Annotated in this window: 47 protein-coding genes, 2 tRNA genes and 3 rRNA genes (1 of these 52 only partly in view); 28 read left to right on the top strand and 24 right to left on the bottom strand. The window is 62.4% G+C overall.

The window, feature by feature from the left end; translation table 11 throughout:
* Positions 1 to 128: 128 nt before the first annotated feature.
* The 7 genes from ettA to L0U82_RS16205 form a co-directional block, all read right to left on the bottom strand.
* Positions 129 to 1,793 carry an energy-dependent translational throttle protein EttA gene (ettA, locus tag L0U82_RS16235; protein WP_233832274.1) on the bottom strand — a complete coding sequence of 555 codons (1,665 nt, stop codon included), beginning with the start codon at positions 1,791 to 1,793 and terminating at the stop codon, positions 129 to 131.
* Positions 1,794 to 2,010: 217 nt separating this feature from the next.
* Positions 2,011 to 2,310, bottom strand: coding sequence for a DUF3761 domain-containing protein (locus tag L0U82_RS16230; protein WP_233832273.1), 300 nt, complete (start codon positions 2,308 to 2,310; stop codon positions 2,011 to 2,013).
* An 81-nt stretch (positions 2,311 to 2,391) separates the two neighbouring features.
* Positions 2,392 to 3,480, bottom strand: coding sequence for a sn-glycerol-3-phosphate import ATP-binding protein UgpC (locus L0U82_RS16225; RefSeq protein ID WP_233832271.1), 1,089 nt, complete (start codon positions 3,478 to 3,480; stop codon positions 2,392 to 2,394).
* Positions 3,481 to 3,512: 32 nt separating this feature from the next.
* Entirely contained in the window at positions 3,513 to 4,358 is an 846-nt protein-coding gene (gene ugpE, locus L0U82_RS16220) for a sn-glycerol-3-phosphate ABC transporter permease UgpE (protein ID WP_233832269.1), read from the bottom strand.
* Positions 4,355 to 5,239, bottom strand: coding sequence for a sn-glycerol-3-phosphate ABC transporter permease UgpA (gene ugpA / locus L0U82_RS16215; RefSeq protein WP_233832266.1), 885 nt, complete (start codon positions 5,237 to 5,239; stop codon positions 4,355 to 4,357). The genes ugpE and ugpA overlap by 4 nt, the downstream gene beginning before the upstream one ends.
* 110 nt (positions 5,240 to 5,349) lie before the next feature.
* Positions 5,350 to 6,675 carry a sn-glycerol-3-phosphate ABC transporter substrate-binding protein UgpB gene (gene ugpB, locus L0U82_RS16210; RefSeq protein WP_233832265.1) on the bottom strand — a complete coding sequence of 442 codons (1,326 nt, stop codon included), beginning with the start codon at positions 6,673 to 6,675 and terminating at the stop codon, positions 5,350 to 5,352.
* Positions 6,676 to 6,861: 186 nt separating this feature from the next.
* Positions 6,862 to 7,767: a LysR substrate-binding domain-containing protein gene (locus tag L0U82_RS16205; protein ID WP_233832263.1), complete on the bottom strand. Its 906-nt coding sequence runs from the start codon at positions 7,765 to 7,767 to the stop codon at positions 6,862 to 6,864.
* Between the two features lie 35 nt (positions 7,768 to 7,802).
* Between L0U82_RS16205 and L0U82_RS16200 the strand changes: the two genes are divergently transcribed.
* From L0U82_RS16200 to L0U82_RS16190, 3 genes are all read left to right on the top strand, one after another.
* Positions 7,803 to 8,621 (top strand): aspartate/glutamate racemase family protein, encoded by an 819-nt coding sequence (locus L0U82_RS16200; RefSeq protein ID WP_233832262.1) that lies wholly within the window; start codon positions 7,803 to 7,805, stop codon positions 8,619 to 8,621.
* 25 nt (positions 8,622 to 8,646) lie between these two features.
* Positions 8,647 to 9,945: an MFS transporter gene (locus tag L0U82_RS16195; RefSeq protein ID WP_233832261.1), complete on the top strand. Its 1,299-nt coding sequence runs from the start codon at positions 8,647 to 8,649 to the stop codon at positions 9,943 to 9,945.
* Between the two features lie 70 nt (positions 9,946 to 10,015).
* Positions 10,016 to 11,500 (top strand): M81 family metallopeptidase, encoded by a 1,485-nt coding sequence (locus tag L0U82_RS16190; RefSeq protein ID WP_233832259.1) that lies wholly within the window; start codon positions 10,016 to 10,018, stop codon positions 11,498 to 11,500.
* A gap of 178 nt (positions 11,501 to 11,678) precedes the next feature.
* Here the strand turns inward: L0U82_RS16190 and ychF are convergent, their stop codons facing one another.
* Positions 11,679 to 12,773 (bottom strand): redox-regulated ATPase YchF, encoded by a 1,095-nt coding sequence (gene ychF / locus L0U82_RS16185; RefSeq protein ID WP_233832258.1) that lies wholly within the window; start codon positions 12,771 to 12,773, stop codon positions 11,679 to 11,681.
* Positions 12,774 to 13,050: 277 nt separating this feature from the next.
* Here ychF and L0U82_RS16180 point away from each other — a divergent pair, with 277 nt between their 5' ends.
* The 5 genes from L0U82_RS16180 to L0U82_RS16160 all read left to right on the top strand — a co-directional run bounded on the left by L0U82_RS16180 (position 13,051) and on the right by L0U82_RS16160 (position 18,476).
* Positions 13,051 to 13,419: a hypothetical protein gene (locus L0U82_RS16180; protein WP_233832257.1), complete on the top strand. Its 369-nt coding sequence runs from the start codon at positions 13,051 to 13,053 to the stop codon at positions 13,417 to 13,419.
* A gap of 255 nt (positions 13,420 to 13,674) precedes the next feature.
* Positions 13,675 to 14,847 carry a UbiH/UbiF family hydroxylase gene (locus tag L0U82_RS16175; protein WP_233832255.1) on the top strand — a complete coding sequence of 391 codons (1,173 nt, stop codon included), beginning with the start codon at positions 13,675 to 13,677 and terminating at the stop codon, positions 14,845 to 14,847.
* A gap of 174 nt (positions 14,848 to 15,021) precedes the next feature.
* Positions 15,022 to 15,747, top strand: a complete 726-nt coding sequence (locus tag L0U82_RS16170) for a DsbC family protein (RefSeq protein ID WP_233832254.1) — start codon at positions 15,022 to 15,024, stop codon at positions 15,745 to 15,747.
* Positions 15,748 to 15,885: 138 nt separating this feature from the next.
* Positions 15,886 to 17,676, top strand: coding sequence for a M61 family metallopeptidase (locus tag L0U82_RS16165; protein ID WP_233832252.1), 1,791 nt, complete (start codon positions 15,886 to 15,888; stop codon positions 17,674 to 17,676).
* Positions 17,677 to 17,879: 203 nt separating this feature from the next.
* Positions 17,880 to 18,476 carry an FMN-dependent NADH-azoreductase gene (locus L0U82_RS16160; protein WP_233832251.1) on the top strand — a complete coding sequence of 199 codons (597 nt, stop codon included), beginning with the start codon at positions 17,880 to 17,882 and terminating at the stop codon, positions 18,474 to 18,476.
* A 185-nt stretch (positions 18,477 to 18,661) separates the two neighbouring features.
* Here L0U82_RS16160 and L0U82_RS16155 read toward each other — a convergent pair whose 3' ends face one another.
* From L0U82_RS16155 to rpe, 8 genes are all read right to left on the bottom strand, one after another.
* Positions 18,662 to 19,519 carry a uracil-DNA glycosylase gene (locus L0U82_RS16155; protein ID WP_233832250.1) on the bottom strand — a complete coding sequence of 286 codons (858 nt, stop codon included), beginning with the start codon at positions 19,517 to 19,519 and terminating at the stop codon, positions 18,662 to 18,664.
* 253 nt (positions 19,520 to 19,772) lie between these two features.
* On the bottom strand, positions 19,773 to 20,405 hold the full coding sequence (locus L0U82_RS16150; RefSeq protein WP_233832249.1) for a CYTH domain-containing protein: 633 nt from the start codon (positions 20,403 to 20,405) through the stop codon (positions 19,773 to 19,775).
* A gap of 39 nt (positions 20,406 to 20,444) precedes the next feature.
* A complete protein-coding gene (gene trpC, locus L0U82_RS16145; RefSeq protein ID WP_233832247.1) occupies positions 20,445 to 21,230 on the bottom strand; it encodes an indole-3-glycerol phosphate synthase TrpC in 786 nt (261 codons plus the stop codon).
* 18 nt (positions 21,231 to 21,248) lie between these two features.
* Positions 21,249 to 22,280, bottom strand: a complete 1,032-nt coding sequence (gene trpD, locus L0U82_RS16140; protein WP_233832246.1) for an anthranilate phosphoribosyltransferase — start codon at positions 22,278 to 22,280, stop codon at positions 21,249 to 21,251.
* Between the two features lie 17 nt (positions 22,281 to 22,297).
* Entirely contained in the window at positions 22,298 to 22,888 is a 591-nt protein-coding gene (locus tag L0U82_RS16135) for an aminodeoxychorismate/anthranilate synthase component II (protein ID WP_233832244.1), read from the bottom strand.
* 13 nt (positions 22,889 to 22,901) lie between these two features.
* Complete coding sequence (gene trpE, locus L0U82_RS16130; RefSeq protein WP_233832243.1) at positions 22,902 to 24,395, bottom strand: anthranilate synthase component I; 1,494 nt, start codon at positions 24,393 to 24,395, stop codon at positions 22,902 to 22,904.
* Positions 24,396 to 24,771: 376 nt separating this feature from the next.
* Positions 24,772 to 25,494 carry a phosphoglycolate phosphatase gene (locus tag L0U82_RS16125; RefSeq protein ID WP_233832241.1) on the bottom strand — a complete coding sequence of 241 codons (723 nt, stop codon included), beginning with the start codon at positions 25,492 to 25,494 and terminating at the stop codon, positions 24,772 to 24,774.
* A gap of 7 nt (positions 25,495 to 25,501) precedes the next feature.
* Entirely contained in the window at positions 25,502 to 26,185 is a 684-nt protein-coding gene (rpe, locus tag L0U82_RS16120) for a ribulose-phosphate 3-epimerase (protein WP_233832240.1), read from the bottom strand.
* A gap of 413 nt (positions 26,186 to 26,598) precedes the next feature.
* Between rpe and apaG the strand changes: the two genes are divergently transcribed.
* Entirely contained in the window at positions 26,599 to 26,973 is a 375-nt protein-coding gene (gene apaG / locus L0U82_RS16115) for a Co2+/Mg2+ efflux protein ApaG (RefSeq protein ID WP_167045820.1), read from the top strand.
* 58 nt (positions 26,974 to 27,031) lie between these two features.
* Here the strand turns inward: apaG and L0U82_RS16110 are convergent, their stop codons facing one another.
* Complete coding sequence (locus L0U82_RS16110; RefSeq protein WP_233833364.1) at positions 27,032 to 27,205, bottom strand: hypothetical protein; 174 nt, start codon at positions 27,203 to 27,205, stop codon at positions 27,032 to 27,034.
* 16 nt (positions 27,206 to 27,221) lie between these two features.
* Between L0U82_RS16110 and mltA the strand changes: the two genes are divergently transcribed.
* Both mltA and L0U82_RS16100 read left to right on the top strand, forming a co-directional pair.
* Entirely contained in the window at positions 27,222 to 28,340 is a 1,119-nt protein-coding gene (mltA, locus tag L0U82_RS16105) for a murein transglycosylase A (protein ID WP_233832238.1), read from the top strand.
* Between the two features lie 28 nt (positions 28,341 to 28,368).
* A complete protein-coding gene (locus L0U82_RS16100) occupies positions 28,369 to 28,560 on the top strand; it encodes a hypothetical protein (protein ID WP_233832237.1) in 192 nt (63 codons plus the stop codon).
* A 55-nt stretch (positions 28,561 to 28,615) separates the two neighbouring features.
* On the opposite strand, the gene paaK is transcribed toward L0U82_RS16100, so the two are convergent.
* From paaK to paaN, 5 genes are all read right to left on the bottom strand, one after another.
* Positions 28,616 to 29,920 (bottom strand): phenylacetate--CoA ligase PaaK, encoded by a 1,305-nt coding sequence (gene paaK / locus L0U82_RS16095; protein WP_233832236.1) that lies wholly within the window; start codon positions 29,918 to 29,920, stop codon positions 28,616 to 28,618.
* A 119-nt stretch (positions 29,921 to 30,039) separates the two neighbouring features.
* Complete coding sequence (gene paaI, locus L0U82_RS16090) at positions 30,040 to 30,501, bottom strand: hydroxyphenylacetyl-CoA thioesterase PaaI (RefSeq protein WP_233832234.1); 462 nt, start codon at positions 30,499 to 30,501, stop codon at positions 30,040 to 30,042.
* A gap of 1 nt (position 30,502) precedes the next feature.
* Entirely contained in the window at positions 30,503 to 31,294 is a 792-nt protein-coding gene (gene paaG / locus L0U82_RS16085; RefSeq protein ID WP_233832233.1) for a 2-(1,2-epoxy-1,2-dihydrophenyl)acetyl-CoA isomerase PaaG, read from the bottom strand.
* A gap of 59 nt (positions 31,295 to 31,353) precedes the next feature.
* Positions 31,354 to 32,556, bottom strand: a complete 1,203-nt coding sequence (gene pcaF / locus L0U82_RS16080) for a 3-oxoadipyl-CoA thiolase (protein WP_233832232.1) — start codon at positions 32,554 to 32,556, stop codon at positions 31,354 to 31,356.
* A 144-nt stretch (positions 32,557 to 32,700) separates the two neighbouring features.
* Complete coding sequence (gene paaN / locus L0U82_RS16075; protein ID WP_233832231.1) at positions 32,701 to 34,401, bottom strand: phenylacetic acid degradation protein PaaN; 1,701 nt, start codon at positions 34,399 to 34,401, stop codon at positions 32,701 to 32,703.
* A gap of 134 nt (positions 34,402 to 34,535) precedes the next feature.
* On the opposite strand from paaN, the gene L0U82_RS16070 reads away from it, so the two are divergent.
* The 6 genes from L0U82_RS16070 to rrf all read left to right on the top strand — a co-directional run bounded on the left by L0U82_RS16070 (position 34,536) and on the right by rrf (position 41,123).
* Entirely contained in the window at positions 34,536 to 35,312 is a 777-nt protein-coding gene (locus tag L0U82_RS16070) for an enoyl-CoA hydratase (RefSeq protein WP_233832229.1), read from the top strand.
* 458 nt (positions 35,313 to 35,770) lie between these two features.
* Positions 35,771 to 37,301, top strand: a 16S ribosomal RNA gene (locus L0U82_RS16065).
* A gap of 75 nt (positions 37,302 to 37,376) precedes the next feature.
* Positions 37,377 to 37,453, top strand: a tRNA-Ile gene (locus L0U82_RS16060).
* 71 nt (positions 37,454 to 37,524) lie between these two features.
* A tRNA-Ala gene (locus tag L0U82_RS16055) sits at positions 37,525 to 37,600 on the top strand.
* Between the two features lie 295 nt (positions 37,601 to 37,895).
* Positions 37,896 to 40,775, top strand: a 23S ribosomal RNA gene (locus L0U82_RS16050).
* 234 nt (positions 40,776 to 41,009) lie between these two features.
* Positions 41,010 to 41,123, top strand: a 5S ribosomal RNA gene (gene rrf / locus L0U82_RS16045).
* Together the 16S, 23S and 5S rRNA genes with 2 tRNA genes alongside form the textbook arrangement of a ribosomal RNA operon.
* A 304-nt stretch (positions 41,124 to 41,427) precedes the next feature.
* On the opposite strand, the gene L0U82_RS16040 is transcribed toward rrf, so the two are convergent.
* The gene (locus L0U82_RS16040) at positions 41,428 to 42,630 is read right to left on the bottom strand and encodes a M20 aminoacylase family protein (protein WP_233832228.1); all 1,203 of its coding nucleotides are present in this window, start codon (positions 42,628 to 42,630) and stop codon (positions 41,428 to 41,430) included.
* Between the two features lie 186 nt (positions 42,631 to 42,816).
* Between L0U82_RS16040 and L0U82_RS16035 the strand changes: the two genes are divergently transcribed.
* Together L0U82_RS16035 and L0U82_RS16030 are read left to right on the top strand one after the other, a co-directional pair.
* Positions 42,817 to 44,913, top strand: a complete 2,097-nt coding sequence (locus tag L0U82_RS16035; RefSeq protein ID WP_233832227.1) for a molybdopterin-containing oxidoreductase family protein — start codon at positions 42,817 to 42,819, stop codon at positions 44,911 to 44,913.
* Between the two features lie 128 nt (positions 44,914 to 45,041).
* The gene (locus L0U82_RS16030) at positions 45,042 to 46,715 is read left to right on the top strand and encodes a long-chain fatty acid--CoA ligase (protein WP_233832225.1); all 1,674 of its coding nucleotides are present in this window, start codon (positions 45,042 to 45,044) and stop codon (positions 46,713 to 46,715) included.
* Between the two features lie 295 nt (positions 46,716 to 47,010).
* Here L0U82_RS16030 and L0U82_RS16025 read toward each other — a convergent pair whose 3' ends face one another.
* Positions 47,011 to 48,180 carry a porin gene (locus L0U82_RS16025; protein WP_233832224.1) on the bottom strand — a complete coding sequence of 390 codons (1,170 nt, stop codon included), beginning with the start codon at positions 48,178 to 48,180 and terminating at the stop codon, positions 47,011 to 47,013.
* Between the two features lie 312 nt (positions 48,181 to 48,492).
* Here L0U82_RS16025 and coq7 point away from each other — a divergent pair, with 312 nt between their 5' ends.
* The 9 genes from coq7 to murD form a co-directional block, all read left to right on the top strand.
* Entirely contained in the window at positions 48,493 to 49,131 is a 639-nt protein-coding gene (gene coq7, locus L0U82_RS16020; RefSeq protein ID WP_233832223.1) for a 2-polyprenyl-3-methyl-6-methoxy-1,4-benzoquinone monooxygenase, read from the top strand.
* Positions 49,132 to 49,599: 468 nt separating this feature from the next.
* A complete protein-coding gene (gene mraZ, locus L0U82_RS16015; protein ID WP_233832222.1) occupies positions 49,600 to 50,028 on the top strand; it encodes a division/cell wall cluster transcriptional repressor MraZ in 429 nt (142 codons plus the stop codon).
* A gap of 15 nt (positions 50,029 to 50,043) precedes the next feature.
* Positions 50,044 to 50,997 carry a 16S rRNA (cytosine(1402)-N(4))-methyltransferase RsmH gene (gene rsmH / locus L0U82_RS16010; protein ID WP_233832220.1) on the top strand — a complete coding sequence of 318 codons (954 nt, stop codon included), beginning with the start codon at positions 50,044 to 50,046 and terminating at the stop codon, positions 50,995 to 50,997.
* Entirely contained in the window at positions 50,994 to 51,344 is a 351-nt protein-coding gene (gene ftsL, locus L0U82_RS16005; protein ID WP_233832218.1) for a cell division protein FtsL, read from the top strand. Before rsmH ends, ftsL begins: the two co-directional genes overlap by 4 nt.
* Complete coding sequence (locus L0U82_RS16000; RefSeq protein WP_233832217.1) at positions 51,341 to 53,209, top strand: peptidoglycan D,D-transpeptidase FtsI family protein; 1,869 nt, start codon at positions 51,341 to 51,343, stop codon at positions 53,207 to 53,209. The genes ftsL and L0U82_RS16000 overlap by 4 nt, the downstream gene beginning before the upstream one ends.
* On the top strand, positions 53,206 to 54,765 hold the full coding sequence (locus tag L0U82_RS15995; RefSeq protein WP_233832215.1) for a UDP-N-acetylmuramoyl-L-alanyl-D-glutamate--2,6-diaminopimelate ligase: 1,560 nt from the start codon (positions 53,206 to 53,208) through the stop codon (positions 54,763 to 54,765). Before L0U82_RS16000 ends, L0U82_RS15995 begins: the two co-directional genes overlap by 4 nt.
* Positions 54,762 to 56,174 carry a UDP-N-acetylmuramoyl-tripeptide--D-alanyl-D-alanine ligase gene (locus L0U82_RS15990; RefSeq protein WP_233832213.1) on the top strand — a complete coding sequence of 471 codons (1,413 nt, stop codon included), beginning with the start codon at positions 54,762 to 54,764 and terminating at the stop codon, positions 56,172 to 56,174. Before L0U82_RS15995 ends, L0U82_RS15990 begins: the two co-directional genes overlap by 4 nt.
* A gap of 17 nt (positions 56,175 to 56,191) precedes the next feature.
* Positions 56,192 to 57,361 carry a phospho-N-acetylmuramoyl-pentapeptide-transferase gene (gene mraY / locus L0U82_RS15985; RefSeq protein WP_233832212.1) on the top strand — a complete coding sequence of 390 codons (1,170 nt, stop codon included), beginning with the start codon at positions 56,192 to 56,194 and terminating at the stop codon, positions 57,359 to 57,361.
* Between the two features lie 26 nt (positions 57,362 to 57,387).
* Positions 57,388 to 57,472 carry the beginning of a UDP-N-acetylmuramoyl-L-alanine--D-glutamate ligase gene (murD, locus tag L0U82_RS15980; protein WP_233832211.1) on the top strand. The gene runs 1,427 nt beyond the window's last position, so the window shows 85 of its 1,512 coding nt (coding positions 1–85); the start codon lies at positions 57,388 to 57,390; its stop codon lies off the right edge, out of view.

Here is a 57,472-nt window from a genome sequence, read left to right as displayed (position 1 = left end):
TGACGGCCGGCTTTGCGCCGGCATGCCGCGTGATCGCGGTCGTCACGCGGCACGCGAGCAATGCGCGTGCCGCGCCGTGCCGCCTATCCGCTGCCCCGCAACGCAAAGTGCGGAACAGCGCGCGACGTTTAACGCGAGATCGGCTTGTAACGCAGACGCTTCGGCCGCGCACCTTCTTCGCCGAGACGCGCGCGCTTGTCGGCTTCGTACTCCTGGTAGTTGCCGTCGAAGAACGTGACTTGCGAATCGCCTTCGAACGCGAGGATGTGCGTTGCGATGCGGTCGAGGAACCAGCGATCGTGCGAGATCACCAGCACCGAGCCGGCGAATTCGAGCAACGCGTCTTCGAGCGCGCGCAGCGTTTCGACGTCGAGGTCGTTCGACGGTTCGTCGAGCAGCAGCACGTTGCCGCCGGCGATCAGCGTCTTCGCCAGATGCAGACGGCCGCGCTCACCACCGGACAGATTGCCGACGATCTTCTGCTGGTCGCCGCCCTTGAAGTTGAAGCGGCCGATATACGCACGCGACGGCGTTTCATACTTACCGACCGTCAGCACATCCGCGCCCCCCGAGATCTCTTCGAACACGGTCTTTGAGCCTTCCAGCGCTTCACGGCTTTGATCGACGTAAGCGAGCTTGACCGTCGGGCCTTGCACGATCTCGCCCGAATCCGGCTGTTCGCGGCCGGTCAGCATTCGGAACAGTGTCGACTTGCCGGCTCCGTTCGGACCGATGATGCCGACGATCGCGCCGGCCGGAATCTTGAAGCTGACGTTATCGAGCAGTAGACGGTCGCCGTACGACTTGCTGACGTTCTTGAACTCGATCACTTCATTGCCGAGACGATCGCCGACCGGAATGAAGATTTCCTGCGTTTCGTTGCGCTTCTGGTAGTCCTGGCTGTTCAGTTCCTCGAAGCGGGCGATACGCGCCTTCGACTTCGCCTGACGGCCCTTCGGGTTCTGGCGCACCCACTCCAGTTCCTTCTTGATCGCTTTCTGGCGCGCCGATTCCGATGCTTCTTCCTGCTTCAGGCGCTCTTCCTTCTGATCGAGCCAGCTGCTGTAGTTGCCCTTCCACGGAATGCCGTGGCCGCGGTCGAGTTCGAGAATCCATTCGGCCGCGTTATCGAGGAAGTAGCGATCGTGCGTGACCGCGACCACGGTGCCCGGGAAGCGCGTCAGGAACTGCTCGAGCCATTCGACCGATTCCGCGTCGAGGTGGTTGGTCGGCTCGTCGAGCAGCAGCATGTCGGGCTTTTGCAGCAGCAGCTTGCACAGCGCGACGCGGCGCTTTTCGCCGCCCGACAGATGCTCGATTTTGGCGTCCCACGCCGGCAGACGCAGCGCGTCGGCGGCGATGTCGATCTGCTGCTCGGCGCTGCCGTCCGAGGTCGCGAGGATCGCTTCGTACTTCGCCTGCTCGGCGGCGAGCGCGTCGAAGTCGGCATCCGGTTCCGCGTAGGCCGCGTAGATTTCGTCGAGCTTCTTCTGCGCGTTGAAGACGTCGCCGAGGCCTTCTTCGACGGCTTCACGCACGGTCTTTTGCGGATCGAGCTGCGGTTCCTGCGGCAGATAGCCGATGTTCAGGTTCGGCATCGGCGTGGCTTCGCCTTCGATCTCGGTATCGACGCCGGCCATGATGCGGATCAGCGTCGACTTGCCCGAGCCGTTCAGGCCGAGCAGGCCGATCTTCGCGCCGGGGAAGAACGACAGCGAGATGTCTTTGAGGATCTGGCGCTTGGGCGGCACGATCTTGCCGACCCGGTTCATGGTGAAAACGTATTGGGCCATTTGCTTGCAGTAGACGTTGACGACGCCGGCCGCGTGCGGGCGGGCAGTCGAGGGTGGATGGGTAATCGGTATCAGGGGCCGCTTGGAGCCCGGCGTCAATCGGCGCGGTGTTCGATCGACGGCGCCCGCGCACGGACCGGCGGTTCAGGTGGCATTGTACTTCGCGGCGGCAGCGCAAAGCGCTCGCGAGCGTCGGTTCGCGCGGAGCGATCGACGCTCAAAGCCAGTCCGCGACGCCGCTGTGTCGTGAACACGTGCCGCTGTGGTGCCGGCTGGAACTGTAGGTGCCGTCGCGGCAGCGCGCGGTCGCGCCCGCGGGGACCTTGCCGGACAACGACCGCGCCGGCGCGTGCACGGTGTTGCCGTCGTGGTTGGTATAGCTATGGTGATTGCTGAGATCGGCTTCGTCGGGGCTTGCGGCTGGCGCCACGTACGCGAATGCGGGCGACAGGTTCAGCAGCAAAGCCGCCGTGAAGATCGCGCACGGCCGCAGGGTTCTGAAGACGATACCGTTCATGGTCTTGCCGGATGTTGTTATCGATTGTCGTCCCGGTCGCGCCGTGCGCGTTGGCCGTATGTCCGTGCCTATATTCCCGCTTCAGTTCGCGCGCCGACCCGTCGCCGGATCGAAGAAGTGCAGATGCTGCGCGGGCAACGCGACCTGCAGCGCTTCGCCCGCCGCCGGCCGATGCGCATGCGGCAGCCGCGCGGTCACGTCGTGCTGGCCCCAGCGGCCGTGTGCAAGATTGTCCGCGCCGAGCAGTTCGCAGGAATCGACGGTCAGCGTCGCGTGCGACGCGTTCGGCGCGCCAGGCGTCATATGCTCGGGGCGGATGCCGAGCGTCCATTCGCGGCCCGTCGCGACTTCGCGGCCGATCGACGGCACGCCCGCGAGCGGCAGCTTCGGGCCGTTGCCGGCGACGTCGAATGTCGCACCGTCGTCGGATATGCGGCCATCGAGCAGATTCATCCCCGGCGAGCCGATGAAGCTCGCGACGAACACGGTGGCCGGCCGCTCGTAGACCTCGGTCGGTGCGCCGATCTGCTCGGCGTGACCCTTGTTCATCACGATCACGCGCTGCGCGAGCGTCATCGCTTCGATCTGGTCGTGCGTCACGTACAGGCTGGTGGTCTTCAGCCGCGCATGCAGACGCTGGATTTCGAGCCGCATCTGCACGCGCAGACGCGCGTCGAGATTCGACAGCGGCTCGTCGAACAGAAACACCGCCGGCTCGCGCACGATCGCGCGGCCCATCGCGACGCGCTGCCGCTGTCCACCCGACAGCTCGCGCGGCCGGCGTTGCAGCAGCGCGCCGAGTTCGAGAATCTGCGCGGCGGCCTCGACGCGTTTTGTGATCTGCGCGCGATCGATACCCGCGATCTTCAGCGCGTAGCCCATGTTCTCGGCCACGGTCATATGCGGATACAGCGCGTAGTTCTGGAACACCATCGCGATGTTGCGATCCTTCGGCTCCAGTTCGTTGACGACCTTGCCGGCGATCGAAATCTGCCCGTCGGAGATCCGTTCGAGCCCGGCCACCATCCGCAGCAACGTCGATTTGCCGCAGCCGGACGGGCCGACCATCACGACGAATTCGCCATCGGCGACGTCGACGTCGATGCCGTGCAGGATGAACTGCTTGCCGTCGTAGGTCTTTTTAACGCGTTGCAGAGTCAGTGCAGCCATGCGGTTCTAGCCTTCTTTGTGTGCTTGCCGAATTACTTTTCCGAATCCACGAGTCCGCGCACGAACCAGCGCTGCATCGTCAGCACGACGACGAGCGGTGGCAGCATCGCGAGCAGCGTCGCGGTCATCACCAGATGCCATTCGGTCGCGGTGTCACCCGACGCGATCATGCCTTTGATGCCGATCACGGCGGTCATCAGCGACTGCTGGCTCGTGATCAGGATCGGCCACAGATACTGGTTCCAGCCGTAGATAAAGGTGATCACGAACAGCGCGGCCATCGTCGTGCGCGACAGCGGCAGCACGACGTCCCAGAAGAACCGCAGCGCGCCCGCGCCGTCGATGCGCGCGGCTTCCATCAGTTCGTCCGGCAGCGTCTTGAAGAACTGGCGGAACAGGAACGTCGCGGTGGCCGACGCGATCAGCGGCAGCGTCAGACCGGTGTACGTATTGCTCAGATGCATCGACGACACGACTTCGACGGTCGGGAAAATCCGCACTTCGACCGGCAGCATCAGCGTGATGAAAATCAGCCAGAACGCGAGCGTGCGAAACGGAAAGCGGAAGAACACGATCGCGTACGCGGAGATCATCGACACGGAGATCTTGCCGATTGCGATCACGAGCGCCATCACGAGGCTGTTGAGCAGCATGAGATTGAACGGTGCCGCCGCATTGCCGGTGCCCTGGGTCCACACCGTCGCGATGTTCTGCAACAGATGCGTGCTCGGCACCAGCGACAGCGGCACCGTGAAGACTTCGTGCTCGCTCATCGTCGCCGCGCAGAACGCGACGTACACCGGAAACACCACCAGCGCGACGCCGATCAGCAGCACCACGTGGCAGAACAGGTCGAAACCGCGTCGGTTCTCGATCATGAGTATTGAACCCTGCGTTCGATGAAGCGGAATTGCACGACGGTCAGCGCGACGACGATGATCATCAGCACGACCGACTGCGCGCCGGAGCTGCCGATGTCGAGCCCCTGGAAGCCTTCCGCGAAGATCTTGTAGATCAGCGTGCGGGTGGCTTGTCCTGGGCCGCCGCCGGTCGCGGCGTCGATTACCGGGAAGGTGTCGAAGAATGCGTAGGTGACGTTGATCACCAGCAGGAAAAACGTGGTGGGCGACAGCAGCGGCAACGCGATGCCGAAGAAGCGCCGCACCGGACCGGCGCCGTCGATCGCGGCCGCTTCGATCAGCGAGCGCGGAATTGCCTGCAAGCCCGCGTAGAAGAACAGAAAGTTATAGCTGACCTGCTGCCACACCGACGCGAGCACGACGAGGAACATCGCCTGACCCGCGTTCAACGCGTGATTCCACACGATGCCGTATTTCGCGAGCGCATAGGTGACGAGGCCGATGCTCGGGTTGAACAGGAACGACCACAGCACCGCGGCGATCGCGGGCGCGACCGCATACGGCCAGATCAGTAGCGTCTGATACACCTTTTTCGCGCGCGTCACGCGATCCGCGCAGACCGCGAGCAGCAACGAGATCACGAGGCCCGATACGGTGACGAGCGCGCAAAAAATGATCGTCGTGTTGAACGACGACAGATACAGCGGATCGGCGAACAGTTGCCGGAAGTTCGCGAAGCCGACGAACTGGCTGGACGTGCCGAACGCGTCCTGGCTCTGCGTCGATTGCCACAGCGCCTCGCCGGCCGGCCACAGGAAGAACACCAGCGTGATGAGCAGTTGCGGCGCGACGAGCAGGTAGGGCAGGACGCTGGTGCCGAAGCTGGAGCGCTTTTCCATCGAGAATTCCCAAGAGGTGCTGCGACGGCGGTTTGCGGCGCGCTCGCGCCGCAAACCTGGACTGCCTGGGCCGGCTGCGTGTTGGCAGATTAGCCCTTGGTTACCCGCTCTTAGTTACCTGCTTTTTCGAAGCGGCGCAGCAGATCGTCGCCGCGCGAGACCGACGAGTCGAGTGCCTGTTGCGGCGTCTTCTTGCCGGCCCATACCTGTTCGAGTTCTTCGTCGATCACGGTGCGGATCTGCGGCATGTTGCCCAGACGCAGGCCCTTCGTGAACGGCAGAGGCGGCTTGTTCAGCATCTGACGGATCGCGGTGTCGCTGCCGGGGTTCTTGTCGTAGAAGCCCTGCTGACGCGTCAGGTCATACGCGGCGGTCGTGATCGGCAGATAGCCGGTGTCCTGATGCCATTTCGCCGCGACTTCCGGCGTGGCCAGATAGGCGAGGAACTTCGCGACGCCCTTGTACACCGCCGGATCCTTGCCCGACAGCACCCACAGGCTCGCCCCACCGATGATCGCGTTCTGCGGCGCACCCTTCACGCTCTCGTCGTACGGCATCATGCCGGTACCGAAATTGAACTTCGCGTATTTCTTGATCGTCGCGAGCGACCCGGACGAGTTCGTGATGATCCCGCAGTCGCCGCTATAGAACTTCGACACCGGTTCGTCCTTGCGGCCGACATAGGTGAACGTGCCGTCCTTCACCATGTTCTGCAGGAACTGGATATGCGCGACCTGCAGCGGCTTGTTGAATTCGAGCTGCGCGTCGAGGCCGTCGAAGCCGTTGTTCTTCGACGCGAACGGCGCCGCATGCCACGCGCTGTAGTTCTCGAGTTGAATCCAGCTTTGCCAGCCCGACGAGTAGCCGCACGACAGGCCCGAAGCCTTCAGCTTTTGCGCGTCGGCGTGCAGTTCGGCCCAGGTCTTCGGCGGCTGGTTCGGATCGAGCCCGGCCTTCTTGAATGCGTCCTTGTTGTAGTAAAGCACCGGCGTCGAGCTGTTGAACGGCATCGAGATCAGTTCGCCGGTTTTGGAGTCGCTGTAGTAGCTCGCGATGGTCGGCACGAAGGCCTTCTGGTCGAGCGGCACGCCGGCATTCTTGAATACTTCGGTGACCGGGATGATCGCTTTCTTCGCCTGCATCATCGTTGCGGTGCCAACTTCATAGACCTGCAGGATCGCCGGCGCGTTGCCGCTGCGATAGGCCGCGATGCCGGCGGCAAGCGTCTGGTCGTAGGTGCCCTTGAACACCGGCTCGATCTTGTAGTCGCTTTGCGATTTGTTGAAGTCGTTCGCGATGTCGTTCAGACGTTCGCCGAGCGCGGCTTCCATTGCATGCCAGAACTGGATTTCGGTTGCGGCCTGGGCCGCCTGACTGAGGCCGGCGCTCAATACGGCGGCGACGGTAAGCGAACGGAACAGCGGCTTGCAATTCATCGATTTGTCTCCTTGCTGGGATATACGCGGACGCGAATCGCGCGATTCTATTTGTGTTCGATGACAGTCCGGCGTCGGTGTCGGGGTGGGCGTCGACGCCGTCAGCGAACCAGCGCGGCCCGCTTCTGGCGGGCTCCGGAAGCCGCAATGTAACACTGGCCGTCAGGCAATGGAAATGACGACCGCCTACTTCGCCTCGCCGCACCTGGTCGCGAGCCATGTCCGGAAAGCGGCCAATGCTTGCGAGTCTTCTTCCGTGCTTTGCCATGCGAGCCAATAGGAGAACTTGGTCATGATGGTCGTTCCCGATAGTTGGACCAGACGGCCAGCCTTGACGTCTTCGACGACGAACTCGGGCGGCAGTAGCGCGATGCCCAGTCCGGCGAGCGCGGCCTCGCAGCTCAGCAGCAGCAACGAGTAATAGCTGGCCGCTTCGACCTTGGCGTGGCGCGACCCCATCGCGGCCAGATATTCATTCCACGCGTCCGGCATTTCCTTCAGATGCAGCAACGGCAACGCCGCGATCTGCGCGGCGTTCAGCTTCTTCGATTTCGGCAGCAGCGCGGGCGCGCCGAACGCGCATAGTCTTAGCGAGAAAAGCCGCATCGTCGAGGCGCCGGGCGGCCGGGTCGGCGAATTGATGATGGCCGCATTGAACTCGGAGCGGGAAATGTCGATCGGGCCGACCCGCGAGGTCACGTTGACGAGGATGCCGGGATGCTCTTTCAGGAAGTGCGGCAGATTCGGTATCAGCCAGCGATTGCAGAAGCTGCCCGCCACCGACAGGTTCAGCGAGTGACGCAACGTGTGCCGCATCTGCGTTCTGACGGTCACCGCTTCCAGCTCGTCGAGAAGCGGCACGATCTTTTCCCAATAGGCCTTGCCCGACGACGTCAATGACAGATGCCTGCCGGAGCGTTCGAACAGCGATACGTTGAGGAATTGTTCGAGGTCGAGTATCTGCCGGCTTATCGCGCTTTGCGTCAAACCGAGAGCGTGCCCCGCCTGCGTGAAATTCATCGTCCGCACGCAGGCATCGAAGATGATCAGCGAATCGCTGGATGGAATCGTTCTGCCGATAGACTTCTTCATTCGAAAATCTCATCCTGGCATTGAAATTGGTCATTATGAGTCGCTTTTTGTCGGCCATAACATGCAAAAAACGACTTGTGACGAGTGTGACGATGGCAGAGCACGGCAGCGCCGCGAGTGTCGCGGAACCCGGCCGGTTCGCGGTGAATCCGGTGGCGATCATCGGCGGCATGGGGCCGGAGGCCGGCGTCGATATGACCGCCCGGTTTCTGAAGGCTTGTCGCGCGGAACTCGGCCGCACGGGGACGGAGATCAGCGATCAAAGCTATCCGCCTCATGTGCTGATCCAGTATCGCGTTCCAGATAGAACCGCGGCATTCCGGGGCGTTGGCGATTCGCCGCTCCCGGCGCTGGTGGCCGCGCTTGGCACGGCGAGGGCCGCCGGGGCGCGGCTCTGCGGCATCGCCTGCAATACCGCTCACTTGTGGCATGCCGAGATGGCGGCATTGTTTCCCGAGTTGACGCTGATCCATATCGCGCGCGAGACGGCAGCGGCGGCGAAGCAGCGGGGCGCGCGGACCGTGGCGGTACTGGCGACCACCGCCACGCATGAGAGCGGGCTGTATCGGGACGCGTTGGCGTCGGCCGGTCTGCGGTTCGTCGAGCGGCCTGCACGCGAAATCGAGGCCGTGCACGACGCTATCTTCCGCATCAAAAGCGGTGAGCTCGACGCGGCCACGCCGCACATCGAAATGGCTGTCGCCGCGGCGCTGCGTGATGCCGACTGCGTGGTGCTCGGATGCACGGAACTCGGCCTCGTCATCAAGCCCGACGCATATGCAGGCGGCGCGGTGATCGACGCGGCGCAGGTGCTGGCCGCGCGGCTCGCGCAGCAGGCGTTGTGCTGTCAGTAAGTAACCCGTCCTGGCGTTAGATCCCATGAACAGTCCTTTGCTTACTCCCCGCGACCTGACCGCCGATGCAGCGTCGCGCGCGAATCCACTCGATGAAACCGCTGCAATCGTCGACGAAGAGCCGATCACGACTCACTACTCGCGGCCGCGCAAGGTGCTTCTGCTCGTCGTGCTGCTGGCCGCCTGGGTGCTGGCGAACGCCGACCGTATCGCGATGAGCATTTCGATCGTCCCGATCACGAACGAGTTTTCGCTGGACCCGCGTGAGGCCGGTCTCGTTCTCAGTTCGTTCTATGTGACTTACGCGTTGATGAATCTGGTGGCGGGTTGGCTGTCCGACCGCTTCGGTTCGCGACGGGTGCTGGTGTTTTGCGTCGGTGCATGGTCGGTGTTTACGTCGCTGACAGGCGTCGCGTGGTCGTTGGGTTCGCTCGTGGCCATTCGCGCACTGTTCGGAATCGGCGAAGGCGGATTTGCACCGGCGAGTTCGGTCACGATCGCCGAGGCCTATCGCAAGAGCGAACGTGCGAGGCCGAAGAGTCTCGTGATCGGTGCGGCGTTCCTTGGCAGCGCAATCGGCTCGGGCTGGATCGCGACGATGATTCACGAGCATGGCTGGCGATTCGCGTATCACGTGCTCGGCGTGATCGGCCTCGTGATGGCCATCGTGCTGTGGCGAGTCGTCAAGAAGCCCACGGCGCGCGCGGCCGATGCGCAACGCCCGCGGCCCAGCGTGCGGGCGCTGCTGCGTACGCGGGTCATGCGCCGAACCGCGTTGATCTTCTTTTGCAGCAATCTGCTGATGGTCGGTTTGATGTCATGGATGCCCACCTATCTGGTCAAGACACGGCACGTGAATCTGATGGCGGCGGGCGTCGTTTCGTCGCTGCCCTATATCTGCAGTTTCCTGTGCCTGAATGTGGTTGGCTGGTTGCTCGACCGATATGGCGAGAAGCACGAGCGGCGTTTTCTCGCGGCAGGCGCGTTCGCGATGATGGTGTTCATGGCGCTGATGATCGTCAGCACCCAGCTCTGGACGTTGATGGCCTGCTGGACGCTTTGCATGATGAGCTACACGTTCGTCTACGGGACCGTTTTCGCGATTCCGTTGAAGCGGCTGCCGGACCCGCTGGTGGGGACGGCAGCCGGGGTCGTCAATTTTGGCGGCCAGCTTGCCGCGTCGATTTCACCGGCCGTCATCGGTCTTCTCGTCGCGCACTTCGGCGGCTCGTTCGTGCCGGCCATGCTGTTTCTCGTCGCGGCGGGAGCGGGGGCATTCCTCGCGTGCATCACGTGGACCCGCGACGACCGGGCTATTGCCTGATGCCTGAAACCGGGCGGCCTTGCATCAGGCATGGCCGCTCCATGTTGCCGATCATTCTGGGAGTAGGTTCTTGAAGATTGCCGTATTGCATTTCGTCCACGAGACCGTGACGTTCCTCGCCAATGAGACGACGCTTGACGATTTCATTTACGAAGGCTCCCCGGCAAAAGGGGAAGCACTGCTCGGCATCGATCCGAAGTCGTATATGGGCGGCTTCGTGAAGGTGGCTCGCGAACATGCCGACGTCGAGCTGGTCGGCATCGAGTCGCCGTTACAGCCGAAGACCGGTATCGGCTCCGGATGGATCACTCGCGAGGCGTTCGAGTTCTTTGTCGGCAGGATGGTCGAGCAGTTGAAGGCCGAGGGTCCGTTCGACGGCGTCTATCTCGCGCTTCATGGCGCGATGGGTGTGACGGGTATCCCGCGACCGGAAGCCGAGATCGCGCGCCGGGTCCGCCAGGCCGTGGGCGCTTCTGCTTTCATCGCGGCAACGTTCGATCCGCATGGCAATGAGGACGAGGCGTTTCTGCAAGCTGCCGATCTCGCTTTCACGGTCAAATACTATCCACACTACGACGCGTATTTGCAGGGAACGCGCGCGGCCCGCAATCTGATCCGCTGCATTCGCGGTGATCTGAAGCCGACGCACGCTTCGCGAAAGGTGCCGCTGATTTCACCGACGGTGCTTCAGTGGACAGGGTCCGCGGCGTGGATGTCGCTGATCAACCGTGCGCTCACCTGGGAGGCGCGTGAGCCCGACGTCTATGTGAACGTGTTCTTCGGCTTCCCGTGGTCGGACGTGCCGGACGCGGGCATGTTCGTGCAGGTGACGACCCACGACGACCCAACGCTCGCTGCCGAGGTACTCGCCGATATGGTCGGCACGATCTGGCGGCAGAAAGACGTGCTTTTGTCGTCGGCTGACATCGTGTCGATTCCAGCGGCGATCGGTGCTGCTGCTCAAGCATGTGAGCAGGGCGCTTTTCCGGTCGTCATTGCCGATCACAGTGACCGGTCCGGATACGCGACGTGGGTGCTCGACGAGATCATCCGGCAGGAGCTTTCAGATACCGTCGTTGCGACGGTCGCCGATGCGTCTGCTTTGGATCGGGTTCAAAGCGCGGGCCTGGCAGTTGGCGATACGTTTGAAGCCGCCATTGGCGGGCGCGTCGACCCGTCCGCGGGCGAGGCCGTTAGCGTGGTCGGCAAAGTGCTGCATGTTCCTCAACTGAGGGCGAAGGACGCGGGGCGTCTGCCTTTTGTCACCGTTGGCTTCGGCCGCAACAATGTGGTCGTGATCAGCCGCTATCTGACGCAGATCATGGAGCCGTCGGAGCTGGCCGGTTTCGGCATCGAGCTGGGCCGGTACAAGGTCTTTGCGATCAAATCGCGGGTGCATTTCCGGCTCGGTTTCGACGATAGCGGTTTCGCGAAAAAGATCGTGATTGCTGAACCGGACGAGCCGTTTTTGGGGACGACCAGGCTGCAGGGGCTCGGGTACAGAAACCTCGATCTGTCGAGTTTCTATCCGTATCGGCGTGATGCGAGTTTCTAGCGGGTTTTTAGGGCCATTTACGCAAACGGCGGCTCGATCATGACGAGCCGCCGTTTTTCTTTGCTTGCCCTTCTCGCGCGTGTTTCTACTCTGCTCCAAGCAGCGAAGCTGCTCGAAGCCGGCAGCGCGTTGCACGCTGCCGTTTCCTGTGTCGCGTCAGACCTGGCAGACCTGGCGCTTAGACGTTGAACAGGAAGTTCATCACGTCGCCATCGTGCACGACGTATTCCTTGCCTTCCGCGCGCATCTTGCCGGCTTCCTTCGCGCCTTGCTCGCCCTTGTACGCGACGTAGTCGTCGAAGCTGATCGTCTGCGCGCGGATGAAGCCGCGCTCGAAATCGGTGTGGATCGCACCGGCCGCCTTCGGCGCGGTGTCGCCGATATGGATCGTCCACGCGCGCACTTCCTTCACGCCGGCCGTGAAGTACGTTTGCAGGCCGAGCAGCTTGAAGCCCGCGCGGATCACGCGGTTCAGGCCCGGCTCGTCCATGCCCATGTCGGCGAGGAACACTTCCATGTCGGCTTCGTCGAGGTCGGCGATTTCCGCTTCGACCGCAGCGCATACGGCCACCACCGGCGCGCCTTCGGCCGCCGCGAGCTTCGTGACCGCGTCGAGATGCGGGTTGTTCTCGAAACCGTTTTCCTTCACGTTGGCGACATACATCGTCGGCTTCGCGGTGATCAGGCAGAACGGCTTCAGCGTGGCCTGTTCTTCATCGGTCAGATCGAGCGCGCGGACCGGCTTGGCCTGGTCGAGCTGCGCGCGGACCTTTTCCAGCACCGCGGCGTTCTTTGCCGCTTCCTTGTCGTTGCCCGACTTGGCGGCTTTCGAATAGCGCGAGAGGGCTTTTTCGACGGTCGCGAGGTCGGCGAGCGCGAGCTCGGTGTTGATCACTTCGATGTCCGACAGCGGATCGACCTTGTTCGCGACGTGAATCACGTTCTCGTCTTCGAAGCAGCGCACGACGTGCGTGATCGCATCGGTTTCGCGGATGTTCGCGAGGAACTGGTTGCCGAGGCCTTCACCCTTGCTCGCGCCGGCCACGAGACCGGCGATGTCGACGAATTCCACCACTGCCGGCATGATGCGTTCGGGCTTGACGATTTCGGCGAGCGCCTTCAGACGCGCATCCGGCACTTCGACGATGCCGACGTTCGGCTCGATCGTGCAGAACGGATAGTTTTCGGCGGCGATGCCCGCCTTCGTCAGCGCGTTGAACAGGGTGGACTTGCCGACGTTGGGCAAGCCGACGATGCCGCATTTGAGGCTCATGGAAATCCTTCAGTGAATCAGTAAGTTGCGTGATGCGCTCGACGCTGCGCGCGGATTCGGAAAGGCCTTCGCGCGGGGGGCGCCAGGGCAGGCTCAGCGGAGCGGACAAGCACCGGATCGGGGCGTTGGCTCGACGATTGAGTGCGAGTTTTCACGGAAAGCGCAATTGTAACCCGTCCGCCCCGGCGGACCGTCTGGCGCAGCGGGGTGCATTTCCGCGCAGGCACTGTAGAATCGTCAGACCAAGGCCGCCAGAGCTAATTTCGGGGAGACAGGTGTGAGAGTGATTCGATGGATTGGGGCGGGCGTTGCCGTCGCACTCGTGGTAGGCGTGGTCGTCACGTGGATTGCGCCGAATTTCGACGAAGCCCAGGCCACGACAGACCGGCAGACAATCGATTGCCTGACGAACCGCCTTTCCAAAGAGGATCGGGCGAACATCGCGCAGTTCGCCGACAGGAATGATTTCGATTCTCTGTGGCAGGTATTCGACCGTGTGTTCCCCGACTGCGCGGTGCGCGGCGACCAACGCGATCGCAAGGCGCAGCTCGAAGCGGCGGCGTGGCGCATCCTGTCTTCCGATCGCGATTTCATGCGCATGCGTGAGGCGAATGCGGCGCTCGCCGCGAGCAGCGCGGCGCACTGACGCGGTGCTGACCGCGAAACTTAGATCCACCCTTCGCGGTCGCGCTTCATCGCGGAACTTCGTAATACCGGGCGACAAGGCCACTCCCCACGGGAGTCCAGTGCCTGACCATAGGTCTCTTCGTCACACTTCCGAATCGGGCTCCGGCGCCGTACGCGACGCCGCATTCCAGCCCCACCCGCAAGCCCTGCACCAAGCCCAAACCCCGCTCCCGTCTGGTCCGTCCCTCGCACCCCCCGCGGCTATAATGCGCGCATGAACGCACATCACCAGACCTTTGATGCCGCCGTGATCGGCGGCGGGCTCGTCGGCAAGACCGCGGCGCTCGCACTCACGCAAGGCGGACTGCGTGTCGCGCTGCTCGCGCAGCCGTGCGCGGCACTGCCCGCCGGCGCGGCTTTCGACTCACGGGTCTATGCGCTGTCATCGAGTTCGCAGGCTTTGCTCGAGCGGCTGCGGGTCTGGCAGGCGCTCGATCATGCGCGGCTTGGCCCCGTCTACGACATGCGTGTCTACGGCGACGCGCATGCCGAACTGCACTTTTCCGCATTCCAGGCTTCGGTGCCGCAGCTCGCGTGGATCGTCGAATCGTCGGTGATCGAGCGCGCGCTGGATGCGGCGCTGCGCTTCCAGCCGAACCTCACGTGGATCGACACGCGCGCGCAGGCGCTCGATTTCAGTGCGGATAGCGCGAGCGTCGGACTCGCGAATGGCAACGTACTTGAAGCCGACCTGGTGATCGGCGCGGACGGCGCGCATTCGTGGGTGCGTGCGCAGATCGGCTCGAAGATGGTGCGGCGCGACTACAAACAGACCGGCGTGGTCGCCAATTTCAAGGCCGCGAAGCCGCACGGCGAAACCGCTTACCAGTGGTTTCGCGATGGTGAAATCATCGCGCTGCTGCCGATGCCGGACGGCCACCAGTCGCTGGTCTGGTCGGCGCGCACCGAACACGCGGAACGGTTGCTCGCGCTCGATCCCGAACGGCTCGCGGCCGAAGTGGAGCACGTGACCGGCGGCCAGTTCGGCGCGCTCGAATGCGTGACGCCCGCGCAAGGCTTTCCGCTCGCGCTGCAGACCGTGGACCGGCTGGTCGCGCCACGCGTCGCGCTGGTGGGCGACGCCGCGCATCTGATCCATCCGCTCGCCGGCCAGGGGATGAACCTCGGCTTGCGCGATGTCGCTGCGCTCGCGAGCACGGTGGCCGGCAAGGAATCGTTCCGCGATCTCGGCGACATGGTGCTGCTGCGCCGCTACGAACGCGCGCGCCGCGAAGACATTCGCGCGCTGATGATCGCGACCGACGGCCTGCAGAAACTGTTCTCGGTGCCCGGCCCGCTCGCGCGGGCGGTGCGCAATACCGGCATGGCGTTCGTCGGCGCGCAGCCGTTCATCAAGCGCTGGCTGGTGTCGGCCGCGCTCGGGTGACGAGGACGGCCCTGCGCGGCGTCGCGCGGAGAGCCGATGGCCGGTAAACGGCCGCCGGGACGGGTATGATGGGCGGATTGCCACCTCGCGATCCGGCCCGAAACCGGCAAAATTATCCGGCCGGAACGCGAAAGAGGCGCGCGATGCGCGACCGACTGAACCCAGGACTCCAGCATGAAAAAGACCTTCCGCATGGCAGCCGCCGCGCTCGCGATCGCTGCCGCCACGCTCGGCTGCTCGGCCCAGGCCGACCAGGCCACCGACAAGCTCAAAGCCACGCTGCAAACGCGCCTTTCCGACGTGACGATCAAGAGCGTCACGAAGTCGCCGATCGCCGGCCTCTACGAGGTGAACCTCGGCACGCAGATCATCTATAGCGATGCCAACGGCGACTACCTGATGCTCGGCGACCTGGTCGACGCGAAGACCCGCAAGAACCTGACCGAAGCGCGTCTCGCGGAAACCAACCGCATCGATTTCGCGAGCCTGCCGTTTGCGAACGCGGTGAAGGTGGTGCGCGGCAACGGCTCGCGCAAGATCGCCGTGTTCTCGGATCCGAACTGCCCGTACTGCAAGCAGCTCGAAACTTCGCTGAAGTCGATCGATAACGTGACGGTTTACACGTTCCTGTACCCGGTGCTGTCGCCGGATTCGACGGTCAAGTCGAAGTCGATCTGGTGCTCGGCGGACCGTGCGAAAGCGTGGGAATCGTGGATGCAGGACCATCAGGCGCCGACCGCCGCCGCCACCTGCGACACCGGCGCGATCGACAAGAACCTTGCGCTCGGCCATGCCATGAACGTGGAAGGCACGCCGACGGTATTTCTCGCCGACGGCCGCCGCCTGCCGGGCGCCGTGCCGGCCGAACGGCTGGACCGCGAAATGTCCGCGGTGCACTGAGCGCGCCGTTGAGCACACCGCCGCGCACGCCACCGGGGGCGCGGCACGCGGAAATCTGGAGGCGCGCAAAGCGCCTCCTTTCGTATCGAGCCCCGAACCTCTTCGCCTCATTCTCCTGACCTCTGCCAATCGCCGCCGATGAAGCCGATCCGCTACACCATCGTTCCAAGTCAACCCGCCGCCCACCTGTTCGAAGTTACCGTGACCGTTGCCGATCCCGATCCGGCCGGCCAGCGTTTCATGCTGCCGGTGTGGATTCCGGGCAGCTACATGGTGCGCGAGTTCGCGCGCAACATCGTCACGCTGCGCGCGGTGAACGAGGCGGGCCGCAAGGTGCGCATCGAGAAGGTCGACAAGCACACGTGGCACGCCGCGCCGGTGAAGGGCGCGCTGACGCTGCGCTACGAGGTGTACGCATGGGACCTGTCGGTGCGCGCCGCGCATCTGGATGACACGACCGGCTTTTTCAACGGCACGAGCGTGTTCCTCGCGCCGCTCGGCCATGAGGACGCGCAGTGCGTGGTGGATATCCAGAAGCCGCAAGGCGCCGCGTACCGCAACTGGCGCGTCGCGACCGCGTTGCCGGAAGCGCGCGGCACGAAGCGCTACGGCTTCGGCGAGTACCGTGCACAGAACTATGACGAACTGATCGACCATCCTGTGACACTCGGCGAGTTTGCGCTCGCGACTTTCAAGGCGCATGGCGTGCCGCATGACGTGGTGATCGGCGGACGCGTGATCGGGCTCGACATGGCGCGCTTGTGCCGGGATCTGAAGCGCATCTGCGAGGCGCAGATCGCGTTGTTCGAACCGAAGTCGAAGAAGGCACCGGTCGATCGCTACGTGTTCATGACCCAGGCCGTCACCGATGGTTACGGCGGGCTCGAGCATCGCGCGTCGACCGCGCTGATCTGCAACCGCACCGATCTGCCGGTCGAGGGCCGCGACACGATGAGCGAGGGCTACCGGACCTACCTCGGCCTGTGCAGCCACGAATACTTCCATACGTGGAACGTGAAGCGCATCAAGCCGGCCGCGTTTGCGCCGTACGATCTGAGCGTCGAGAACTACACGTCGCTGCTGTGGCTGTTCGAGGGTTTCACGTCGTATTACGACGACCTGATTCTCGTGCGCAGCGGCGTGATTTCGGCGGACGACTATTTCGGCTTGCTCGGCAAGGTCATCGGCGGTGTGCAGCGCGGCAGCGGACGGCTCAAGCAGAGCGTCGCCGAAAGCTCGTTCGACGCCTGGGTCAAGTACTACCGCCAGGACGAGAACGCGCCGAACGCGATCGTCAGCTACTACACGAAGGGCTCGCTGATCGCGCTCGCATTCGATCTGACGATTCGCGCGCAGACCGGCAACCGCAAATCGCTCGATGACGTGATGCGGCTGTTGTGGCAGCGCTTCGGCCGCGACTTCTATCGCGGCAAACCGGTCGGCGTCGACGAAAGCGAAATCGAGGCGCTGTTTACGGAAGCGACCGGCGCGCAGTTGGCCGAGCTGTTCGCCGACGGCGTGCGCGGCACCCACGATCTGCCGCTCGATACGCTGCTCGCGCCGTTCGGCGTCACACTCGCGCCGGACGTGGACAGGAACGGCAAGCCGTCGCTCGGCGTGCGGCTGCGTGGCGGCGCGGATTGCATGCTGGCGGCGGTGCACGAAGGCAGCGCCGCGCAGAAGGCGGGATTGTCCGCCGGCGACGTGCTGATCGCGCTGGATGGTCTGCGCGTGACCGGCGGCAATCTCGACGGCCTGCTCGCGCGCTATCAGCCGGGCGCGAAGGTTGAAGTGCACGCGTTCCGCCGCGACGAGCTGCGCGTCACGCAAGTGAAGCTCGATGGCCCCGAAGTGGCGCGCTACAAGCTCACCGTCGATGCAAAGCAGGCCGGCACGCGTAAGGCGCGTGAGCGCTGGCTGGCGAGCTGATTGGTCAGCCGGGCGGCTGTCCAGGCCGCCATCCGGGGCGCCCACGGATCGTCGTCCAGTCAGCTATCAATCGGCTGACGAAGGCTGCGGATTGTTCTACCAGTGCAACAATCCGTCGCCGCCGGACGGCTTTTTCGGCGGCCGGTAAAAAAACACAATGACTCCACTCGCGCAACACAGCGCGCCCCCTACTGGAGTCAACCATGACCACGATCCTGCAAATCAACTCGGCAGCCCGCTCGCAAGGCGCGAACTCGACGCTGCTCATCAACGAGTTGACCGAAAAGCTGCAACAGTCGAACCCGGGCGCGCAAGTCGTCGTCCGTAACCTGCAAGCCGAGCCGCTGTCGCACCTCGACGACGTCGTGCTGGGCGCATTCTTCACGCCGGCCGACCAACGTACGCCGGAGCAGGCCGCGATCGCCGCGCGCAGCGAAGCGCTGATCGCCGAACTGCAAGCCGCCGATATCGTCGTGATCGGCGCGCCGATGTACAACTTCGGCATCTCGTCGCAACTGAAGACGTATTTCGATTTCATCGCACGTGCCGGCATTACGTTCCGCTACGGCGCGAACGGTGCGGAAGGTCTCGTGACGGGCAAGAAGGTTCACGTGGTGTCGGCGCGCGGCGGCAAGTATGCCGGCACGCCGAACGACAGCCAGACGCCGTATCTGAAGACGTTCCTCGGCTTCCTCGGCATGACCGATGTGAACTTCATCTACGCGGAAGGCCTGAACATGGGCCCGGACGCCGCGACCGCCGCGCTGGCTTCGGCGCGTGAGGCGATCGCCGCGGTTTGAGCGAATGGCATGGGCCGGTTGAGCCGGCCGGTTATGCCGCGCAGCGCCGCTTCGTTGCGGTGAGCGCGAAGGAATGAAAAACGCCACGGATGAGTTGATCATCCGTGGCGTTTTTGTTTTCTCCCGCTCGTGGTCTGCACGGGTTATGCATCAGCGCGCCGATGCCGGCGCGCATTGCCGCATCATCACGCGAGCATTTGCGCTTCATCCGGCAAACGCCAGTCGATCGGCTCGCGGCCGTGCTTCACCAGATACTCGTTCGCTTTCGCGAAGTGCCCGCAGCCGAGGAAGCCGCGATGCGCGGACAACGGCGACGGATGGGGCGCCTCCAGCACGTAGTGCGACTTGCCACCGAGCAGCGCGCGTTTGGCCTGCGCATGCGCGCCCCACAGCATGAACACGAGGCCGTCGTGGCGCGTCGCGAGTTCGTGGATCAGCGTGTCCGTGCATTTCTCCCAGCCGCGTTTTGCGTGGCTCGCGGCGCTGTCGCGCTCGACGGTGAGCACCGTGTTCAGCAGCAGCACGCCCTGTTTCGCCCAACTGTCGAGACAGCCATGTTGCGGCGTTTCGTAGCCGAGGCTCGCGGCGATTTCCTTGAAGATGTTGCGCAACGACGGCGGCGGGCGCACGTGCGGCGCGACCGAAAATGCGAGTCCGTGGGCCTGCGGCGTGCCGCGGTCTTCGCCGTGATACGGGTCCTGGCCGAGGATCACGACTTTCACGTCGTCGGGACTCGTCAGGCGCAGCGCGCGGAACACGTCGGCCGGGTAGATGGTTTTGCCGGCCGCGCGCTCGCCGTCGACGAAACGGCACAACGGCGCATAAGCGTCGCTGTCGATGAACGATTTCAGATGCGCGCGCCACGCCGCGGGGAGCGCGGCGAACTGGGCTTCGAGCGTGGGCGGGGCGGTGTTGTCTGCGCGGTGCTGAGGCGCGGTGGAAGTTGCGGTCGTCGCGGCTGCTGCCTCGGCGGAGGCGGGCGCGGCGTCGTCGAATAGCGACGCCTGCGAGGAATTGGAACGGGTACGGGAGGCGGAGGTCATGGCGGGCAAGTGTCGCAGCAAACGCGGCCGGGCTCAAGTTAGCGGGCCGCTGAGTTTCGCCCGATGTTCGATGCCGAGCACGGAGCGTTAAGGGCCGATCGCACGTAATCCGGAGCTGCGTGGCGCGTTGACGGTTATCCGGCGCAGCGCCCAGAGTGGCTCCGGCCGGGCCACCGGACTTAGGCCCGATCTTCGATTTCACGTCCGTTCGATTTCAGGCTGAGCGCAGCCCGGCCGAACGTAGCCCGCCAGCTCAACTCCCGCCGGCGCGCAACTTATAGCCGCGTTGCGCCTTGCTGATATCGTCCGGCGCGAGGCCGGCAATCCGTTTGCCGAGTTCGGCCGCGAGCGTGTGAAGCGCTGCTTCGTCGCCGGATTTCAGTTCCAGTTCGATTTCCGAGATCGGCGCGCGGCGCGCTTCGCCGTCGACGGTCGCGAGCACGTCCCCCTGATCGATCGCCGCTTCGACCTGCGCGCCATCGACGTCGAGCTGCCACAACGTGCGCATGAAATTGGTGCGAAACAGTTCGGTCAACGACGGCGCGGCCGCGCGCAACGCGTCGGCCGCGGCGGGCTCGTCGCATGCCTGCAGCAACGCGTCGATTTCGAGCTTCGCGCCCGCCACCGGCATTTCCCATTCGTGACGGCTATGCAAACCGTTCGTCGCGTTGCCGACCGTCTTGAAGGTTTGCAGCCAGCCGTCCGGCGTCTGCCGCAGACGCAGCGCGCTCTTCGACGACGCCAGCGACAACTGGGGCGTATCGAAGTAAATATTCACGAGCTTGACCGGCTTACCGTCCGTGCCGGCGCGCGCGACGAACCACTGCGTTGCCGCCTGCACCTGCGCAGCCGGCAACGCCAGCTTGATTTCGCGTTCCATACCCATGATGCGTCCTTGCGTTACCGGCCCGCGTGAGCGGCGGGCTCAGAAAAACATTCGCGCAAGTTCCACGCCCGGCTCCTCGGCGCGCATGAACGCCTCGCCGACGAGGAACGTGTGCACGTTCAACGCGCGCATCCGTTCGACGTCCGCGCGCGACAGGATGCCCGATTCGGTGACGACGATACGGTCGTCCGGAATCGCGTCGAGCATGCCGATCGTCGTTTCCAGCGACGTTTCGAACGTGCGCAGATTGCGGTTGTTGATGCCGATCAGCGGTGTCTTCAACGTGAGCGCTTCCTTGAGCTCGGCGCTGTCGTGCACTTCGACCAGCACCGCGAGGCCGAGCGAATGCGCGAGCGCTTCGAGGTCCTGCATCTGCGACGTTTCAAGCGCGGCCGCGATCAGCAGGATCGCGTCGGCGCCCATCGCGCGCGCTTCGACGATCTGGTACGGATCGACGATGAAGTCCTTGCGCAGCACTGGCAACTGGCATGCGGCGCGCGCCTGCTGCAGATAAGCGACGCTGCCCTGGAAGAACTGCACGTCGGTCAGCACCGACAAACATGCGGCGCCGTGCTTCTCATACGAGCGCGCGATGTCGGCCGGCACGAAGTTTTCGCGCAGCACGCCCTTCGACGGGCTCGCCTTCTTCACCTCGGAGATCACCGCGGCCAGACCCGCTGCGTGCTTGGCGCGCAACGCGCCGACGAAGTCGCGGATATCGCGCGACGACGCTTCGAGCCGCAAGTCTTCGAGCGGCGCGCTCTGTTCGGCCGCGCGGACCTCTTCGCGTTTGACCGCGATGATGCGGTCGAGAATATCGCTCATAAATGTCTCGCTACGTGATTACTGCTTGAATTGCTGCGTGAAGCGCACGAGTTCGTCGACCTTCGCGCGCGCTTTGCCGCTCGCGATCGCTTCGCGCGCGAGCCCGATGCCGTCCGCGATCGACTCGACCACGTTCGCCGCATAGAGCGCGGTGCCCGCGTTCAGCGTGACGATTTCGCGTGCGACGCCCGGTTTGTTGTCGAGCGCTTCAAGCAGCATGACTTTCGATTCGCCTGCGTCGGCCACTTTCAGCGTGCGGTTCGACACCATTTGCATGCCGAAGTCCTCCGGATGGATCTCGTACTCGCGGATTTCGCCGTCGCGCAGTTCGCCGACCTGGGTGGCGCCGCCGAGCGACACTTCGTCCATGCCGTCCATACCGTACACGACCAGCACGTGCTTTGCGCCGAGGCGCTGCATCACGCGCACCTGGATGCCGACGAGGTCCGGGTGGAACACGCCCATCAGCTGATTCGGCGCGCCGGCCGGGTTGGTCAGCGGCCCGAGGATGTTGAAGATCGTGCGCACGCCGAGCTCGCGGCGCACCGGCGCGACGTTCTTCATCGCCGGATGATGGTTCGGCGCGAACATGAAGCCCATGCCTGTTTCCGCGATCGACGCCGCAACTTGGTCCGGCTGCAGATCGATGTTCACGCCGAGCGCCTCGAGCACGTCCGCGCTGCCCGACTTGCTCGACACGCCGCGATTGCCGTGTTTCGCGACCTTCGCGCCGGCCGCCGCGGACACGAACATCGTCGCGGTCGAAATATTGAACGTATGCGAGCCGTCGCCGCCGGTGCCGACGATATCGACGAAGTTCGAGTTGTCCTGCACATCGACATGCCGGGCAAATTCACGCATCACCGTGGCGGCCGCGGTGATTTCGCCGATGGTCTCTTTTTTGACGCGCAAGCCCGTGATGATCGCCGCCGACATCACCGGCGACAGTTCGCCGCGCATGATCAGGCGCATCAGATGCAGCATTTCGTCGTGGAAAATCTCGCGGTGCTCGATGGTCCGCTGCAGCGCTTCCTGGGGGGTAATGGACATGATGTCGTCTCTCTTCATCAGGCGTGGCGGGAAGCGGCGAGCTTCGACTGCTTCACGAAGTTTTCGAGCAGCGCGTGGCCGTGTTCGGACAGGATCGATTCCGGGTGGAACTGTACGCCTTCGACCGCGAGTTCTTTATGGCGCACGCCCATGATTTCGCCGTCCTCGGTCCATGCGGACACTTCGAGACAGTCGGGCAGCGATTCGCGCTCGATCGCGAGCGAGTGATAGCGCGTCACCGCGAAATGCTTCGGCAGATCGGCGAACACGCCCTTGCAGTCGGTTTCGATCGTGCTGACCTTGCCGTGCATGATGGTCTGCGCGCGCACGACGCGCCCGCCGAATGCCTCGCCGATCGCCTGATGGCCGAGGCACACGCCGAGAATCGGCGTCTTGCCGGCGAATGTGCGCAGCACGTCGAGCGTGATGCCCGCGTGTTGCGGATTGCTCGGGCCGGGCGACAGGCAGATGCGCTCGGGGTTCAGCTTCGCGATTTCATCCAGCGTGATTTCGTCGTTGCGATAGGTGTGCACGTCTTCGCCGAGTTCGCCGAAGTACTGCACCAGGTTGTAGGTGAACGAGTCGTAGTTGTCGATCATGAGCAGCATGGTGTGTCTCCGGTCAGAAGTCGCTATCGAGGCCGTCTTGAACCTGTTCGGCGGCGCGCAACACCGCGCGTGCCTTGTTCTCGGTCTCTTGCCATTCGGATTCGGGCACCGAATCCGCGACTACGCCCGCAGCCGCCTGCACATACAGATTGCCGTTCGCGATCACGCCGGTGCGGATCGTGATCGCCAGATCCATTTCACCGGTGAACGACAGATAGCCGACCGCTCCGCCGTACAAGCCGCGCTTCACGGGTTCCAGTTCGTCGATCAGCTCCATCGCGCGGACCTTCGGCGCGCCCGACAGCGTGCCGGCCGGGAACGTCGCGCGCAGCACGTCGAAATTGGTGGTGCCGGCTTTCAGCTTGCCTTCGACCGAACTGACGATGTGCTGCACGTGCGAGTACTTTTCGATCACCATCTTGTCGGTCACGACGACCGAGCCGATCTGCGCGATGCGGCCGACGTCGTTGCGCGCGAGGTCGATCAGCATCACGTGCTCGGCGATTTCCTTCGGGTCGTTCAGCAGTTCGGTCGCGAGTTCGGCGTCGCGCTCGGGCGTATTGCCGCGCGGACGCGTGCCGGCGAGTGGCCGGATCGTGACGATGCGGTCTTCGCCGCGCTTTTCCTGGCGCACCAGAATTTCCGGCGATGCGCCGACCACATGGAAATCGCCGAAGTTGTAGTAATACATATACGGCGACGGGTTCAGCGAGCGCAGCGCGCGGTACAGCGACAGCGGATTGTCGCGGTACGGCTTGATCAGGCGCTGGCCGACCTGTACCTGCATCAGTTCGCCGGCTGCGATGTATTCCTTCGCCTTGCGCACGGCGGCGAGGTAATCGTCTTTCGCGAACTCGCGGTGGGTCTCGGTGCGCACGCTCGCCGACGTGACCGGCGGCGCAACCGTCGCGCGCAGCCGCTGACGCAATTCGCGCAGCCGGTGCTTCGCTTTCGTGTAGGCCTCGGGCTGGGTCGGATCCACGTAGATAACCAGATACAGCTTGCCCGCGAGGTTGTCGATCACCGCGACTTCTTCGGTCAGCAGCAACTGGATGTCTGGCAGGTTCAGATCGTCTTGCGGCGCGCTGTGCGCGAGCTTTTTCTCGATGTAGCGGACCGCGTCATAGCCGAAGTAACCGGCGAGACCGCCCGTGAAGCGCGGCAGCCCCGGGCGTTGCGCGACCTTGAAGCGCGCCTGGAACTGCTGGATGAAAGCGAGCGGATCGCCGTCGTGCGTTTCGACGATCTTGCCGTCGCGCACCACTTCCGACATGCCGTTGCGCGTGCGCACTACAGTGCGCGCCGGCAGGCCGATGAACGAATAGCGTCCGAAACGCTCACCGCCCACCACTGATTCGAGCAGGAACGAGTTCGCGCCGTTGCGCTCGGTCTGCGCGAGCTTCAGATACAGCGACAGCGGCGTTTCGAGGTCGGCGAGCGCTTCGGCGATCAGCGGGATGCGGTTGAAACCCTCGTTGGCGAGGGACTGGAATTCGAGTTCGGTCATGTTCCGATCCTGTACGGTGGTCCGCCGGCAAAGCGTCGGACAAAGCGGGGCGAGGCGCCTCCGGTCAGGGAGTCCGTCGATGTTTTCGACACGATGATACCGACCGGCGCGAGTTTCCCATCGACGCGTACAAGCGGTGCGTGGTGCGCGGCGGTACTTTGCGGGTACGCGCAGGCCCAATCAGCCGATGCAGCAGCGAAAAAACACAACGATGGAAAAAGCGCGTGAGCGCAGCGAAGCAAAAAACGGTTGCCGAAGACTAGCTTCAGCGTACCTCAGGCGAGGTTAGCGCGACCAGCGACGCCAGGGCCAGGCTCCCCGGTCGATGCTAATCAGACTCCGTTTTTTGTTCAGAAACATCAGGATGAAGGACTGTTCAAGTCGTGGATTGGTGCGCTGCGATCGCCTTGGCGGCGTCGAGCAGCGAGGCAACTATACCATCGGATTTTATCGTTTGTATAGCTTGGCCGTGGTTGTAACCGTAGGGCACCGTGAGCGTCGCCATGCCGGCCGCGCGGCCCGCCAGCGCGTCGTTTTCGGAATCGCCGATCGCGACCGTGGCACCCGCTTCGACACCCAGTTGCGCGGCGGCGGTGAGCATCGGCAGCGGGTCGGGCTTCTTTTTCGCGAGGCTGTCGCCGCCCAGCACGACGCTGAAATATTGCGCAAGGCCGTACTGTTGCAGCAGTTCGATCGCGAAGCGGTGCGGCTTGTTGGTCACGCACGCGAGCTTCAGGCCGGCGTCGCGCATTGCGCGCAAACCGGCTTCGACGTCGGGATACAGCCGCGTATGCACACCGTTGATCTTCTCGTATTCCACCTGATAGATCGCGAGCGCTTCCTCGAAGCGCTCCTGGGCGTGGCCGGCTTCGAAGCGCTGCGCGAGCACGCTTTGAATCAGATGCTCCGAACCCTTGCCGACATAGTCGATCACTTCCTCGCGCGAGGTTTCGGCGGCGTCGAGCTGGGCCAGCATGCCGTTCAGGCCGGCGGTGAAGTCGTCGGCGGTGTCGACCATCGTGCCGTCGAGGTCGATGATCGCGGCTTCGAGGCGCGGGCCGGTGAAGGTGGGGGCGGCGTAAGGGTGCGGAGCAGTCATGGGCGGATCAACGCTGAACGGTGGCGAGGGCGGCGCGCATCTTGTCGATCACGACCTTGTGATCGGGCTGGCCGAAGATCGCCGAGCCGGCCACGAACGTGTCCGCGCCGGCCGCCGCGATTTCGGCGATGTTGTCGACCTTCACGCCGCCGTCCACTTCGAGGTGGATGTCGCGGCCGGTGCGCTCGTTGTACGCGTCGATGCGCTTACGCGCTTCACGCAGTTTGTTCAGCGCCTCGGGGATGAACGACTGACCGCCGAAACCCGGATTGACCGACATGATCAGCACCAGGTCGATCTTATCCATCACGTGATCGAGGTAGTTCAGCGACGTCGCCGGGTTGAACACGAGGCCGGCCTTGCAGCCGTGATCGCGGATCAGCGACAGCGTGCGATCGATGTGATCCGAGCCTTCCGGATGGAAGCTGATCACATTCGCACCGGCTTTCGCGAAGTCCGGCACGATGCGATCGACCGGACGCACCATCAGATGCACGTCGATCGGCACGTCGACGTGCGGGCGAATGGCTTCGCAAACGAGCGGGCCGATAGTGAGGTTCGGCACGTAGTGATTGTCCATCACGTCGAAGTGGATCCAGTCGGCGCCGGCGGCGACCACGTTGCGGACCTCTTCGCCCAGGCGGGCGAAATCGGCGGACAGAATGCTGGGAGCGATGCGGAATTGCGTCATGGCGGGGGCGGATGCAAGCGGGAAAGCGCCATTTTACCGTCTTGCGCGGGTAGGCCGCAGGCTGCGTGGCGGCCGGAGAATTCGTTGGCGAGGGTCGGCGAGGTATAGGCGGCACGGAGCCGCGAGATGAAATGGAGCGGCGGGATGGCACGGAAATATCAACGTGCCGGTGGCGAGACGTCAGCGAGACCGCGGCGGGAGGGCGGGGCGAAATGGCGGCGCCCCGGGAAACGTCGGGGCATGATGAGACGCGCCGAACGCCTCTCGCCAAAGGATTTGCCCGGTTGCGGGCGTGCCGTGCATCAAGCAGAATGCCACTCCATGAGTGCCGCATCGCCGATGTCCACGCAAATTATTGGCGTTCGGGTCTTCCCACGATTTTTCACACGTCGTTTCATCAGACCGGAATCAGGATGAGCCAGTACGAATTCAGCGTCTCGGCGCAGGTGCAATATCTGCCGGAAGAGTCGGACCCGGAGCGCCGCCAGTACGCCTTTGCCTACACGCTGACCATCCGCAACACCGGCCAGGTGCCCGCCCAGTTGATCGCGCGTCATTGGGTCATCACCGATAGCGACAACACGGTGCAGGAAGTGAAAGGTCTCGGTGTGGTCGGGCATCAGCCGCTGCTCAAACCGGGCGAGCATTTCGAATACACGAGTTGGGCCGTGATCGCGACGCCGGTCGGCACGATGCGCGGCGATTACTTCTGCGTGGCCGAGGACGGCGAGCGCTTCGATGCGCCGGTGCCGGAGTTCGTATTGCGCATGCCGCGTACGCTGCATTGAACCGTCACACAGGCGGGCGGTCTTTAATCAGGTTGTACGCGCGGCTCGCCGGCTAGCATCACCGCGGCTTTTGCTGTTGGGATTGTTCCGCCGACCTTGCACGTGCCGCTTTCTTTTTTCCCGACGACGTCCACAGGACGATAAAGACGAGCAGGAAAAGCGCGACAAACGCTTCCAGCGCGAAGATCAGCATCGGGTATTCGTCGAACAGATCAGACATGGCGGTTTCCATCAAGAACGAACATTGTATGCGTTTTGTCCGACGGGCCAGCGGCTGGCTCGGAGCGTTGTCGGTTGCGGTATTGCTCGCGTCCTGCGGTGGTGGCGGCGCGATCCGGCCTTCACCGCCGAGCGGAGCAGCGATTATCCCCGGTCAGATTGCCTCGACACGATTGACAGCGGTTGCCTGGCAACAGGTGCCGGGCTGGCAGGACGACTCGCTGATCGGCGCGACGGCCGCGCTGCGGCAAAACTGTGTGCGGCTCGCGCGTGAGCCTAGATGGTCGCGTGCCTGCGCGGCCGCCGCGCAAATCGACGATCTCGACGTCACCAGTGCACGGGCATTCTTCGAGGCCTACTTCACGCCCTTTCAATTAGCGAATAGCGACGGCACGCTCGACGGCCTCGTCACCGGCTACTACGAGCCGCTGCTACGCGGTTCGCGCACCCGGCATGGCGTCTATCAGACAGCGCTGTACCGCTGGCCCGCCGGCTATCGCGCGGGCGAGTCGCTGCCGGCGCGCGCGCAGCTCGAGCGCACGGGCGTGCTCAATGGCAACGAACTCGTGTGGGTCGACGACCCGATCGAAGCATTCTTCCTGCAGGTGCAGGGCTCCGGGCGCATCGTGATGGAAGACGGCAGCGTGATGCGCGTCGGCTTTGGCGGCACCAACAATCAACCGTACAAGTCGATCGGGCGCTGGCTGCTCGATCGTGGCGAAATCACGCCCGCGCAGGCGACGATGCAAGGCATCAAGGCATGGGCGCGCGCGAACCCGACGCGCGTCGATGCGCTGCTCGATACGAATCCGCGTTTCGTGTTTTTCCGTGAGATGCCGTCGGCCGAAAGCACGCCGGGCGGCGGCGCGGATGGTCCGATCGGTGCGCTCGGCGTGCCGCTGACGCCGGAACGTTCGATCGCGGTCGACCCGAGCGCAATTCCGCTCGGTACGCCGGTGTTCCTGCAGACCACCCGTCCGTTGACGAATTCGCCGATGAACCGCCTCGTATTTGCCCAGGACACCGGCAGCGCGATCAAAGGCAGCGTGCGTGCCGACTACTTCTGGGGACTGGGTGACGACGCCGGCGATCTGGCGGGCAAGATGAAGCAGGGCGGCCGGATGTGGTTGCTGCTGCCGAATTCGTAGGGTGCCCCGTGCCGGAGGCCGGCTTCTGATGAAGCCAAACCTGTGTGGTGCGACTGGCACGCGGGTCGTGCAGAATTGGCTGCTTGCGGTGATGAGGCTTATCGCAGTGGTTGCAGCGGCTTCCCGCGAGTTGCTTTTTGAGCGGCTGCAGATAGAGAAGTCAAATAGACAAATGCCAATAAAAAAACGGCGTCGCGTCCGGATCGAAATCCGCCACTGACGCCATTTTTATTGCCGCGTTTTCTGCGCGGTTCCCGCGTTGCGCGTCGCCCGGATCAAAGCCCGGACTTGCGTTTGTCGACCACGCGCCGAGCCTTGCCTACCGAGCGTTCGATGCCGTTCACCGCCAGCACATTGATCACCGCGCTCACACCGATCAGCGCCTTGATGTCATACGCCAGCGCGTTTTTTGCGGCGCTCAGCGCCGCCGCATCCGGCGCGCTTTCCGGGCACGGTTCGACGTTCAACGTCAAAACGTCGAGCGGACCTTCCTTCGTCAGCACGATCTGATAGTGCGGCGCGAGCGCGTGCTGCTTGAGCAGCAGTTCCTCGATCTGCGTCGGGAACACGTTGACGCCGCGCACGATCATCATGTCGTCCGAGCGGCCGGTGATCTTCTCCATGCGCCGCATCGTGCGCGCGGTACCCGGCAGCAGGCGCGTGAGGTCGCGCGTGCGATAGCGGATGATCGGCAGCGCTTCTTTCGTCAGTGACGTGAACACCAACTCGCCGAGTTCGCCATCGGGCAGCACCTCGCCGGTCTCCGGATCGATGATCTCGGGATAGAAATGATCTTCCCAGATCGTCGGGCCGTCTTTCGTCTCGACGCACTCCGACGCGACGCCCGGGCCGATCACTTCAGAGAGACCGTAGATGTCGACCGCGTCGATGCCCATGCGTTTTTCGATCGCTTGACGCATGTCGTTGGTCCACGGCTCTGCGCCGAAGATGCCGATGCGCAGCGAGCAGGTGGCCGGATCGACACCTTGACGTTCGAGCTCGTCGGCGATCGACAGCATGTAGCTCGGCGTCACCATGATGATGTCCGGGCGGAAATCCTGAATCAGTTGCACCTGCTTCTCGGTCTGGCCGCCGCCAAACGGGATCACGGTGAGCCCCGCGCGCTCCGCGCCGTAGTGCGCGCCGAGGCCGCCGGTGAAGAGACCGTAGCCGTAGCTCACGTGCACTTTGTCGCCACGTCTTGCACCGGCGGCGCGCACCGAGCGTGCGACAAGATTCGCCCACGTGTCGATGTCGCGCGCGGTATAGCCGACGACGGTCGGCTTGCCGGTCGTGCCGGACGACGCATGGATCCGCGAAATCTGCTCCTGCGGCACGGCGAACATTCCGAACGGGTAGTTATCGCGCAGGTCCTTCTTGGTGGTGAACGGGAAGCGGGCGAGGTCCGCGAGCGTCTTGAGCTCGCTCGGATGAACACCCGCTTCGTCGAACTTGCGCTGATACACGGGCGAGTTTTCGTACGCATGGTTCAGCGACCATTTGAGCCGTTCAAGTTGGAGCGCGGCGAGCTCGTCGCGGCTGGCGGTCTCGATCGGGTCGAGGGGAAGGGCGGTGCTCATCGAATGTCTCCTTACTGCCTCAATGCCTGGGTCTGGTAGTGCGGCGCTCGGGAGCGCCGGAAGTCTGGAACGGACGGTTGTCCATGAAGGCGGCGTGGTTTGCCGCTTCTATTTATGTGTTAGTTACCGGTCGGAATCAGGGTGCCCTTGATTTGCGCTGACTTGCCGCGAAACATCGCGACGGTTTCCCCGGCGCGATTCGTCACGCGGATATCGTAGATGCCGGTGCGTCCGCTCAATGTCTGCTCGACCGCTTCCGCGCTCAGCACGTCGTCGCCGTACACGGGCCGCAGAAATTCGATCGAACAGCCGGCCGCGACCGTGTTGATGTTGTAGGTGTTGCAGGCAAATGCGAAGGTCGAATCCGCGAGCGTAAAAATCAGGCCGCCGTGGCAGATCTGGTGGCCGTTCAGGAAATCTTCGCGCACCGCCATGCGCAGCCGCGCATAGCCAGGCCGTACTTCGAGTATTTCCAGTCCGAGCGCGCGGCTGCACGCGTCGTTCTCATACATCGCGGCGGCGGTAGCGCGGGCGAGTTCGTCGGGCGTCATTTGGTCGGGGCGAGTGGTTTGCGTGGACATATCAACGCCCCTCGAAGCGCGGCGCGCGCTTTTCGATGAACGCCTGGACGCCTTCCGCGTAGTCGTGAGAAGCGCCGAGTTCGCGCTGCAGATCGCGCTCGAGGTCAAGTTGCTGATCGAGCGTCTGGGTCGAGCCCGCGCGCATAGCCTGCTTGATCGCCGCGATCGCGCGCGTTGGCTGCTGGGCGAGCTGGGTCGCCAGTTTGGTGGCGGTCGCGGCGAGTTCGGCATCGTCTAGCACCTGCCAGATCAAGCCCCAGCTTTCCGCTTTCTCGGCACTGAGTTTGTCGCCAGTGATGGCGAGCCCCAACGCGCGTGCCATGCCGACGCGCTGGGGCAGGAACCACGTGCCGCCCGAATCGGGCACGAGGCCGATCTTCACGAACGCCTGAATGAAGCTCGCGGAACGCGACGCGAGCACGAGATCGCAGGCGAGCGCGAGATTCGCGCCTGCGCCGGCGGCCGTGCCATTTACGGCGGCGATCACCGGCAACGGAAGTGCCTGCAGGCGGCGGATCAGAGGATTGAAGTATTCGTCGATCAGGCCGCCGAGATCGGTCATCGCGCCTGGCGTGAAGTCGAGGTCGGCGAGATCCTGGCCGGCGCAGAAGCCGCGGCCCGCACCGGTCAACACGAGAGCGCGAGCGCCGGATGCTTCGACCTCGTCGAGCGCCGCGCTCAATTCCCGATGCATCGCGCGCGTAAAGCTGTTGAGCTTGTCCGGGCGATTCAGGGTGATGGTGGCGACATTGCTCGATGTGTCGATGTCCAGCTGGATCGCTTCATACGACATGGGTGTCTCCTCAAAGTCTCGTTGACCGGTGGGCGCTGTGGCGTTGCTGCTGGAGCGACTTAAAGCCGCTCGATGACCAGCGCGATGCCTTGGCCGACGCCGATGCACATCGTGCACAGCGCGAAACGGCCGTTAGTCCGTTCCAGTTGATACAACGCGGTGGTGATCAGGCGCGCGCCGGATGCGCCGAGCGGATGACCGAGCGCGATAGCGCCGCCGTTCGGGTTGACGCGCGGGTCGTCGTCGCGCAAACCAAGTGTGCGCAGCACGGCCAGCCCTTGCGACGCAAACGCTTCGTTGAGTTCGATCACATCGAACTGTTCGAGCGTCATGCCGAGTTGCCTGAGCAGCTTTTGCGTGGCTGGCGCCGGGCCGATGCCCATGATGCGCGGCTCGACGCCGGCCGTTGCCATGCCCACCACGCGCGCGCGGCGCCGCAGGCCGTATTGGTCCGCCGCCTGCTGGTTCGCGAGCAGCAGCGCGCAGGCGCCGTCATTGACACCGGACGCATTGCCCGCGGTCACGCTGCCGTCAGGGCGGACGACGCCTTTGAGCTTGCCGAGGCTTTCGAGCGACGTCTCGCGCGGATGTTCGTCCAGCAGAACGCGCACGGGGTCACCCTTCTTTTGCGGAATGTCGACGCCGACGATTTCTTCCTCCAACGTGCCGTCGCGCTGCGCGCGAGCCGCTTTTTGCTGGCTGGCGAGCGCGAATGCATCCTGGTCAGCACGGCTAACACCGAATTCGACTGCGACGTTTTCCGCGGTCTCCGGCATCGAGTCGACGCCGTACTGGCGTTTCATCAGCGGGTTGATAAAGCGCCAACCGATGGTCGTGTCATGGATATCGGCCTGCCGCGCGAAGGCGCTGCTCGCCTTGCCCATCACAAACGGTGCGCGCGTCATGCTTTCAACGCCGCCGGCAATCATGAGGCGCGCTTCGCCGGCCTTGATCGCGCGTGCGGCGGTGCCGACCGCGTCCATACCCGAGCCGCACAACCGGTTGATGGTTGCGCCCGGCGCGTCGGTGGGCAAGCCGGCCAGCAACGCGGACATCCGCGCGACGTTGCGGTTGTCTTCACCGGCCTGATTCGCGCAGCCATAGATCACGTCGTCGACCGCGCGCCAGTCGACGCCCGGATTGCGCTCGATCAGTGCTTTGATCGGCACGGCGCCAAGGTCGTCGGCGCGGACGTCTTTCAGGGCACCGCCGTAGCGGCCGATCGGAGTACGGATTGCATCGCAGATGAAGGCGTCGGTCATGGAGATTCCCGCTGAAGCGGATCGGCGCGTGATGCCGATCCGATGTCTCATGTTAGTTAGTGCGCGCGGCGCGGTCCATTCGGCCGGAAGGCATAGGATCAGGCCGTGCTTTGCGCTGATGCCGCGTTTGTTGTCCTATGCCATTCAGCCGGCTACCGCCGGCGCCGCTTTCGGTTCAACATGGATACGGCTTTGAACGACACGGAAGCGGTTCGCGACAAAGGCCGCATCGGCCAGCGCGGCATTGGCGGCCGGGTTGGCGCCGGTGCCGTGGAAGTCGGAGAACGCCGCGGACTGGTTGACGAAGACGCCGCCGGTCAGATTGATCGAGAGTGCCACGCCACCGCGAATCGATGCTTCGTGTGCTTCGTCGAGCACTGCGTTGTCCGTGCTGTAGATCGACAGCGTCAGTGCGCCGTGCTCGGCGGCGATAGCGCCTGCGAGGTCGAGCGACTGCGCGGTCGAGTCCGTTGCGATCACGAACGAAATCGGACCGAACCATTCTTTCGTGAATTGCGCGTGGTCGGTCGCGGCGTCGAGTTGCAGCATCAGAGGCGTACGCACGCGAGCGCCGGGGAAGGCCGGATGCTCGAGCGTCTGGCTCGGAGCGAGCACGTGGCCGAGCTTTGTGGCTTCATCGATGCGTTGCATGACACCGTCGTTCTGGATCGCGCCGAGCAGTTCGACTGCGCGAGCCGGATCGGCGACGAGCTTTTGCACCGCGCTGGCCAACGCCTGAGCGACGTCATCGAAACCGAGCGTGCCCTCGGCGGTGCGGATGCCGTTGCGCGGCACGTAGATGTTTTGCGGCGCGGTGCACATCTGGCCCGAGTAGAGCGCCAACGAGAATGCGATGTTGCGGGCAGCGGCTTTGATGTCGTCGACCGAGTCGATCACGATCTGATTGACGCCGGCCTTTTCGGTATAGACCTGAGCCTGGTGCGCATTGCGCTCGAGCCACGTACCGTTTTGCGTGCTGCCGGTGAAATCGATCAGTTTGATTTCGGGACGTTGGGCCAGCTCCTGGACGAGGGCGCCGTCGTTCGGCTCGGTGGCCAGGAGGGTGACGACGTTCGGGTCGAAGCCTGCTTCGCGCAAAACGTCACGCGCGATGCGCACGGTCAATGCGAGCGGCAGGATCGCGCCCGGATGCGGCTTGACGATGACTGTGTTGCCGGTGGCCAGATCGGCGAAAAGTCCCGGATATCCGTTCCACGTCGGGAAAGTGCAGCAACCCAGCACGAGGCCGATACCGCGCGGCACGACGGTATAGCGCTTGTGCATGGCGAGCGGCGGGTTCTTGCCTTGGGGCTTTTCCCAGTGGGCGTCGGCGGGAGTGCGGCGCAGTTGATCCCAGGCATACGCGACCGCTTCGAGCGCGCGGTCCTGGGCGTGCGGGCCGCCGGCCTGAAACGCCATCATGAAGGCCTGGCCGGTTGTGTGCATCACGCTGTAGCCGATTTCGAAGCTTGCGCGATTCAGTCGCGCGAGGATCTCCAGGCTGACGCCGATCCACGCCTGCGGGCCGGCCGCGCGCCAATCGCGCTGCGCAGCGGTGGATGCGGCGATCAATGCGTTCGGGTCGGCCTTCGGGTAGCGCACGCCAAGGGGGAAGCCGAATGGCGAGACTTCGGTGCCGATGGTTTCTCCCGTCGACGGCTGATCCAGGTCGAACGTCTTGTCGAGGAGCGCTTTGAATGCGGCTTCGCCGTCCGCGTTGGCTGTTTCCCCGTACACTTTTGGACTAGGCATCTCGGTGAACGGGCTCCAGTAGCCGCGCGTTTCAAGCGCGGCGAGGGCCTTTTGCAGCGTGTCTTCGTGCTTCGTGAATAGCGGATGTGTCATGGCAGGATGGCTCGGCTGTGCATTGGGGAACAGGCTGTCAAATAATTGACCGACCGGTTGGTTGGTGAATGGTAGCATTATTAATTGAGTCGCGCGAAGCGTTTTCGCGTGGGTATTAACCATATGGAGGCGGCATGGATTACGAGAACATTCTGGTCGAGACGCGGGGGCGGGTCGGCCTGATCACGTTGAATCGCCCGAAGGCATTGAATGCGCTGAATGACGCGTTGATGGATGAGTTGGGCGCGGCGCTGCGCGAGTTCGACGCTGACGACGCGATCGGCGCGATCGTGGTGACGGGTAGTGAGAAGGCGTTCGCCGCTGGCGCGGACATCGGCATGATGTCGTCCTACACCTACATGGATGTCTACAAGGGCGACTACATCACGCGCAATTGGGAAACGGTTCGCTCGATCCGCAAGCCGATTATTGCAGCGGTGGCGGGTTTCGCTCTTGGCGGCGGCTGCGAACTGGCGATGATGTGCGACATGATTTTCGCCGCCGATACGGCCAAGTTCGGGCAACCGGAAATCAAGCTCGGCGTCATGCCGGGCGCGGGCGGCACGCAGAGGTTGCCGCGCGCTGTTTCCAAGGCGAAGGCCATGGACCTTTGTCTGACCGCTCGCTTCATGGATGCCGCGGAGGCTGAGCGCGCCGGCTTGGTTTCGCGCGTCATTCCGGTGGCTACGCTGCTTGACGAATCGATTGCCGCTGCGGCAACTATCGCGGAATTCCCATTGCCGGCTGTGATGATGGTTAAGGAGTCGGTCAACCGGGCCTATGAAACGACGCTCGCGGAAGGCGTGCATTTCGAGCGCCGCCTGTTCCATTCGCTTTTCGCTACCGAAGACCAGAAGGAAGGCATGGCCGCGTTCGTTGAGAAGCGCAAGCCGGTTTTCAAGCATCGTTAATACGCTTGTCAAAATAGCACTTGCAAGCTCCGGCCGTGGCGGCTAGAATTCCGCTCTTTCGTGCGCCGGATGCCGGGGCACGGGGAAGCGGGAGAGCCTTTGATGGCAAGGGCTTCAGCGGGGTGAACAGGTTGGGTGAGTAATAAAAACCTGTTGACGATCCTGTGAAAGTTCTCCATAATCTCGCTTCTCTGCTGCGGACGCAGCGACGTGAAACGAAGCGGTGCCGGAGGTCGCGGTGCTGTGATTCACGAACGATCTTTAAAAACTAACAGCCGATAAGTGTGGGCGCTTGATGCGGAATGCGCAGCCGGTTCTTCGGAGCCGGTATGGCAAAAGTATCAGAAGCCTCACACAGTAATTGAAGGAAGGTTTGCCTGTTGAAAGACAGGCTGATCATCGTCAGTACGTTGAGTGAGCGACCGGTTTCTAACGAAACCGAAAACAGTAACAGGTTTGAACTGAAGAGTTTGATCCTGGCTCAGATTGAACGCTGGCGGCATGCCTTACACATGCAAGTCGGACGGCAGCACGGGAGCAATCCTGGTGGCGAGTGGCGAACGGGTGAGTAATACATCGGAACGTGTCCTGGAGTGGGGGATAGCCCGGCGAAAGCCGGATTAATACCGCATACGCTCTGTGGAGGAAAGCGGGGGATCTTCGGACCTCGCGCTCAAGGGGCGGCCGATGGCAGATTAGGTAGTTGGTGGGGTAAAGGCCTACCAAGCCGACGATCTGTAGCTGGTCTGAGAGGACGACCAGCCACACTGGGACTGAGACACGGCCCAGACTCCTACGGGAGGCAGCAGTGGGGAATTTTGGACAATGGGGGCAACCCTGATCCAGCAATGCCGCGTGTGTGAAGAAGGCCTTCGGGTTGTAAAGCACTTTTGTCCGGAAAGAAAACTTCGGGGTTAATACCTCTGGAGGATGACGGTACCGGAAGAATAAGCACCGGCTAACTACGTGCCAGCAGCCGCGGTAATACGTAGGGTGCGAGCGTTAATCGGAATTACTGGGCGTAAAGCGTGCGCAGGCGGTTCGTTAAGACAGATGTGAAATCCCCGGGCTTAACCTGGGAACTGCATTTGTGACTGGCGGGCTTGAGTATGGCAGAGGGGGGTAGAATTCCACGTGTAGCAGTGAAATGCGTAGAGATGTGGAGGAATACCGATGGCGAAGGCAGCCCCCTGGGCCAATACTGACGCTCATGCACGAAAGCGTGGGGAGCAAACAGGATTAGATACCCTGGTAGTCCACGCCCTAAACGATGTCAACTGGTTGTCGGGCCTTCATTGGCTTGGTAACGTAGCTAACGCGTGAAGTTGACCGCCTGGGGAGTACGGTCGCAAGATTAAAACTCAAAGGAATTGACGGGGACCCGCACAAGCGGTGGATGATGTGGATTAATTCGATGCAACGCGAAAAACCTTACCTACCCTTGACATGTACGGAAGTCCGCTGAGAGGTGGATGTGCCCGAAAGGGAGCCGTAACACAGGTGCTGCATGGCTGTCGTCAGCTCGTGTCGTGAGATGTTGGGTTAAGTCCCGCAACGAGCGCAACCCTTGTCCCTAGTTGCTACGCAAGAGCACTCCAGGGAGACTGCCGGTGACAAACCGGAGGAAGGTGGGGATGACGTCAAGTCCTCATGGCCCTTATGGGTAGGGCTTCACACGTCATACAATGGTCGGAACAGAGGGTTGCCAAGCCGCGAGGTGGAGCCAATCCCAGAAAACCGATCGTAGTCCGGATCGCACTCTGCAACTCGAGTGCGTGAAGCTGGAATCGCTAGTAATCGCGGATCAGCATGCCGCGGTGAATACGTTCCCGGGTCTTGTACACACCGCCCGTCACACCATGGGAGTGGGTTTTACCAGAAGTGGCTAGTCTAACCGCAAGGAGGACGGTCACCACGGTAGGATTCATGACTGGGGTGAAGTCGTAACAAGGTAGCCGTATCGGAAGGTGCGGCTGGATCACCTCCTTTCCAGAGCCCGCGTGTTCTGACATCGAAGCGCTCACGCTTATCGGCTGTAGTTAGAAGAAGATCAGACAGACTCAGGGGTCTGTAGCTCAGTCGGTTAGAGCACCGTCTTGATAAGGCGGGGGTCGATGGTTCGAATCCATCCAGACCCACCAGTGCCTGTCTGTGGTGCTGGCTGAAGACCCGCTGGGGCTGAACGGATGAGGTATCTGTCTGTTGCATGACTGGGGGATTAGCTCAGCTGGGAGAGCACCTGCTTTGCAAGCAGGGGGTCGTCGGTTCGATCCCGTCATCCTCCACCAATCCTCAATGCCAAGGGTTCAGCATGAAGCGATGCTGAGTACTTCGCATTGGCGATTGAGCCAGTCAGAGCGATATGAGGCAACTCATAATCGGCTGTCGTTCTTTAACAATCAGGAAGAAGTAGTAAAGAGATTCACGAAAGCGTACTTAGAGATGGGTGCGTGAGTAGGTGAATCAGGGTTGTGATTGTATCGATGTATTTTTAAGTGATCGAAAGATCGCTTTGGAATACGGCGCAACACGAATACTCAACCTGTAGCGAGTGCGTCTCGAGATGAGACATACCCGTTATAGGGTCAAGCGAACAAGTGCATGTGGTGGATGCCTTGGCGATCACAGGCGATGAAGGACGCGGTAGCCTGCGAAAAGCTCCGGGGAGCTGGCAAACGAGCATTGATCCGGAGATGTCCGAATGGGGAAACCCACCTCTTATGAGGTATCCGTAGCTGAATACATAGGCTACGTGAAGCGAACGCGGTGAACTGAAACATCTAAGTAACCGCAGGAAAAGAAATCAACCGAGATTCCCAAAGTAGTGGCGAGCGAAATGGGATCAGCCTGTACTCTTTATTCTCATTGTTAGTCGAACGCTCTGGAAAGTGCGGCCATAGCAGGTGATAGCCCTGTAGACGAAAACAGCGGGAAAGAACTGGGTGTACGACAAGTAGGGCGGGACACGTGAAATCCTGTCTGAAGATGGGGGGACCATCCTCCAAGGCTAAATACTCGTGATCGACCGATAGTGAACCAGTACCGTGAGGGAAAGGCGAAAAGAACCCCGGGAGGGGAGTGAAACAGATCCTGAAACCGCATGCATACAAACAGTCGGAGCCTCGCAAGGGGTGACGGCGTACCTTTTGTATAATGGGTCAGCGACTTACATTCAGTGGCAAGCTTAACCGATTAGGGCAGGCGTAGCGAAAGCGAGTCCGAACAGGGCGTCCAGTCGCTGGGTGTAGACCCGAAACCAGGTGATCTATCCATGGCCAGGTTGAAGGCACGGTAACACGTGCTGGAGGACCGAACCCACTAACGTTGAAAAGTTAGGGGATGAGCTGTGGATAGGGGTGAAAGGCTAAACAAACCTGGAAATAGCTGGTTCTCTCCGAAAACTATTTAGGTAGTGCCTCGTGTATCACCTTCGGGGGTAGAGCACTGTCATGGTTGTGGGGTCCATTGCGGATTACTACGCCATAGCAAACTCCGAATACCGAAGAGTGCAATCACGGGAGACAGACATCGGGTGCTAACGTCCGGTGTCAAGAGGGAAACAACCCAGACCGCCAGCTAAGGTCCCCAAATATGACTAAGTGGGAAACGAAGTGGGAAGGCTAAAACAGTCAGGAGGTTGGCTTAGAAGCAGCCATCCTTTAAAGAAAGCGTAATAGCTCACTGATCGAGTCGTCCTGCGCGGAAGATGTAACGGGGCTAAGTCATATACCGAAGCTGCGGATGCATATTTATATGCATGGTAGGAGAGCGTTCCGTAAGCCTGCGAAGGTGCACTGGAAAGTGTGCTGGAGGTATCGGAAGTGCGAATGCTGACATGAGTAGCGATAAAGGGGGTGAAAGGCCCCCTCGCCGTAAGCCCAAGGTTTCCTACGCAACGTTCATCGGCGTAGGGTGAGTCGGCCCCTAAGGCGAGGCAGAAATGCGTAGCTGATGGGAAGCAGATTAATATTTCTGCACCATTGTGAAATGCGATGGGGGGACGGATCGCGGAAGGTTGTCCGGGTGTTGGAAGTCCCGGTCGCTGCATTGGAGAAGGCGCTTTGGCAAATCCGGGCGCAGGATTCAAGGGTGTGGCGCGAGCGACTTAGGTCGCGAAGCAACTGGAAGGGGTTCCAGGAAAAGCCTCTAAGCTTCAGTTTCACAGTGACCGTACCGCAAACCGACACAGGTGGGCGAGATGAGTATTCTAAGGCGCTTGAGAGAACTCGGGAGAAGGAACTCGGCAAATTGGTACCGTAACTTCGGGATAAGGTACGCCCTTGTAGCTTGACTGGCCTGCGCCAGAAGGGTGAAAGGGTTGCAATAAACTGGTGGCTGCGACTGTTTAATAAAAACACAGCACTCTGCAAACACGAAAGTGGACGTATAGGGTGTGACGCCTGCCCGGTGCCGGAAGATTAAATGATGGGGTGCAAGCTCCTGATTGAAGTCCCGGTAAACGGCGGCCGTAACTATAACGGTCCTAAGGTAGCGAAATTCCTTGTCGGGTAAGTTCCGACCTGCACGAATGGCGTAACGATGGCCACACTGTCTCCTCCCGAGACTCAGCGAAGTTGAAGTGTTTGTGATGATGCAATCTCCCCGCGGCTAGACGGAAAGACCCCATGAACCTTTACTGTAGCTTTGCATTGGACTTTGAACCGGTCTGTGTAGGATAGGTGGGAGGCTTTGAAGCTGGGACGCTAGTCTCAGTGGAGCCGTCCTTGAAATACCACCCTGATCTGTTTGAGGTTCTAACCTTGGTCCGTAATCCGGATCGGGGACAGTGCATGGTAGGCAGTTTGACTGGGGCGGTCTCCTCCCAAAGTGTAACGGAGGAGTACGAAGGTACGCTAGGTACGGTCGGAAATCGTGCTGATAGTGCAATGGCATAAGCGTGCTTGACTGTGAGACTGACAAGTCGAACAGGTGCGAAAGCAGGTCATAGTGATCCGGTGGTTCTGTATGGAAGGGCCATCGCTCAACGGATAAAAGGTACTCTGGGGATAACAGGCTGATACCGCCCAAGAGTTCATATCGACGGCGGTGTTTGGCACCTCGATGTCGGCTCATCTCATCCTGGGGCTGTAGCCGGTCCCAAGGGTATGGCTGTTCGCCATTTAAAGAGGTACGTGAGCTGGGTTTAAAACGTCGTGAGACAGTTTGGTCCCTATCTGCCGTGGGCGCTGGATATTTGAAGGGACCTGCTCCTAGTACGAGAGGACCGGAGTGGACGAACCTCTGGTGTACCGGTTGTCACGCCAGTGGCATCGCCGGGTAGCTATGTTCGGAAGAGATAACCGCTGAAAGCATCTAAGCGGGAAACTCGCCTTGAGATGAGATATCCCCGGGGCTTTAAGCCCCTTGAAGGGTCGTTCAAGACCAGGACGTTGATAGGTCAGGTGTGCACGTACAGTAATGTACTGAGCTAACTGATACTAATTGCCCGTAAGGCTTGATCCTATAACAGGTGTGTCTCGACAACCGTTAGTGCTTCAGCACTTACGGATGTCCGATCCCCGAAGGGGATACGAACCTCCACAGGAGGTGACAGGACGCACGGTTGAGATCAGTGTTGTGCCAGAACCAACACAACCCCCCAACACGATTCACACACGAATCCTTTACGCTTCTTCCCGATTGGCTGTGGCGCTCACCGGTTGACTCCAACCCCCAGCGACGCAGCAACCCGTCATGCCTGATGACCATAGCGAGTCGGTCCCACCCCTTCCCATCCCGAACAGGACCGTGAAACGACTCCACGCCGATGATAGTGCGGATTGCCCGTGTGAAAGTAGGTAATCGTCAGGCTCCCCTCATGTCAGAAACCCCACCCCCAGCGGTGGGGTTTCTGCGTTTACGGGCCCAGGAGTCACGAAGCATGGCCAAAGGCGTGCACGCGGAAATGACACGTCTGCTGAGACTCTGCCGACAGAATCAAACGTGTCACGATCACAATCCCAGCACCTCGTCCTCAAGGCCTCGATCGCATGTTCGAGGTGCCGGTTGCGAGCCAATATATTCAAACGACCATTGGCTGCGGCAGACTTCCCCTGCCGTTTCTAGCCAACACCATCAGCACGGCTAACGGCGCACCTTCTGCGTTAACGCTGCCTCAGCTTCCTATTCCCTCAGCAAGAAACTTCTGCGCGAGCCGAACCCAATACGTAGAACCGACCGGCAGCAGTTCGTCGTTAAAGTCGTAGCTTGCGTTATGCAGCATGCACGGACCCGCACCGTGGCCGGATTCGCGGTGTCTGCCATCACCGTTGCCTAGAAATGCGTAGCAGCCTGGCTTTGCCAGCAGCATGAACGAAAAATCTTCGGCGCCCATGGTCGGCTCGACCGCATCGTCGACATTTTCCGCGCCAACGATTTCCCTCATCACCGATGCCGCAAAACGCGCTTCCTTGCTGCTGTTGATGGTCGGCGGATAGTTGCGATGAAAGTGAATCTGCACGGAGCAGTCGTACGCGTCAGCGGTGCTTTCGGCGATTTTGCGCATGCGCGTTTCGATCAGGTCGAGCGTTTCCGTGGTGAAAGTCCGCACTGTTCCTGCAATCCACGCATCGTTCGGGACCACGTTGACCGCATCGCCGGCATGGATCTGCGTGATCGACAGCACAGCGGTATCCAGCGGTTTCTTGTTTCGCGTGATGATGCTCTGCAGCCCATTCGCAATCTGCACAGCCGTAAAGACGGGATCACGGCCATTATGAGGCAGCGCGGCATGTGCGCCGGTCCCCTTGATTTCGATGCGAAATTCGTTGCTCGACGCCATGATCGGGCCTTCGGTCACGCCGAAGTTGCCTGCTGGCATGCCCGGCCAGTTATGGATACCAAACACCGCATCCACCGGGAATTTGGTGAAAAGACCATCGTCGATCATCGCTTGCGCGCCGGCACCACCTTCTTCCGCCGGTTGAAAGATAAACACGATCGTGCCGTCGAAGTCGCCGTGCTTAACCAGGTAGTGCGCCGCACCCAGCAGCATCGCGGTATGACCATCGTGGCCGCACGCATGCATCTTGCCGTCGTTTTTCGACCGATGCTCGAAACTGTTCAGTTCCTGAATTGGTAGGGCATCCATGTCGGCTCGTAGACCAATCGCGCGGGGACTACTGCCGCGTTTCAATACGCCGACAACGCCAGTCTTCCCCAATCCACGGTGCGTCTCGATGCCCCAGGATTCGAGCGTCCGCGCCACGAGATCGGCTGTCGTTTTCTCTTCGTAGCACAGCTCCGGATGAGAATGGATGGTTCGTCGAAGGGTCTGGATTTCGCCGCGAGCGGCCTGGATTTCGGGGATCAGTTTCATGATGGAGTATCGATCGCTTGTGCGTGACTTGCGTGAGATCGCTCGGAACCACGCTGGCCCCGGCGCTGGGATAATCGATTCTACGCCGAAGGCATTTTTGGCGGCACCACTCACGTCGGTGGCTGATTGACGTAATAAAATTTCGCTTTGCCTGACCACCGCATTGCTTGCCCGGACCGATTGCCGATGAACGCCCCCACCGAATTCGCGCGCGCGGTATGCCCGCACGATTGCCCCGACACTTGCGCGATGCGGGTGACCGTCGAGAACGGACGGGCGATCAAGGTGGCTGGCGATCCAGGGCATCCGCCGACACAGGGCGTGTTGTGCACGAAAGTCAGCCGCTATGCCGACCGTGTCTACCACCCGAGCCGGCTGACCACACCGATGCGGCGTGTCGGCCGTAAGGGCGAGGGCCGCTTCGAGCCGATCAGTTGGGATGAAGCGCTCGAGCTTGCCGCAAGCCGCCTCGCGGACATCGCCCGCCGCGCGCCAGAGGCAATCGTCCCGTATAGCTACGCCGGCACGATGGGGCTTGTGCAAGGCGACAGCATCGCGCAACGTTTCTTCCACAAACTCGGTGCATCGCAGTTGGATCGCACGATTTGCGCGGCCGCCGGCGCCGCGGGCCTCAAGTACACGTACGGCGCGGGCATCGGCATGCACACCGAATTCTTCGCCGAAAGCGAAGTGATTCTGATCTGGGGCGCGAATCCGATTGCATCGAATCTGCACTTCTGGACCCTTGCGCAGGAGGCAAAGCGCCGTGGTGCGCGCCTGATCGCAATCGATCCGTATCGCTCGCTGACCGCCGAGAAATGCCACCAGCACATCGCGCCGAAGCCTGGCACCGACGGCGCGCTGGCGCTCGGGATGATGAACGTGCTGATCACCGAAGACCTGCTCGATCATGCCTACATCGCGGCGCACACGCTGGGTTTTGCCGAACTGAAGGCACGCGCGCTCAGCTATCCACCTGCGCGCGTTAGCGAGATTTGCGGCATCGAAGAACACGTAATCACGGATCTAGCGCGACTTTACGGCAGCACGAAGAAGTCGGCGATTCGCCTGAATTACGGCCTGCAGCGCGTGCGCGGCGGCGGTAACGCGGTGCGCGCGATCGCCTGCCTGCCGTCACTGACGGGGGCCTGGCGCGAGCGGGCGGGCGGTGCGCTGCTGTCGTCGAGCGGCTGGGCGCCGGTCGATTCCTACGCGCTGCAGCGTCCCGACTTGATGCCGGGCTGGCCAGCGAAAACGAGCCGCGTCATCAATATGAACGCGATTGGCGACGCGCTGCTGCATCCCGGCGACGCCACCTTTGGCCCGAAAATCGAGGCGATTGTCGTCTATAACTCGAATCCGGTGGCGGTTGCGCCGGATTCGGAGCGAGTCGCGGCCGGCTTCGCGCGTGAGGACTTGTTCACGATCGTGCTCGAGCATTTCCAGACCGACACCGCCGACTACGCCGATCTGCTGCTGCCAGCCACGACGCAACTCGAGCACCTCGATGTGCACAAGTCGTACGGACATACGCACGTGATGGTCAATCTGCCCGCGATCGCCCCGGTAGGCGAGGCGCGCCCAAACACCGAGATCTTTCGCGGCCTCGCGCGGCAGATGGGCATCGACGAGCCGGCGCTGTTCGACAGCGACGAAACCGTCGCGCAAGCGGCGTTCCGGTGGGACAACAAACTGCTCGATGGCGTCGATTGGCCCGCGCTGAAGCGGGCCGGCTGGGCCAAGCTGAAGCTGCCCGATGCGCCATTCGCCGAAGGCGGCTTTTACACGCCATCCGGCAAATGCGAGTTTTACAGCGAGCGCCTCGCCCAGCAGGGGCTCGATCCGCTGCCGGATTATCTGCCACCCTACGAATCCGCCGACGGCGCGCCCGAGCTCGCCGTCCGCTACCCGCTTGCGATGATTTCGCCGCCCGCGCGCAATTTCCTGAACAGCACCTTCGTGAACATCGAAAGTTTGCGCGCGACAGAAGGCGAACCTCATGTCGACATTCATCCAGCCGATGCGCACGTACGGCGCATCAGTGACGCAGATCTCGTGCGCATCTTCAACGACCGCGGCTCGATGCAGGCGCGCGCCCGTGTGACCGACAGGGCGCGAGAGGGGCTGGTGGTCGGATTGTCGATCTGGTGGAAAAAGCTCGCGCCGGATGGCCGCAATGCGAACCAGCTGACGAGTCAGGCACTGACCGACCTCGGCGGCTCGGCGACTTTTTATGACTGTCTCGTCGAAGTCGAGCGGGTCTCGAACCAGGCTACACCTTGAGCCGGCGCCCGAATCTTGGCGGCTCGAGTCGGCAGTCTAACCACCCCGTTTTTATCATTGGCCGCAATATGCACATGCTACGATGCATTTTTAGCACGACCATTCGAAAATAATTCAGGAGACGCTGCATGCAGAAAATCTGGCTGAAATCTTATCCGCCCGGCGTTCCCGCGGAGATCGACCCCACGCGCTATTCGTCGGTGGCCGAACTGCTGGAAGAGGCCTTCCGCGAGCATCGCGCCAGGCCGGCGTTCGTCTGCATGGGTAAGGAAATCAGCTACGGCGAACTCGGCGCGTTGTCGCTCAAGCTCGCCGCGTGGCTGCAGTCGAAAGGGCTCCCCCGCGGCGCGCGCGTCGCCATCATGATGCCGAACGTGCTGCAATATCCGGTCGCGATTGCCGCGATCCTGCGCGCGGGCTATGTGGTCGTGAACGTCAATCCGCTCTATACGCCGCGTGAGCTCGAACATCAGTTGAAGGATAGCGGCGCGGAAGCGATCATCCTGCTCGAAAATTTCGCGGGCACGCTGCAGGCAATCGCCCGCAATACCCAGGTCAAGCATGTTGTCGTCGCGGCGATGGGCGACCTGCTGGGGATCAAGGGCGCGCTCGTGAACTTCGTCGTGCGCAAGGTGAAGAAGATGGTGCCGGCGTGGAGTCTGCCAGGGCACATCAAGTTCAACGCCGCGATCGCGCAGGGTGCGAGCCAGACGTTCAAGCCGGTCCAGCAAGGGCCGGACGACATCGCGTTTCTACAATACACGGGCGGCACGACCGGCGTGGCCAAGGGCGCGACGCTGTTGCACCGGAATCTGATCGCCAACGTGCTGCAGTCGGAGGTCTGGCTCAATCCGGTGCGCGAGGGCCGCACGGATATCGATCAGTTCATCACCGTCGTCGCGCTGCCGCTGTATCACGTATTCGCGCTGACCGTGTGCGGGCTGCTGACGATCCGCACCGGCGGCATGGGCGTGCTGATTCCGAATCCGCGCGATATTCCTGGCATGATCAAGGCGCTCGAGGGCTATCCGATCAATACGATTCCCGCCGTGAACACGCTGTACAACGCGATGCTGAACTGCCCCGACTTCCACAAGCTCGATTTCTCGAAGCTGCTCACCGCGAACGGTGGCGGCATGGCGGTGCAGGAAGCCGTCGCGAAGCGCTGGTTCGAATTGACGGGCACCCCGATCATCGAGGGGTACGGGCTGTCGGAGACGTCGCCGTCCGCGACCTGCAATCCGGTCACCGCAACCGAGTACAACGGCACGATCGGTTTGCCGCTGCCGTCCACCGAAATTTCGATCCGCGACGACGAGGGCAATGAAGTGCCGCTCGGTCAGCCGGGCGAGATCTGCATCCGCGGCCCGCAAGTCATGGCGGGTTACTGGAATCGCCCGGACGAGACCGCGAAGGTGATGACGCCGGACGGCTTCTTCAAATCGGGCGATATCGGCACGATGAACGCGGATGGCTTCGTGAAGATCGTCGATCGCAAGAAGGACATGATTCTGGTATCCGGCTTCAACGTGTATCCGAACGAGATCGAGGACGTCGTCGCGAAACTGCCGGGCGTGTTCGAAGTTGCCGCGGTTGGCGTGCCCGACCAGCATTCGGGCGAAGCGGTCAAACTGTTCGTCGTGAAGAAAGATCCGGCGCTGACCGATCAGGACATCCTCGCGTACTGCAAAACACAACTGACCGGCTACAAGCGACCCAAACTCGTCGAATTCCGCACGGAACTGCCAAAGAGCAATGTCGGAAAGATTCTGCGCCGCGAGTTGCGCGACGGGCGGGTGTGAGCTGATCCCGCGCAGCCAGCGCATCGTCGGCGCGACCCTGGCCGACGAATTTCCCGACTGATATAAATACGTAGGTCGGCACGCAAAAAAGAAAACCCGGTGGACAGCAAGCAGTCCACCGGGTTTTTTTCGTCCATCACCCACGCCGCGCCTCCCGGCACCAGCCAAAATGACAGACACACGACGCCGGCAACGCAAACAGCGGCCCATCGCATTCCCGCCAACGAAAACAACGCAGCGATAAAAAAAGGCGCCCGAAGGCGCCTTTGAGAGAAAACTGCGTTTTTACGACTTATTAGAACTTGTGACGGATACCGACGCGAGCCGTGAACTGGTTGTTCGTCGACGAACCGGTCAGGCCGTTGATGCCAGCCGTTGCGTCGACAACCGCGCCAGCTGCGTTCAGGGTTTCGCCGTTGGCATGCTGATACACGCCGATCACGTACACGTCGGTGCGCTTCGACAGGAAGTAATCCACGCCGACCGAACCTTGGTGGTACGAAGCACGCGATGCGTCGTCGATCTGTGCGCCGCGCGTGTAGTCATACGCTGCGCCGACCAGCAATGCCGGGGTCAACTGGTACTTGAAGTTGATTTCGCCGTTGTTGAACGTAGCCGACTGACCTGCGAACGGCGACGCGAACGTCTTGCCCAGGTTGCCGAAGCGGATGTTCGAATACGTCAGGCCGACCGTTGCCGCGCCGAACGTGTACGAACCGCCCGCGCCGATGACCTGGTACGTGTTAGCCGACGTGAAGCCAGCGTACACCGGGCTCGTCACAGCTGCATTCGGTGCTGCGATCGTGCCGCCGTTGTTGAAGATACCGCCCGAAGCTGCCGGCGTACGTGCGTTCAAGTAGCCAACGCCCAAAGCCAACGGGCCGTTGTTATAGCCAGCGCCCAACGACCAGATCTGGTTGCCGGTGAAGTTGCCTGCCTGGCCGCCGAGGCTATACGTGCCGCCGAACGTCAGGCCGCCGTAGTTTGCGCTCGTGTACTTGATCGTGTTGTTGGTGCGATACGCGTTGTTGAAGTTGTCGATATCGCCCGGGTGAGCCGCGATGTAGCCGCCCCACTGATCGCCTGCTTCGAACGGACCGACGTAGTCGACGACGGAGTCGTACTGACGACCCAGCGTGACCGTGCCGAACTGGCTCGACAGACCGACGTACGCTTGACGACCGAACATCAGGCCACCTTGGCCGAGCTTGCCGTTGGTAACGTCAAAGCCGTTTTCCAACACGAACAGGGCCTTCAGACCGCCGCCCAGATCTTCCGTGCCACGCAGGCCGAAACGCGAACCTTGCATGACGCCGCTGGACATGTCGTACTTGTGGAAGCCACCGGAGTTGGTATTCATGTTGATACCAACGTCAATGATGCCGTACAGGGTCACGCTGCTCTGAGCATGTGCGACGCCTGCGAATGCGCCCAGTGCTGCGAGAGCGAGAAGCGACTTTTTCATCGAATGATCTCCAAGGAATACTGCGAATCTTTTGTACAAGGCAGATAAATATTTTGTCTGGTGCTAGGGCCTTGCTTGAGCAACTTCGCGAGAAGTTCGCCACGTAATGTAACAAAAGGCATACATGGCACAAAGAAAAAGGAGGGGGCCTGGACGGCTCCTGTTTCGTTTACGCAACATGGTCTAAAATCGGAAATTAGCCGCTCATTTCATGCGGATTCGAGGTTGCCGCGGAGCCGGCTTTGCGTGGCAAAGCCTTGTCGCACGGAGCTTTCGGGTCGGCGAGGCGGTTCTCGAATCGGAGAGTGCTTCATGTTGCTGGACGAGTTGATTAGCGAGTTTGATCGGGGTTTACGCTCACTGACGGGGGTGTCTCGAATGAGTCGTCCGATGCCGCTTCCGCGGGAATCGGCGGCGAGTTCCGAGGCGCCCGAACTGTCGCCCGCGGAGCGCGCGCATGCGGCCGGTTTGATGCGCGTGAATCACGTCGGCGAGGTCTGCGCGCAGGCTCTATATCAGGCGCAGAAAATCGCGACCCGCTCGCCGTCGTTGCGCGCGGTGTTCGATCGCGCCGCAGTGGAGGAAGAAGATCATCTTGCGTGGACCTCGAAGCGCCTCGAAGCACTCGACTCGCGTCCCAGTCTGCTGAATCCGGTCTGGTATACCGGCGCGCTCGCGATCGGTCTCGCCGCCGGGCGCATGGGTGATCGCGTGAGTCTCGGCTTCATGGCCGAAACCGAGCGTCAGGTGGAGCAGCATCTCAACAGCCATCTCGATCAGTTGCCCGCCGCGGATCACGAATCGCGTGCGATCGTCGAGCAGATGCGTGTCGACGAAGCGCAGCACGGCAAAGCCGCGATGGACGCCGGCGGCGTCGAATTGCCGTTTCCCGCGCGAGCGCTGATGCGCGCGATGTCGAAGGTAATGACTCGCACCGCTTATTACATATAAAGAACGCATCGCCAGCTCGATGGCTAAATGAGTTGGCCGGCGAGTTGTCAAGCGAGCCGCTGACTGACTCGCTGACTCAATTTTCGAAAGTGGGACGGCGCCGCGCGCGCCGTTCGTCATTTGTCCCCGGAACGTCTATTTATCCCCGCCGATCCCGCTTAACGATCTCTTTCAATCCGCGCTGTTCCCCCGCACTTTTCACGTATCACCTTCACAAGCTTCACTAGCTCATTCATTTATAACGGTTTTCCGTTTTATGTCTGACGTGAAGGAGTCGCGCTAAGTCCTTGTTCTAGCAAACAAAATCGATGCGAAAAGCGGGTATCTCCCTTGACCCGTGTTTAGCGTTCCTCTAAAGTGGGAGACAGTGTGAGAAAGTGTATTTTTGTGTGATCTCGGTACCACTTTCGGGTAGATTTTTACGAATCGAGCGGTCGGCGCAACAGCGTCGCAAGAGGGGAGAACGAAGTGTTCCAAGGGGCGTCGGCGCTGACGCTCGATGCGAAAGGGCGGATGTCGATTCCCTCTCGCTATCGGGATGCGCTGCAGACACAGGCAGAGGGCCGGGTGACGATCACCAAGCACCCGGACGGCTGCCTGTTGCTGTTTCCGCGCCCCGAATGGGAAGTGTTCCGCGAGAAGGTCGGCAATCTGCCGATGAACGCCACCTGGTGGCGCCGCATTTTTCTCGGTAACGCAATGGACGTAGAGATGGACGGCGCAGGCCGCGTGCTGGTGTCGCCGGAATTGCGCATGGCCGGCAGTCTGGAAAAAGAAGTGACGTTGCTCGGCATGGGCCGTCACTTCGAGTTATGGGATGCACAAACCTACGCCGCGAAGGAACAGGCGGCGATCGCCGAGGGCATGCCCGACGCGTTGAAAGATTTCACGTTCTGATCGCGGCTTATTTATATGGCACCTGCGATGGGAAACGAATTGCAGCATCGCACGGTGCTGCTGAATGAAGCGGTCGATGCGCTCGTCACGCGCGCGGATGGCACGTACGTCGACGGCACGTTCGGCCGTGGCGGTCATAGCCGTCTGGTGCTGGAGCGGCTGGGCGAAGCGGGGCGGCTGATTGCGTTCGACAAGGATCCGCTCGCGATTGCGACGGCGCAGCGCATCGCGGATCCGCGCTTCGGCATCGTGCATGAAAGTTTTGCTTCACTGCGCGCCGCGATGGCGGAGCGCGGAGTAGGGCGTGTGTCGGGTGTTTTACTGGATCTGGGCGTGTCGTCGCCGCAAGTCGACGATCCGGAGCGGGGCTTCAGCTTTCGCGCCGATGGCCCGCTCGACATGCGAATGGACCCGACGCGCGGCGAGTCTGCCGCTGACTGGCTCGCGCGGGCCACGGTGCAGGAATTGACGGAGGTGATACGAGATTATGGGGAAGAACGGTTTGCTTTTCAGATTGCAAAGGCGCTTGTTGCTCGCCGGGCAGAGTCCGACCGTCTTGGGCCTCTCGTCAGCACGGGCGAGCTTGCCCAAATCGTGGCTAACGTCGTCAAAACCCGTGAGAAGGGCAAGGACCCGGCAACCCGCACCTTTCAGGCTATACGGATTCACGTCAATCAAGAGCTTGCGGAGCTGCAAGTCGTTCTAGAAGCAGCATTGTCGTTGTTGGAGCAAGGGGGGCGGCTGGTGGTCATCAGCTTTCATTCGCTCGAGGACAGGATCGTCAAGCGATTCATGCAGGCGCACGCGAGCACGCCGGCGGTCGACCGCCGGCTGCCGATTCGCGCGGTCGACCTGCCGAGCCCTCCGCTCAAAATCATCGGCCGTGTATTCGCGAGCGACGCCGAAGTCGCCGATAACCCGCGCGCCCGTTCTGCCGTGATGCGCGTGGCGGAGCGGATCGCGCCATGAACCGTCTCAATATCTTCCTGCTGATGATCGTGATGGGCTGTGCGTTGTCGGTCGTCAACGCGACCAATCAGCAGCGTCAAATCTTTATCCAGTTGCAGCGTGCGCAATCGCAGGAGCGTCAACTGCAGCAGGACTATTCGCAGCTTCAATATCAGCAGAGCGCGCTGTCGAAAACGTCGCGCATCGAGCAACTCGCTACGACCTCGCTGAAGATGCAATCGGTCACGACCGGCCGCACCCAGTACCTGACGCTCGCCCCCGGCGCCGCGACGGCGATGGATGCGCCCATTCCGACATCCGCTCCGGCCTCCGCGCCGGCTGCGACCCGTCGCGGAGGCACGCGATGAAAAAAGCGTCGTCGGCGCACAAGAGCGTCGCGTTTTCGGCCAACCCGATCCTGTCGGTGCGTCTGCCGATGTGGCGCTCGAAGCTCGTCGTGTTCATGCTGTTCATGGCGTTCGTCGCGCTGGCCGCGCGCGCGTTCTGGATTCAGGGACCGGGCAACGCGTTCTATCTGAAGCAGGGCGAAATCCGCTATCAGCGTCGTATCGAACTGCCGGCTACGCGCGGCAAGATTCTCGACCGAAACGGTCTCGTGCTCGCGACGAGTCTGCCGGTGCGCGCAATCTGGGCGATTCCCGAATCGGTGCCGGACGACCTCGGCGCGGACAAGCTCGACTCGCTCGGCAAGCTGCTCGACATGACCACGAAGGAGCTGCGCGCGAAGCTGTCGGAAGACAAGAACTTCGTCTACGTGAAGCGCCAGGTGCCGCTCGACGTCGCAGCGAAAGTCGCAGCGCTCGACATCGCCGGCATCTATTCGCGCGAGGAATACAAGCGCTTCTATCCAGAGGGCGAGATCACCGCTCACCTGATCGGTTTCACCAACGTCGAGGACGAAGGTCAGGAAGGCGTCGAGCTGGGCGATCAGAAGATGCTCGCCGGCATGTCGGGCAGCCGCCGCGTGATCAAGGACCGCATGGGCCACATCATCGAGGATGTGGACGAGCAGGTGGTGCCGCACAACGGCACGGACGTCGATCTGTCGATCGACAGCAAGATCCAGTACATCGCGTATACGAACCTGAAAGCGGCAGTCGAGAAATTCAAGGCGAAGGCCGGCGCGGCAATGGTGATCGACGTGCGCACCGGCGAAGTGCTCGCGCTCGTCAATTACCCGACCTACAACCCGAACGACCGCTCGCACCTGACCGGCGAGCAGCTGCGCAACCGCATCCTGACCGATACGTTCGAGCCGGGCTCGATCATGAAGCCATTCACGATCTCGCTTGCACTCGATCTGCACCGCGTCACGCCGACTACACTGGTGGATACGGGCAACGGCCACTTCGTTCTCGACGGCGCGCCGATCACTGACGACAGCGGCTTCGGCGTGCTGACGGTCGGCGGCGTGATCCAGAAGTCGAGCAACATCGGCGCGACCAAGATCGCGATGCAGTTGCGGCCCGAAGAGATGTGGAACATGTACACCAGCATCGGTCTCGGTCAGGCGCCGAAGGTCGGGTTCCCCGGCGCGGCGGCGGGTCGTCTGCGTCCGTGGAAGAGCTGGCGCCGTATCGAGCAGGCGACGATGTCGTACGGCTACGGCTTGTCGGTGTCGCTGTTCCAGCTGGGCCGTGCGTACACCGCGATCGCGCACGATGGCCAGATCATGCCGGTGACGATTTTCCATTCTCCGGGCGATGCCCCCGCTACCGGTCCGCAGGTCTTCTCGCCGACTACCGCGCGCGAAGTGCGCACGATGCTCGAATCCGTCGTGTCGGCGCAAGGCACGTCGCCGGATGCGGCGGTGCCCGGCTATCGCGTCGGCGGCAAGAGCGGTACCGCGTACAAGCACGGTCCGCACGGCTACGACCACTCCAAATACCGCGCGTCGTTCGTCGGCATGGCGCCGATGCCGAACCCGCGCATCGTCGTTGCCGTGTCGGTCGACGAGCCGACCGCGGGCAGCCACTTCGGCGGCCAGGTGTCGGGTCCGGTGTTCTCCGGCATCGTCGGCGATACGTTGCGCGCGCTGAATGTGCCGCCCGACATGCCGGTCAAGCAGATGGTGGTGTCCGACGATTCGGCGCCGCCCGCGCCCGGCGCGCCCGCTACACCGGTGCAGGCGAAGAAATTGCCCACCAGCGCCGGCGTGAAAAAGATGACCATTTCTGCCAACTCGAAGACTCACCCGGGAGTCGAGCGATGAGCGCGCTGCGCGAGCAACATCCAGCGCACCGGCAGATCGCCGACGCCCTCGCCTGGCTGCACGATCACGTGCAGCCAGGTGCGCATCTGCACGCCGACACGCGTTCGCTGGCGGCCGGCGATGCATTTTTCGCGTATGCGGTCGACGGCGCGGACAATCGCCCGTTCATCGCCAGCGCGATCGAGCGCGGCGCGGCCGCGGTACTGGTGCAACCGGAAGGTTTCAGCGGCACGCTGGATCCGTCAGTCGCGCACGCGGTGCCGGCGTTGAACGAACTCGCCGGCACGATCGCGAGCGCGTGGTACAGCGACCCGAGCGACGCGATGCTCGCCGTCGGCATCACCGGCACCAACGGCAAGACCTCGTGCAGCCAGTGGATCGCCGCCGCGCTTTCCGCGCTCAGCTCCAAATGCGCGATCGTCGGCACGCTCGGCACAGGCTTTCCCGGCCAGCTTGCGCACACCGGTTTCACGACGCCCGACGCGCCGCAACTGCAGCGCAGCCTCGCACAGTTGCGCGACGCGGGCGCGCAGGCGATCGCGATGGAAGTGTCGTCGCATGCGCTGCATCAGGGGCGCGTGAATGGCACGTCGTTCAACATCGCGGTGTTCACGAATCTGACGCAGGACCATCTCGACTATCACGGCACGTTCGACGCCTACGAGGCGGCCAAGGCGCGCCTGTTCGCATGGCCCGAGCTGAGCGCGGCGGTGATCAATCGCGACGATGCGGCCGGGCGCCGTCTGCTTGCCAGCACGCAGGGTCACGCGCGCACGATCGCGTATGGGATTGACCCAGCTCCGGCTGGCATTCCGCAGGACATGCCGTCGGCCGACGCATGGCTGCTCGCATCGAACGTGCGCGCAACGGCCACCGGCACCGCGTTTCATCTGAACACGTCCGACTGGGGTAACGCCGACGTCGAAGTGCAAACGCTTGGCCTCTTCAACGTCAGCAATCTGCTCGCGGTGCTCGGCACGCTGCTCGCCGCCGATGTGCCGTTCGACGCGGCGCTCGCCGAACTCGCGAAGCTCGAGCCGGTGAACGGCCGGATGCAACGCCTCGGTGGCCGTCTGCAGAACGACGAGCCGCTCGTCGTGATCGACTACGCGCACACGCCCGACGCGCTCGAAAAAACGCTCGAAGCGCTGCGCCCGATCGCGACCGCGCGCGGAGGCGAACTGATCTGCATGTTCGGCTGCGGCGGCGATCGCGATGCGACCAAACGTCCGCTGATGGGTGCAATCGCCGAGCGGCTCGCGGACGGCGTCGTCGTGACCAGCGACAACCCGCGCAGCGAAGATCCGCTCGCGATCATCGAACAGATCACCGCAGGCATGAAAGACGCGTCCCGCGCACGCTGCATCGAGGACCGCGCGAGCGCGATCCTACAGGCGATCCGTGGTGCCGCGCGCGAAGACGTGATCGTGCTGGCCGGCAAGGGGCACGAAGCGACACAGGAAATCATGGGCAAGAAACGCGCTTTCTCCGATCAGGACCACGCCCGCCTCGCGCTCGCCGCGCGGGCGACGCAAGCACGCGGAGGTGGCGAATGAGCATGTTCTCGCTACGCGCGGCCGCCGCGCAGATCCCCGGCGCGACAGTGACAGGCGACGACAGCGTGCGCTTCGAGCGCGTGTCGACCGATAGCCGCAGCGCCGGCCCCGGCGATCTGTTCATCGCGATCAAGGGCGAGCGCTTCGACGCGCACGACTTTCTGCCGCAAGTGGCCGAGCGCAACGTCGCGGCCGTGCTCGTCACGCGCACGCCGGACGGCTGGAACGTGCCGGCGATTCGCGTCGCCGATACCCGCGACGCGCTCGGCGCGCTCGCGCGCGGCTGGCGCCGCCAGTTCGAAATGCCGCTCGTCGCGGTGACGGGCAGCAACGGCAAGACCACGGTCAAGGAAATGATCGCGTCGATCTTCGCGGCAGCGGTCGGCGCGGATGCGCGTCTGGCGACCGCGGGCAACTTCAACAACGACATCGGTCTGCCGCTGACGCTGTTCCGCCTGCACGCCGCGCATCGGCTCGCGGTCGTCGAACTCGGCATGAACCACCCCGGCGAAACTGAACTGCTCGCAAAGCTCGCCGAGCCGACCGTTGCGGTCGTCAACAATGCGCAGCGCGAGCACCAGGAATTCATGGCGACGGTCGAAGCGGTCGCGCTCGAACACGCGAGCGTGATTCACGCGTTGCCGCGCGACGGCACGGCGGTGTTCCCCGCCGACGATGCGTACGCGAGCATCTGGCGCGTCGCCGCCACCGGCAACCGCATCATCGATTTCGCGCTGAATAGCGCGGAGCGTACGACCGAAGCCGCGGTGAAAGGCCGCTTCGACGGCAAGCATCTGAGCATCGACACACCGCAAGGCCAGTTCGACGTCACATTGCAGGTGCTCGGCGATCACAACGCGCACAACGCGCTCGCCGCGACATCGGCGGCGCTTGCGGCGGGTGTATCGCTCGACGCGATCAAGCGCGGTCTCGAATCGTTCGCGCCGGTGAAAGGGCGTCTGCAGGTCAAACAGGCCGCGCTCGGCTCGCTCGCCGGCGCGACCGTCATCGACGACACCTACAACGCCAATCCCGATTCGATGCGCGCGGCGATCGACGTGCTCGCATCGCGGCCGTCGCCGCGCGTACTCGTGATGGGCGATATGGGCGAGGTGGGTGACCACGGCCCGGCGTTTCACCGCGAAATCGGCGCGTATGCGAAAGAGCGCGGCATCGACGCGCTGTATGCGATGGGCGACGCGTCGCGCGACGCTTGCACCGCGTACGGCGCAGACGCGCATCACGTCGCCGATGTCGGCACGCTGGTCGCGCAACTGCAGCAGGCCGGCTTCGGCGCGGCCGCAACGCTTCTCGTGAAAGGCTCGCGCTTCATGCAAATGGAGCGTGTGGTGGACGCCGTAACGAGTCCACAACCCAACGCCGCGGGCACGACGCCCGCCGCACACTGAAATAAGAAGGACCAAGCATGCTACTGGCGCTGGCGCAATGGCTGCAGAATGACGCAACCTTCCTGCGCGTGTTCAGTTATCTGACGTTTCGCGCGGTGATGGCCACCATCACCGCGCTGTTGATCGGGCTCGTCTGCGGCCCGGCTGTGATTCGCAAGCTGACCGCGATGAAGGTCGGCCAGGCTGTTCGCACCGACGGTCCGCAAACTCATCTTGTCAAATCCGGCACGCCGACGATGGGCGGCGTGCTGATTCTGCTCGGTATCGCGGTCGCCACGCTGCTGTGGGCCGATCTGACCAATCGCTTCATCTGGATCGTGATGCTGGTCACGTTCGGTTTCGGCGTGATCGGCTGGGTCGACGATTACCGCAAGGTGGTCTACAAGGATCCGCGCGGCATGTCGTCGCGCGAGAAGTATTTCTGGCAGTCGCTGATCGGCCTGTTCGCGGCGGTTTATCTTGCGTTCAGCGTGTCCGAGGCGAACAACGTGCGCGTGCTCGACCTGTTCATGGCGTGGGTGCGCAGTGGTTTGTCGATGGGCTTGCCGGCGCGCGCGGACCTGTTGCTGCCGTTCTTCAAGTCGATCACCTATCCGCTCGGCGTGTGGGGCTTCATCGTGCTCACCTATCTGGTGATCGTCGGCGCGAGCAATGCGGTGAACCTGACCGACGGCCTCGACGGCCTCGTGATCATGCCGGTCGTGCTGGTCGGCGCGTCGCTCGGCGTGTTCGCGTATGTGATGGGCAGCTCGGTCTATTCGAAATACCTGCTGTTTCCGCACATTCCGGGCGCGGGCGAACTGCTGATCTTCTGTTCGGCGATGGGCGGCGCGGGCCTCGCGTTCCTATGGTTCAACACCCATCCGGCGCAGATGTTCATGGGCGACGTCGGCGCGCTCGCGCTCGGCGGCGCGCTCGGCACGGTCGCGGTGATCGTGCGTCAGGAAATCGTGCTGTTCATCATGGGCGGCATTTTCGTCGCGGAAACGTTGTCGGTGATGCTGCAGGTCACGTGGTTCAAATACACGAAGCGCCGTTACGGCGAAGGGCGGCGCTTCTTCAAGATGGCGCCGCTGCATCACCATTTCGAATTGTCAGGCTGGAAGGAAACGCAGGTGGTCGTGCGTTTCTGGATCATCACGTTGATGTTGTGTCTGTTCGGTTTGTCCACGCTCAAATTGCGTTAAGCAGCAGGTATTAAAGGAAGCAGGCGATGTTCGGCGAGAAGTTTCGGGATCGGCAAAAGCCGATGGTGCTCGTGCTGGGACTGGGGGAATCCGGTCTCGCGATGGCGCGCT

This window comes from Paraburkholderia sp. ZP32-5 (assembly GCF_021390495.1).
GTDB lineage: Bacteria > Pseudomonadota > Gammaproteobacteria > Burkholderiales > Burkholderiaceae > Paraburkholderia.
The sequence above is the reverse complement of the archived record's forward strand: the minus strand, read 5'-3'. Positions and strand labels throughout refer to the sequence as shown.

Excerpts from the sequence above, each read along its gene's own strand:
- ettA (WP_233832274.1), bottom strand. The coding sequence starts at position 1,793 with ATGGCCCAATACGTTTTCACCATGAACCGGGTCGGCAAGATCGTGCCG.
- L0U82_RS16230 (WP_233832273.1), bottom strand. The coding sequence starts at position 2,310 with ATGAACGGTATCGTCTTCAGAACCCTGCGGCCGTGCGCGATCTTCACG.
- L0U82_RS16225 (WP_233832271.1), bottom strand. The coding sequence starts at position 3,480 with ATGGCTGCACTGACTCTGCAACGCGTTAAAAAGACCTACGACGGCAAG.
- ugpE (WP_233832269.1), bottom strand. The coding sequence starts at position 4,358 with ATGATCGAGAACCGACGCGGTTTCGACCTGTTCTGCCACGTGGTGCTG.
- ugpA (WP_233832266.1), bottom strand. The coding sequence starts at position 5,239 with ATGGAAAAGCGCTCCAGCTTCGGCACCAGCGTCCTGCCCTACCTGCTC.
- ugpB (WP_233832265.1), bottom strand. The coding sequence starts at position 6,675 with ATGAATTGCAAGCCGCTGTTCCGTTCGCTTACCGTCGCCGCCGTATTG.
- L0U82_RS16205 (WP_233832263.1), bottom strand. The coding sequence starts at position 7,767 with ATGAAGAAGTCTATCGGCAGAACGATTCCATCCAGCGATTCGCTGATC.
- L0U82_RS16200 (WP_233832262.1), top strand. The coding sequence starts at position 7,803 with ATGAGTCGCTTTTTGTCGGCCATAACATGCAAAAAACGACTTGTGACG.
- L0U82_RS16195 (WP_233832261.1), top strand. The coding sequence starts at position 8,647 with ATGAACAGTCCTTTGCTTACTCCCCGCGACCTGACCGCCGATGCAGCG.
- ychF (WP_233832258.1), bottom strand. The coding sequence starts at position 12,773 with ATGAGCCTCAAATGCGGCATCGTCGGCTTGCCCAACGTCGGCAAGTCC.
- L0U82_RS16175 (WP_233832255.1), top strand. The coding sequence starts at position 13,675 with ATGAACGCACATCACCAGACCTTTGATGCCGCCGTGATCGGCGGCGGG.
- L0U82_RS16170 (WP_233832254.1), top strand. The coding sequence starts at position 15,022 with ATGAAAAAGACCTTCCGCATGGCAGCCGCCGCGCTCGCGATCGCTGCC.
- L0U82_RS16165 (WP_233832252.1), top strand. The coding sequence starts at position 15,886 with ATGAAGCCGATCCGCTACACCATCGTTCCAAGTCAACCCGCCGCCCAC.
- L0U82_RS16160 (WP_233832251.1), top strand. The coding sequence starts at position 17,880 with ATGACCACGATCCTGCAAATCAACTCGGCAGCCCGCTCGCAAGGCGCG.
- L0U82_RS16155 (WP_233832250.1), bottom strand. The coding sequence starts at position 19,519 with ATGACCTCCGCCTCCCGTACCCGTTCCAATTCCTCGCAGGCGTCGCTA.
- L0U82_RS16150 (WP_233832249.1), bottom strand. The coding sequence starts at position 20,405 with ATGGGTATGGAACGCGAAATCAAGCTGGCGTTGCCGGCTGCGCAGGTG.
- trpC (WP_233832247.1), bottom strand. The coding sequence starts at position 21,230 with ATGAGCGATATTCTCGACCGCATCATCGCGGTCAAACGCGAAGAGGTC.
- trpD (WP_233832246.1), bottom strand. The coding sequence starts at position 22,280 with ATGTCCATTACCCCCCAGGAAGCGCTGCAGCGGACCATCGAGCACCGC.
- L0U82_RS16135 (WP_233832244.1), bottom strand. The coding sequence starts at position 22,888 with ATGCTGCTCATGATCGACAACTACGACTCGTTCACCTACAACCTGGTG.
- trpE (WP_233832243.1), bottom strand. The coding sequence starts at position 24,395 with ATGACCGAACTCGAATTCCAGTCCCTCGCCAACGAGGGTTTCAACCGC.
- L0U82_RS16125 (WP_233832241.1), bottom strand. The coding sequence starts at position 25,494 with ATGACTGCTCCGCACCCTTACGCCGCCCCCACCTTCACCGGCCCGCGC.
- rpe (WP_233832240.1), bottom strand. The coding sequence starts at position 26,185 with ATGACGCAATTCCGCATCGCTCCCAGCATTCTGTCCGCCGATTTCGCC.
- apaG (WP_167045820.1), top strand. The coding sequence starts at position 26,599 with ATGAGCCAGTACGAATTCAGCGTCTCGGCGCAGGTGCAATATCTGCCG.
- L0U82_RS16110 (WP_233833364.1), bottom strand. The coding sequence starts at position 27,205 with ATGGAAACCGCCATGTCTGATCTGTTCGACGAATACCCGATGCTGATC.
- mltA (WP_233832238.1), top strand. The coding sequence starts at position 27,222 with ATGCGTTTTGTCCGACGGGCCAGCGGCTGGCTCGGAGCGTTGTCGGTT.
- L0U82_RS16100 (WP_233832237.1), top strand. The coding sequence starts at position 28,369 with ATGAAGCCAAACCTGTGTGGTGCGACTGGCACGCGGGTCGTGCAGAAT.
- paaK (WP_233832236.1), bottom strand. The coding sequence starts at position 29,920 with ATGAGCACCGCCCTTCCCCTCGACCCGATCGAGACCGCCAGCCGCGAC.
- paaI (WP_233832234.1), bottom strand. The coding sequence starts at position 30,501 with ATGTCCACGCAAACCACTCGCCCCGACCAAATGACGCCCGACGAACTC.
- paaG (WP_233832233.1), bottom strand. The coding sequence starts at position 31,294 with ATGTCGTATGAAGCGATCCAGCTGGACATCGACACATCGAGCAATGTC.
- pcaF (WP_233832232.1), bottom strand. The coding sequence starts at position 32,556 with ATGACCGACGCCTTCATCTGCGATGCAATCCGTACTCCGATCGGCCGC.
- paaN (WP_233832231.1), bottom strand. The coding sequence starts at position 34,401 with ATGACACATCCGCTATTCACGAAGCACGAAGACACGCTGCAAAAGGCC.
- L0U82_RS16070 (WP_233832229.1), top strand. The coding sequence starts at position 34,536 with ATGGATTACGAGAACATTCTGGTCGAGACGCGGGGGCGGGTCGGCCTG.
- L0U82_RS16040 (WP_233832228.1), bottom strand. The coding sequence starts at position 42,630 with ATGAAACTGATCCCCGAAATCCAGGCCGCTCGCGGCGAAATCCAGACC.
- L0U82_RS16035 (WP_233832227.1), top strand. The coding sequence starts at position 42,817 with ATGAACGCCCCCACCGAATTCGCGCGCGCGGTATGCCCGCACGATTGC.
- L0U82_RS16030 (WP_233832225.1), top strand. The coding sequence starts at position 45,042 with ATGCAGAAAATCTGGCTGAAATCTTATCCGCCCGGCGTTCCCGCGGAG.
- L0U82_RS16025 (WP_233832224.1), bottom strand. The coding sequence starts at position 48,180 with ATGAAAAAGTCGCTTCTCGCTCTCGCAGCACTGGGCGCATTCGCAGGC.
- coq7 (WP_233832223.1), top strand. The coding sequence starts at position 48,493 with ATGTTGCTGGACGAGTTGATTAGCGAGTTTGATCGGGGTTTACGCTCA.
- rsmH (WP_233832220.1), top strand. The coding sequence starts at position 50,044 with ATGGCACCTGCGATGGGAAACGAATTGCAGCATCGCACGGTGCTGCTG.
- ftsL (WP_233832218.1), top strand. The coding sequence starts at position 50,994 with ATGAACCGTCTCAATATCTTCCTGCTGATGATCGTGATGGGCTGTGCG.
- L0U82_RS16000 (WP_233832217.1), top strand. The coding sequence starts at position 51,341 with ATGAAAAAAGCGTCGTCGGCGCACAAGAGCGTCGCGTTTTCGGCCAAC.
- L0U82_RS15995 (WP_233832215.1), top strand. The coding sequence starts at position 53,206 with ATGAGCGCGCTGCGCGAGCAACATCCAGCGCACCGGCAGATCGCCGAC.
- L0U82_RS15990 (WP_233832213.1), top strand. The coding sequence starts at position 54,762 with ATGAGCATGTTCTCGCTACGCGCGGCCGCCGCGCAGATCCCCGGCGCG.
- mraY (WP_233832212.1), top strand. The coding sequence starts at position 56,192 with ATGCTACTGGCGCTGGCGCAATGGCTGCAGAATGACGCAACCTTCCTG.